The organism is Kaistia algarum, from assembly GCF_026343945.1.
Lineage (GTDB): Bacteria > Pseudomonadota > Alphaproteobacteria > Rhizobiales > Kaistiaceae > Kaistia > Kaistia algarum.
On the sequence record NZ_JAPKNJ010000003.1, the window covers coordinates 397609 to 453733 of the forward strand.

At 65.5% G+C, this 56125-nt stretch carries 51 protein-coding genes, 1 pseudogene and 1 other annotated feature (2 of these 53 running past the window's edge); of the genes and pseudogenes, 22 read left to right on the forward strand and 30 right to left on the reverse strand.

The annotated features are described in order from the left end of the window. Together OSH05_RS20180 and OSH05_RS20185 are read left to right on the forward strand one after the other, a co-directional pair. Nucleotides 1-296, forward strand: the 3' portion of a protein-coding gene (locus OSH05_RS20180) for a glycosyltransferase (RefSeq protein ID WP_104217871.1). 649 nt of this gene lie to the left of the window's left edge; the window shows 296 of its 945 coding nt (coding positions 650-945); its start codon lies beyond the left edge, outside the window; the stop codon is at nt 294-296. Nucleotides 297-384: 88 nt separating this feature from the next. Further along, nucleotides 385-1050, forward strand: a complete 666-nt coding sequence (locus OSH05_RS20185; RefSeq protein WP_207778708.1) for an HAD-IA family hydrolase — start codon at nt 385-387, stop codon at nt 1048-1050. A gap of 11 nt (nt 1051-1061) precedes the next feature. Here the strand turns inward: OSH05_RS20185 and iolB are convergent, their stop codons facing one another. From iolB to OSH05_RS20210, 5 genes are all read right to left on the reverse strand, one after another. Then, a complete protein-coding gene (gene iolB / locus OSH05_RS20190; RefSeq protein ID WP_104217870.1) occupies nt 1062-1859 on the reverse strand; it encodes a 5-deoxy-glucuronate isomerase in 798 nt (265 codons plus the stop codon). Nucleotides 1860-2011: 152 nt separating this feature from the next. Continuing rightward, nucleotides 2012-2899 carry a myo-inosose-2 dehydratase gene (iolE, locus tag OSH05_RS20195; protein ID WP_104217869.1) on the reverse strand — a complete coding sequence of 296 codons (888 nt, stop codon included), beginning with the start codon at nt 2897-2899 and terminating at the stop codon, nt 2012-2014. Between the two features lie 201 nt (nt 2900-3100). Next, complete coding sequence (iolD, locus tag OSH05_RS20200) at nt 3101-4948, reverse strand: 3D-(3,5/4)-trihydroxycyclohexane-1,2-dione acylhydrolase (decyclizing) (protein WP_104217868.1); 1848 nt, start codon at nt 4946-4948, stop codon at nt 3101-3103. An 82-nt stretch (nt 4949-5030) separates the two neighbouring features. Beyond that, a complete protein-coding gene (locus OSH05_RS20205) occupies nt 5031-6959 on the reverse strand; it encodes a bifunctional 5-dehydro-2-deoxygluconokinase/5-dehydro-2-deoxyphosphogluconate aldolase (RefSeq protein WP_104218207.1) in 1929 nt (642 codons plus the stop codon). A 151-nt stretch (nt 6960-7110) separates the two neighbouring features. Continuing rightward, a complete protein-coding gene (locus OSH05_RS20210) occupies nt 7111-7962 on the reverse strand; it encodes a MurR/RpiR family transcriptional regulator (protein ID WP_104217867.1) in 852 nt (283 codons plus the stop codon). A gap of 195 nt (nt 7963-8157) precedes the next feature. On the opposite strand from OSH05_RS20210, the gene OSH05_RS20215 reads away from it, so the two are divergent. The 6 genes from OSH05_RS20215 (at nt 8158) to iolG (ending at nt 14890) form a co-directional block, all read left to right on the forward strand. Further along, the gene (locus OSH05_RS20215; RefSeq protein ID WP_104217866.1) at nt 8158-8988 is read left to right on the forward strand and encodes a TIM barrel protein; all 831 of its coding nucleotides are present in this window, start codon (nt 8158-8160) and stop codon (nt 8986-8988) included. Between the two features lie 110 nt (nt 8989-9098). Beyond that, nucleotides 9099-10022 (forward strand): sugar ABC transporter substrate-binding protein, encoded by a 924-nt coding sequence (locus OSH05_RS20220; protein ID WP_104217865.1) that lies wholly within the window; start codon nt 9099-9101, stop codon nt 10020-10022. Nucleotides 10023-10091: 69 nt separating this feature from the next. Further along, a complete protein-coding gene (locus OSH05_RS20225; RefSeq protein ID WP_104217864.1) occupies nt 10092-11630 on the forward strand; it encodes a sugar ABC transporter ATP-binding protein in 1539 nt (512 codons plus the stop codon). A 29-nt stretch (nt 11631-11659) separates the two neighbouring features. Next, on the forward strand, nt 11660-12691 hold the full coding sequence (locus tag OSH05_RS20230; protein ID WP_104217863.1) for an ABC transporter permease: 1032 nt from the start codon (nt 11660-11662) through the stop codon (nt 12689-12691). A 37-nt stretch (nt 12692-12728) separates the two neighbouring features. Continuing rightward, nucleotides 12729-13853 carry a Gfo/Idh/MocA family protein gene (locus OSH05_RS20235; RefSeq protein ID WP_104217862.1) on the forward strand — a complete coding sequence of 375 codons (1125 nt, stop codon included), beginning with the start codon at nt 12729-12731 and terminating at the stop codon, nt 13851-13853. A 41-nt stretch (nt 13854-13894) separates the two neighbouring features. After that, on the forward strand, nt 13895-14890 hold the full coding sequence (iolG, locus tag OSH05_RS20240) for an inositol 2-dehydrogenase (protein WP_104217861.1): 996 nt from the start codon (nt 13895-13897) through the stop codon (nt 14888-14890). 30 nt (nt 14891-14920) lie between these two features. Here the strand turns inward: iolG and cueR are convergent, their stop codons facing one another. After that, nucleotides 14921-15364, reverse strand: coding sequence for a Cu(I)-responsive transcriptional regulator (cueR, locus tag OSH05_RS20245; protein WP_104217860.1), 444 nt, complete (start codon nt 15362-15364; stop codon nt 14921-14923). Continuing rightward, nucleotides 15361-17613 (reverse strand): annotated as a pseudogene (locus OSH05_RS20250) (heavy metal translocating P-type ATPase); the annotation flags it as partial. The gene cueR and the pseudogene OSH05_RS20250, both read right to left, overlap by 4 nt. A 178-nt stretch (nt 17614-17791) precedes the next feature. Here OSH05_RS20250 and OSH05_RS20255 point away from each other — a divergent pair. Next, nucleotides 17792-17989, forward strand: a complete 198-nt coding sequence (locus OSH05_RS20255; RefSeq protein WP_104217858.1) for a heavy-metal-associated domain-containing protein — start codon at nt 17792-17794, stop codon at nt 17987-17989. Here OSH05_RS20255 and OSH05_RS20260 read toward each other — a convergent pair. Then, nucleotides 17986-18381, reverse strand: a complete 396-nt coding sequence (locus tag OSH05_RS20260; protein WP_104217857.1) for a DoxX family protein — start codon at nt 18379-18381, stop codon at nt 17986-17988. The genes OSH05_RS20255 and OSH05_RS20260 overlap by 4 nt on opposite strands. 174 nt (nt 18382-18555) lie before the next feature. Between OSH05_RS20260 and OSH05_RS20265 the strand changes: the two genes are divergently transcribed. After that, nucleotides 18556-18780 (forward strand): hypothetical protein, encoded by a 225-nt coding sequence (locus tag OSH05_RS20265; RefSeq protein ID WP_104217856.1) that lies wholly within the window; start codon nt 18556-18558, stop codon nt 18778-18780. Nucleotides 18781-18918: 138 nt separating this feature from the next. Here the strand turns inward: OSH05_RS20265 and OSH05_RS20270 are convergent, their stop codons facing one another. From OSH05_RS20270 to OSH05_RS20285, 4 genes are all read right to left on the reverse strand, one after another. Continuing rightward, the gene (locus tag OSH05_RS20270; RefSeq protein ID WP_104217855.1) at nt 18919-19098 is read right to left on the reverse strand and encodes a hypothetical protein; all 180 of its coding nucleotides are present in this window, start codon (nt 19096-19098) and stop codon (nt 18919-18921) included. 74 nt (nt 19099-19172) lie between these two features. Further along, the gene (locus tag OSH05_RS20275) at nt 19173-20669 is read right to left on the reverse strand and encodes an FGGY-family carbohydrate kinase (protein WP_104217854.1); all 1497 of its coding nucleotides are present in this window, start codon (nt 20667-20669) and stop codon (nt 19173-19175) included. 11 nt (nt 20670-20680) lie between these two features. Continuing rightward, nucleotides 20681-21481: a BtpA/SgcQ family protein gene (locus OSH05_RS20280; protein WP_104217853.1), complete on the reverse strand. Its 801-nt coding sequence runs from the start codon at nt 21479-21481 to the stop codon at nt 20681-20683. A 50-nt stretch (nt 21482-21531) separates the two neighbouring features. Further along, complete coding sequence (locus OSH05_RS20285) at nt 21532-22380, reverse strand: DeoR/GlpR family DNA-binding transcription regulator (RefSeq protein WP_104217852.1); 849 nt, start codon at nt 22378-22380, stop codon at nt 21532-21534. Nucleotides 22381-22512: 132 nt separating this feature from the next. On the opposite strand from OSH05_RS20285, the gene OSH05_RS20290 reads away from it, so the two are divergent. The 3 genes from OSH05_RS20290 to OSH05_RS20300 all read left to right on the forward strand — a co-directional run bounded on the left by OSH05_RS20290 (nt 22513) and on the right by OSH05_RS20300 (nt 26098). Further along, entirely contained in the window at nt 22513-23301 is a 789-nt protein-coding gene (locus OSH05_RS20290; RefSeq protein WP_165801519.1) for an SDR family NAD(P)-dependent oxidoreductase, read from the forward strand. A gap of 118 nt (nt 23302-23419) precedes the next feature. Then, nucleotides 23420-23475 (forward strand) — a sequence feature (sul1 is cis-regulatory element that is thought to sense ions involved in sulfur or methionine metabolism; They are found in Alphaproteobacteria). A gap of 69 nt (nt 23476-23544) precedes the next feature. After that, nucleotides 23545-25029, forward strand: a complete 1485-nt coding sequence (locus OSH05_RS20295) for a SulP family inorganic anion transporter (protein WP_104217850.1) — start codon at nt 23545-23547, stop codon at nt 25027-25029. A gap of 109 nt (nt 25030-25138) precedes the next feature. Next, complete coding sequence (locus OSH05_RS20300) at nt 25139-26098, forward strand: NAD-dependent epimerase/dehydratase family protein (RefSeq protein ID WP_104217849.1); 960 nt, start codon at nt 25139-25141, stop codon at nt 26096-26098. Nucleotides 26099-26107: 9 nt separating this feature from the next. Here the strand turns inward: OSH05_RS20300 and OSH05_RS20305 are convergent, their stop codons facing one another. From OSH05_RS20305 to OSH05_RS20320, 4 genes are all read right to left on the reverse strand, one after another. Continuing rightward, a complete protein-coding gene (locus OSH05_RS20305; RefSeq protein ID WP_266352869.1) occupies nt 26108-27280 on the reverse strand; it encodes an MFS transporter in 1173 nt (390 codons plus the stop codon). A gap of 146 nt (nt 27281-27426) precedes the next feature. Beyond that, nucleotides 27427-28620 (reverse strand): amidohydrolase family protein, encoded by a 1194-nt coding sequence (locus tag OSH05_RS20310; RefSeq protein ID WP_104217848.1) that lies wholly within the window; start codon nt 28618-28620, stop codon nt 27427-27429. Nucleotides 28621-28637: 17 nt separating this feature from the next. Continuing rightward, nucleotides 28638-29681 carry a questin oxidase family protein gene (locus OSH05_RS20315; protein WP_104217847.1) on the reverse strand — a complete coding sequence of 348 codons (1044 nt, stop codon included), beginning with the start codon at nt 29679-29681 and terminating at the stop codon, nt 28638-28640. 9 nt (nt 29682-29690) lie between these two features. Next, on the reverse strand, nt 29691-31112 hold the full coding sequence (locus OSH05_RS20320) for an NAD(P)-binding domain-containing protein (RefSeq protein WP_104217846.1): 1422 nt from the start codon (nt 31110-31112) through the stop codon (nt 29691-29693). A gap of 411 nt (nt 31113-31523) precedes the next feature. Here OSH05_RS20320 and OSH05_RS20325 point away from each other — a divergent pair, with 411 nt between their 5' ends. From OSH05_RS20325 to OSH05_RS20335, 3 genes are all read left to right on the forward strand, one after another. Next, nucleotides 31524-32810, forward strand: a complete 1287-nt coding sequence (locus tag OSH05_RS20325; protein WP_104217845.1) for an extracellular solute-binding protein — start codon at nt 31524-31526, stop codon at nt 32808-32810. Between the two features lie 223 nt (nt 32811-33033). Then, nucleotides 33034-33972, forward strand: a complete 939-nt coding sequence (locus OSH05_RS20330; RefSeq protein WP_207778714.1) for a carbohydrate ABC transporter permease — start codon at nt 33034-33036, stop codon at nt 33970-33972. 113 nt (nt 33973-34085) lie between these two features. Beyond that, nucleotides 34086-34838 (forward strand): carbohydrate ABC transporter permease, encoded by a 753-nt coding sequence (locus tag OSH05_RS20335; RefSeq protein WP_266352978.1) that lies wholly within the window; start codon nt 34086-34088, stop codon nt 34836-34838. A 270-nt stretch (nt 34839-35108) separates the two neighbouring features. On the opposite strand, the gene OSH05_RS20340 is transcribed toward OSH05_RS20335, so the two are convergent. Continuing rightward, nucleotides 35109-36236, reverse strand: a complete 1128-nt coding sequence (locus OSH05_RS20340) for an FAD-dependent oxidoreductase (RefSeq protein ID WP_104217843.1) — start codon at nt 36234-36236, stop codon at nt 35109-35111. A gap of 83 nt (nt 36237-36319) precedes the next feature. Between OSH05_RS20340 and OSH05_RS20345 the strand changes: the two genes are divergently transcribed. Beyond that, nucleotides 36320-36991, forward strand: a complete 672-nt coding sequence (locus tag OSH05_RS20345) for a TetR/AcrR family transcriptional regulator (protein ID WP_266352870.1) — start codon at nt 36320-36322, stop codon at nt 36989-36991. Nucleotides 36992-37008: 17 nt separating this feature from the next. On the opposite strand, the gene OSH05_RS20350 is transcribed toward OSH05_RS20345, so the two are convergent. From OSH05_RS20350 to OSH05_RS20390, 9 genes are all read right to left on the reverse strand, one after another. Further along, nucleotides 37009-38424, reverse strand: coding sequence for an allophanate hydrolase (locus tag OSH05_RS20350; RefSeq protein WP_104217842.1), 1416 nt, complete (start codon nt 38422-38424; stop codon nt 37009-37011). A gap of 171 nt (nt 38425-38595) precedes the next feature. Next, a complete protein-coding gene (locus OSH05_RS20355) occupies nt 38596-39222 on the reverse strand; it encodes a cysteine hydrolase family protein (protein ID WP_104217841.1) in 627 nt (208 codons plus the stop codon). Further along, nucleotides 39219-39890 (reverse strand): cysteine hydrolase family protein, encoded by a 672-nt coding sequence (locus OSH05_RS20360; RefSeq protein WP_266352871.1) that lies wholly within the window; start codon nt 39888-39890, stop codon nt 39219-39221. The genes OSH05_RS20355 and OSH05_RS20360 overlap by 4 nt, the downstream gene beginning before the upstream one ends. Nucleotides 39891-39903: 13 nt before the next feature. Beyond that, complete coding sequence (locus OSH05_RS20365) at nt 39904-41070, reverse strand: ABC transporter ATP-binding protein (protein WP_104217839.1); 1167 nt, start codon at nt 41068-41070, stop codon at nt 39904-39906. A 147-nt stretch (nt 41071-41217) separates the two neighbouring features. Further along, the gene (locus OSH05_RS20370; RefSeq protein ID WP_407660448.1) at nt 41218-41958 is read right to left on the reverse strand and encodes a copper homeostasis protein CutC; all 741 of its coding nucleotides are present in this window, start codon (nt 41956-41958) and stop codon (nt 41218-41220) included. 2 nt (nt 41959-41960) lie between these two features. Then, nucleotides 41961-42872 carry an ROK family protein gene (locus OSH05_RS20375; RefSeq protein WP_165801490.1) on the reverse strand — a complete coding sequence of 304 codons (912 nt, stop codon included), beginning with the start codon at nt 42870-42872 and terminating at the stop codon, nt 41961-41963. 8 nt (nt 42873-42880) lie between these two features. Beyond that, a complete protein-coding gene (gene nagA / locus OSH05_RS20380; protein ID WP_104217836.1) occupies nt 42881-44044 on the reverse strand; it encodes an N-acetylglucosamine-6-phosphate deacetylase in 1164 nt (387 codons plus the stop codon). A 27-nt stretch (nt 44045-44071) separates the two neighbouring features. Continuing rightward, nucleotides 44072-45094 (reverse strand): SIS domain-containing protein, encoded by a 1023-nt coding sequence (locus tag OSH05_RS20385; RefSeq protein ID WP_104217835.1) that lies wholly within the window; start codon nt 45092-45094, stop codon nt 44072-44074. Nucleotides 45095-45096: 2 nt separating this feature from the next. After that, nucleotides 45097-45861, reverse strand: a complete 765-nt coding sequence (locus OSH05_RS20390) for a GntR family transcriptional regulator (protein WP_104217834.1) — start codon at nt 45859-45861, stop codon at nt 45097-45099. A 240-nt stretch (nt 45862-46101) separates the two neighbouring features. On the opposite strand from OSH05_RS20390, the gene OSH05_RS20395 reads away from it, so the two are divergent. The 3 genes from OSH05_RS20395 (at nt 46102) to ettA (ending at nt 49499) form a co-directional block, all read left to right on the forward strand. Continuing rightward, a complete protein-coding gene (locus OSH05_RS20395; RefSeq protein ID WP_104217833.1) occupies nt 46102-47319 on the forward strand; it encodes an NAD(P)/FAD-dependent oxidoreductase in 1218 nt (405 codons plus the stop codon). 4 nt (nt 47320-47323) lie between these two features. Further along, nucleotides 47324-47704 carry an SEL1-like repeat protein gene (locus tag OSH05_RS20400; protein ID WP_104217832.1) on the forward strand — a complete coding sequence of 127 codons (381 nt, stop codon included), beginning with the start codon at nt 47324-47326 and terminating at the stop codon, nt 47702-47704. Nucleotides 47705-47846: 142 nt separating this feature from the next. Further along, a complete protein-coding gene (gene ettA / locus OSH05_RS20405; protein WP_104217831.1) occupies nt 47847-49499 on the forward strand; it encodes an energy-dependent translational throttle protein EttA in 1653 nt (550 codons plus the stop codon). A 438-nt stretch (nt 49500-49937) separates the two neighbouring features. Here ettA and OSH05_RS20410 read toward each other — a convergent pair whose 3' ends face one another. Then, complete coding sequence (locus OSH05_RS20410; protein ID WP_104217830.1) at nt 49938-50624, reverse strand: hemerythrin domain-containing protein; 687 nt, start codon at nt 50622-50624, stop codon at nt 49938-49940. A gap of 141 nt (nt 50625-50765) precedes the next feature. On the opposite strand from OSH05_RS20410, the gene tam reads away from it, so the two are divergent. Then, nucleotides 50766-51545, forward strand: coding sequence for a trans-aconitate 2-methyltransferase (gene tam / locus OSH05_RS20415; protein WP_104217829.1), 780 nt, complete (start codon nt 50766-50768; stop codon nt 51543-51545). Between the two features lie 3 nt (nt 51546-51548). On the opposite strand, the gene OSH05_RS20420 is transcribed toward tam, so the two are convergent. The 3 genes from OSH05_RS20420 to OSH05_RS20430 form a co-directional block, all read right to left on the reverse strand. Beyond that, a complete protein-coding gene (locus OSH05_RS20420) occupies nt 51549-52187 on the reverse strand; it encodes a sugar-binding domain-containing protein (RefSeq protein ID WP_104217828.1) in 639 nt (212 codons plus the stop codon). Nucleotides 52188-52275: 88 nt separating this feature from the next. Next, on the reverse strand, nt 52276-53847 hold the full coding sequence (locus tag OSH05_RS20425; RefSeq protein ID WP_266352872.1) for a restriction endonuclease: 1572 nt from the start codon (nt 53845-53847) through the stop codon (nt 52276-52278). Nucleotides 53848-54009: 162 nt separating this feature from the next. After that, nucleotides 54010-54921 carry a hydrogen peroxide-inducible genes activator gene (locus OSH05_RS20430; RefSeq protein ID WP_104217826.1) on the reverse strand — a complete coding sequence of 304 codons (912 nt, stop codon included), beginning with the start codon at nt 54919-54921 and terminating at the stop codon, nt 54010-54012. A gap of 153 nt (nt 54922-55074) precedes the next feature. Between OSH05_RS20430 and OSH05_RS20435 the strand changes: the two genes are divergently transcribed. Beyond that, nucleotides 55075-56125: the 5' portion of a catalase gene (locus OSH05_RS20435; RefSeq protein ID WP_104217825.1), read on the forward strand. The gene runs 413 nt beyond the window's last position; only the first 1051 of its 1464 coding nucleotides appear in the window; it begins with the start codon at nt 55075-55077; its stop codon lies off the right edge, out of view.

Here is a 56125-nt window from a genome sequence, read left to right on the forward strand (position 1 = left end):
TCGGCAATGCTTACGTGCCGTCGCTCTCCATCCGCCATCATCTCAATCCGAAGCGCTACCGTTTCGCCTATCTGATGCGTCTCCTCTACGGCTATGGCCAGAGCTTCGTCCGGCTCGACCGCGTCCTCTATGGCGATATCCCGGTGCCGAAGGAATATTCGAAGCTGCGACGCGTCTGGCGGCAGATGAAGTGGCGCTGGCTGCAATATGCTGCCTTCCCCTGGCAGATGCGCCTCGGTCAGATGCTGAGCGATTTCGGCCGCTACACCGAATTCAAGCGCAAGCCCGGCCGCTGAGGCGGGCGGCGGTGGACAGCGCGCCATTCGGATGCGAAGAGGCGGAAGCGCCGCGAAACAACCCCGAACCTTGCGAACTGGAGCCAGCATGGCCGAAAGCGAGATCTTTCCCGGACGGAGCTTTTCCGCCTTCCTGTTCGATATGGACGGGACGATCCTGACCTCGCTGCTGGCCGCCGAACGGGTCTGGACGCGCTGGGCGATGAAGCACGGCGTCGATGTTCCGCATCTGATGGCGACGCTGCACGGCAAGCGCTCGATCGATACCGTCCGCTCGCTGGCCATCCCCGGCATGGATGCCGTTGCCGAGGCCGACGCGATCACCCAGGCGGAGATCGAGGATGTCGAGGGCGTCGAGGCGATCCCCGGCGTCGGCGACTTTCTAGCCGCCCTGCCGCGCGAACGCTGGGCGATCGTCACCTCCGCGCCGCGTGACCTCGCCCTGGCGCGGATCGCGGCGGCCAGGCTGCCATTGCCCGAACTGATGATCGCATCGGAGGACGTGCCGCGCGGCAAGCCGGCGCCGGATCCCTATCTGATCGCCGCCGGCCGCCTCGGCTTCCAGGCGACGGACTGCCTGGTGTTCGAGGACGCGCCGGCCGGGATCCAGGCAGGCGAGCATGCGGGCGCCAGCATCGTCGTGATCAGCGCCACCCACGCCTCGCCCGCGCAGACGCCGCATCCACGCTTCGCCGACTATCATGGCCTTGCCGGACGCCCGGTGCCGGGCGGCCTTGGCCTGTTCGGCGTGTAGTTAGGGAAGCTCTACCCCTTCAGCAGCCACGCATGCTCGGGCGCGTTGTGGAACCTCCATGTCCGCTTCGGGCCGGCCATGACGTTCAGGTAATAGAGGTCGTAGCCGTGGATGGTGGCGCAGGGGTGGTAGCCCCTGGGCACCAGCGTGACGTTGCCGTCCTCCACCAACAGGCTTTCGTCGAGCGAGCGGTCGTCGGTGTAGACGCGCTGAAAGGCGAAGCCCTGTGGCGGGTTCAGGCGGTGGTAATAGGTCTCTTCCAGCAGCGATTCTTCCGGCAGGGCATCGCGGTCGTGCTTGTGCGGGGGATAGCTCGACGTGTTGCCGCCGGGCGTGATCACCTCGACGACGAGGAGCGAATCCGCCGGGTCGTTCTCGGGCAATATGTTGGTGACATGGCGGGTATTCGAGCCCTTGCCGCGCACCTCCTGCGAGGTCTGGTCCGGGCCGATGCGCCGCGCCGGCAGGCCGCCCCCGAGAGAGGGCGCCGAGCAGACCGCGAGCGTCACCTTGGTCTCGGCCGTCGCCTTCCAACTCGAATGACCGGGGACATAGACCGAATCCGGCTTGCCCTCGAAGGGTGACATGCGCTCGCCGACGGTGCCGAAATCGATCCCGCCCGCGACGATGTTCGCCTTGCCGGCGATCAGCACGAGGCAGATTTCACGGTTCCCCGTGTCGTGATGCGCGCTCTCGCCCGGTGCCAACTCATAGACGTCGAAGCCGACATAGTGCCAGCCGGCGCTCTCCGGCGTGATGGCGATGGTCCAGCCTTCATGGCCGGACGGGTGGACGACGAGATCGGACATGGCGATGTCTCCTGCTTCCTCTTCCCCTCTCCCGCCTGCGGGAGAGGCCGGGTGAGGGGCTTTCTTGACTTGTGACGTGCAGCCTGAAAGCAAGGCCCTCACCCCCAGCCCTCTCCCGCAGGCGGGAGAGGGGGAAGAAAGAGCGAGGCCCCTTATCGCTTCCAGCCCGCCTCGGCGAAGAAGCGGACGAGGTTGCCGTAGCCCAGCTGCACAGTGCGGGCCGGCGGTGCCTTGACCGGGTCCTGCTCGGCCTCGATCACCACCCAGCCGGAATAGTTCGGCAGCGCCTTGAAGACGGAGACGAAATCGACCGAGCCGTCGCCCGGCACCGTATAGACGCCGGCCAGCACCGATTGCAGGAACGACCAGTCCTTGGCGATCGCCTCGCGCGCGACATCGGCGCGGACGTCCTTGGTGTGCACATGGGCGATGCGGCTGCGATAGGAGCGGGCGAGTTCCGCCGGATCGGCGCCGGCCCAGGTCGCGTGGCCGGTGTCGAGCAGCAGATGCACCGCCGGGCCGGTCGAGGCCATCATGCGGTCGATCTCGTCCTCGGTCTGGATCACCGTGCCCATATGGTGGTGATAGACCAGCGTCAGCCCGTCCTCCTCCTGGAGGAAGTCGGCGAACTTGGTCAGGCCCGTATTGAAGCGCGCCCATTCCTCCTCGTTCATGACCGGGCGCGTCGAGAGCGGCGCGTTCTCGTCGCCATGGATGGTGCGCGTGCATTCCGCCGCGATCAGCACCTTGGCGCCGAGAGCCTTCAGCAGCTCGATATGGGCGCGGGCGGCCTTGTATTCGCTCTCCGCGTCGCGCTCGATCAGGAAGGTCGAATACCAGCCCGAGACGAGATCGAGCCCGTAGCGGGCGAGGATCGGGCCGAGCGTGGCCGCGTCACGCGGAAATTTGTGGCCGAGTTCCATGCCCTCGATACCGATGGCCCGGGCGTCGGTGAGGCATTCTTCGAGCGGGATGTCGCCGCCGATATCCTGCTTGTCGTCATTGGACCAGCAGATCGGATTGGCGCCGATGCGGATCATGGGGTGGTTTCCTCCGGGGGCCTCGGATGAGGCGATGTTTGTTTCTTTCACCTCCCCCTGAGGGGGAGGTCGACGGCCGAAGGCCGGCGGGAGAGGGTTTAGGGAACCATCCGGAGAGGCCGTAAACCCTCACCCGGCGCTGCGCGCCGACCTCTCCCTCAGGGAGAGGTGAAGGGAAGGTGCTTCTGCCGTCAACTGTCCCTAATTCACGATCCGCTGCGCCTTGATCGCCGTCTCATACGCCGCGCGCGCCGCGTTCACGCTCGGCCGGTCGCTGACTTCGGGCACCGCCACGTCCCACCAGGCGCCGCCGGCTTCCGTCGTGATCAGCGGGTCGGTGTCGATGACGAGGACCGTGGTGCGGTCGTTCGCCTTGGCCGCCTCCAGCGCTGTTTCGAGTTCGGCGATCGAGGCGACCTTCTTCGAAATCGCGCCGAGGCTCGCGGCATGCGCGGCGAAATCGATAGCGGGCAGAGTCTCATGACGGGTATCCTTCAACAGATTGTTGAAGTTGGCGCCGCCGGTGGCCATCTGCAGCCGGTTGATGCAGCCGAAGCCGGTGTTGTCGAGCACGACGATGAAGAGCTTCAGCCCCAGCATCACCGAGGTCGCAATCTCGGAATTCAGCATCAGATAGGAGCCGTCGCCGAGCATGACGACGACGTCCTTGTCGGGCTTCGCCATCTTGACGCCGAGCCCGCCGGCAATCTCGTAGCCCATGGTCGAAAAGCCATAGTCGAGATGGTAGGAGCCGGGGGCGCCGGCCTGCCAGAGCTTGTGCAATTCGCCCGGCAAGCCGCCGGAGGCGCAGACCAAAGTTGCTTCCGGCCCCAGCACCCGGTTGACCGCGCCGATCACCTGGCCGTCGGAGGGCAGTTCGGCGTTGGTTGCCGCCGTCGCCTTGTCGGCATCGACGAACCAGGTGGCACGGCCTTCCTTCGCCGATTTCGTCCAGCTTTCGGGCGCGCGCCAGCCGCCGAGATCGGCGGAAATGTCCTTGAGGCCGGCCAGCGCATCGGCGACCAGCGGCAGCGCCCGGTGCTTGGTGGCGTCGAAGACCTGCGCATTGAGGCCGATCACGGTCTGGTGCGCGTTCTGGAACAGCGCCCACGAGCCGGTGGTGAAGTCCTGCAGCCGCGAGCCGATGGCAAGGATCACGTCGGCTTCTTCGGCCAGCCTGTTCGAGGCGGACGTACCGGTGACGCCGATCGAGCCCATGTTGAGCGGGTGGGTGGCGGGCAGGGACGACTTGCCGGCCTGCGTCTCGGAAACCGGAATGCCGTAGAGCTCGGCAAAGGCCCGCAGCGCCTCGGTCGCGCCGGAATAGAGCACGCCGCCACCGGCGACGATCAGCGGCTTCTTCGCAGACCGCAATGCCGCGACGGCCGCTGCCAGTTCGTCCTCGGACGGGCGGGTGCGACGCGGCACCCAGAGGCGCTCGTCGAAGAAGCTTGCCGGATAGTCATAGGCCTCGGCCTGCACGTCCTGGCAGAGCGACAGCGTCACCGGGCCGCATTCGGCCGGGTCGGTCAGTACGGCCATGGCGCGGTGCAGGGCAGGGATGATCTGCTCGGGCCGCGTGATGCGGTCGAAATAGCGCGACACCGGGCGGAAGCAGTCGTTCACGGTCCCCGTGCCGTCGCCGAAATTCTCCGCCTGCTGCAGCACCGGGTCCGGCCGGCGATTGGCGAAGACGTCGCCGGGCAGCAATAGCACGGGCAGGCGGTTCACATGCGCCAGCGCGGCCGCGGTCACCATATTGGTGGCGCCTGGGCCGATCGACGAGGTCACGGCCATCATGCGGCGACGGAAGCTCGCCTTGGCGAAGCCGATCGCGGCGTGGGCCATGGCCTGCTCGTTGTGGGCGCGATACGTCGGCAGCTCCTCGCGCACGCCATAGAGCGCCTCACCGAAGCCGGCGACATTGCCATGGCCGAAAATCGCGAACACGCCGCCAAAGATGGGGACCTTCTCGCCATTCACCTCGGTCATCTGCTTCGTTAGGAAGCGGGCCAGAGCCTGGGCCATGGTCAAGCGGATCGTGGTCATGGATCGTTTCCTCGGTCGTATTCTGTTTCGTCTTGCTTCCTTTGAACCCTCCCTCAGGGGGAAGGTTCAAGGGGGAGGGAGGCTACGCCGCTTCCGTCCTCCGCACGCTCCGCCACGCCGCGACCAGCTTCTCGAACTTCCGCGCCATGTCGGCGATGGCTTCTTCGTCGTTCATCGTCCCGGCCAGCCAGCCCTCGGCGGCCTCGGCAAAGATGGTTCGGCCGACGGCGAAGCCCTTGACCAGCGGTGTTGCGGCGGCGGCGCGGAAGGCCTCGACCAGTTCCTTCTCCGGCGCTTCCAGCCCGAGCAGCACGATGCCGCGGCACCAGGGATCGCGGTCGCGGATCACCGCCTCGATGGCGCGCCAGGCCGCCGCGTTCTTCTGCGGCTCCAGCTTCCACAAATCCGGGCGGATGCCCAGATCATAAAGGCGGGTGAGCACGCGCGGGATGGTCGTCTCGTCGAGCGTCCCGTGCTTGCCCGCGATGATCTCGACCAGAAGCTCGCGGCCAACCGTGCGCGCGGCGTCGTTGAGGCGCAGCAGCTCGCGCTCCTGCCGCTCCTTCAGTTCCGGCGGGTCGTCCGGATGGTAGAAGCAGAGGCACTTGACGGTATGGCCGATCGGCCATTCGACGAGATGGCTGCCCAGATCGGGCAGATGGTCGAAATCGAGTGGGCGCGACCCCGGCTTTTCGACCGGACGGCCGATCCAGAACCCCTCACGTGCCGCCTTCGGGAACGCCTTCTGGCCATAGGTCGAATCCAGCAGCATACCATAGCCGGATCGGCCCTTCGCGACGCGCGCGGCTGCCTCGACCGCTAGCACCTTGAGCCCGTCGATGCGCTGGCGATCGACGCCGAGCCGGTCGGCGACCGCCTCCAGTTGCGAGCGATGGTCGATGGCGAAGGCTAGCAGTTCGTCCGCGCCCTCGCGCCGTGTCGTCGCCCAGTGGAGATGGGCAAGGTCAGCATCCTTGCGCAGCGCCCGGTGCCGGCTGCCCTTGTCGAGGAAATGCGAAAGTTCGGGCCAGGTCGGATATTCCGGCGAGCAGAGCAGGCGCGAGACGGCGAAGGCGCCGCAGGCATTGGCCCAGGTCGCGCAGGTCTTCAGGGCCTCGCCCCTTAGCCAACCGCGCAGGAAGCCGGACATGAAGGCGTCGCCGGCCCCCAGCACATTATAGACCTCGATCGGGAAGCCGTCGCCGACAATGCCGGCCTCGAGATCGTCCGAGATCGGCCCGTCATAGACGATGCAGCCCATGGCGCCGCGCTTCAGCACGATGGTGGCCGAAGAGAGCGAACGGATGGTCTTCAGCGCGCCCAGCACATCATCGGCGCCGGAGGCGATGCGGATTTCCTCCTCGGTGCCGACGATCAGGTCGCAATCGGCGAGCACAGTCTTCAGCCTGTCGGAAACATGGTCCGATTTCACATAGCGCTCGAAGCCGCTTGCATGTCCGGCAAGGCCCCAGAGATTTGGGCGATAGTCGATGTCGAACACGATTTTGCCGCCAGCCGCCTTGGCAATGCGGATTGCCTTGCGCTGCGCGGCGTCGCTCGCCTCGCGCGAGAAATGCGTCCCGGTCACGACGATGGAAGCGGCGGAGGCGATAAAGCCTTCGTCGATATCCGCTTCCGACAGCGCCATGTCGGCACAGTCGGTGCGGTAGAAGATCATGGGCGAGACGCCTTCATCCTCCACGGCGAGCAGCACCAGAGCCGTGAGGCGTTCCTTGTCGGTGGCTATGCCCACGACGCTGACACCCTCGCGGATCATCTGCTCGCGGATGAAGCGGCCCATCTGCTCGTCGCCGACCCGGGTCACGACTCCCGACTTCAGGCCGAGCCGAGCCGTGCCGATGGCGATGTTGGAAGGGCAGCCGCCGACCGACTTGGCGAAGGAGGTGATGTCTTCCAGCCGCGATCCGATCTGCTGGCCATAGAGGTCGACGGAGGATCGGCCGATGGTGATGACGTCGAGCGGTTTCGCTGCTCCGGTGATCTCGGTCATCGTGACCTCCAGCATGGCATGCGCGGGATTCTCGCTGTTCTCGTCCGTCCAGCTGCGGGGCTTCGCCAATCACGACGCATTGGTGAAATAGGTGACGAACGCAGCTGATGAAACATAAGTTCCGTAATTCAGTCAATACGGAATGCATGGTTCACAGAGTCCGGCGCGCCTCGGCAACGGCGACCGTCAGCGTCATGGCGAGGGCGAGCGTGGCGGAGAGCGAACGGAAGCCTTCATAGTCGGCCTCGACCACTTCGAACCAGACGCCGGATGTAGGAATGAGCGGGCTGAACGGGCTGTCGGTGATGACGACGAGCGGCGTGCCCTGGTCGCCGATCTGGCGCGCATAGGCGAGCGTCGCCGAGGCGTAGGGCGTGAATGAGATGGCGATGGCGGCATCATTCGGGCCGGCGAACGCAAGCGTCTCGGGGTCCGTGCCCTGCGCCGAGCCGATCAGCACGGTCTTCACGCCGAGCTTGCCGAAGGCGTAGCTCATATAGGTGGTAAGCGGAAAAGAGCGGCGCTGGCCGATCAGATAGATCGTCTCGGCGCGCGCCAGCAGCGCCACGGCCGCCTCGATCCGGGGTACCTCGATACGCTCGCGCAGCGCGCCCACAGAGCGCTCTACTGCATCGCAAAAGCCCGAAAACAGCTCTCCGGTCTTCGTGCCATCGCCGGCATGCGAGCGCAGATGCGACAGGCGTTCGGTATAGCTGGCCGGCCGGTCGCGCAGCCGGTCCTGGAACACGTTCTGCAGTTCGGAGAAGCCTTGATAGCCGAAGGCCTGGGCGAAGCGGACCAGCGTCGAGGGCTGAACCTCTGCCTTCTCCGCGATCGAGGCGGCCGTGCCGAAGGCGACGTCATCGGGATTGGCCATGGCGTAGAGCGCGACCTGGGCAAGGCGCTTCGGCAGCTCGTTCTGACGGCTCACCATCAAATTGCGCAGGGTCCAGAAATCGCGCGGGGGCGCCGAATCTGCGGGGTCGGCCGGGTTGCTTGCCATTCTCTCTCTTCCCCGGTTTCGCGCGAACGGTCAATCGGCTCCACAACCCCTTGACGCCCGAGGGTGATGTGAAATAGATATTCCATCAATCGTGATAACGGTCAATTCATTCCATTATCACGTCTTCGGAGCGAGTTTGCCTCGGCATGGGGCGGTCCGATCCCGGAGATCCTGAACCGGCCGCTGATCGGGAGGATGCGGATGGTGCGTTTCGCGCTCAATCACATGGTGGCTCCGCGCCTTGGCCATGCCGCTTTTTTCGATCTGGCGGGGGCGCTCGGGATCGATGCCATCGAAATCCGCAATGACCTCCAGGATGTTGCCATCCTCGACGGCACGCCCGCGGCGCGGATCGCCGAGGACGCCCGCTCGCGCGGGCTTTCGGTCCGCTCGATCAATGCACTGCAGCGCTTCAACGAATGGTCGCCGGTGCGGGCCGAGGAGGCGAGGGCGCTGGCCGATTATGCCGCCGGCTGCGGCGCCGCGGCCCTGGTGCTTTGCCCCGTCAATGGCGGGAACTGGCAATTGGCGGATTCCGCTCGTCTTTCCGGTCTGCGCGAGGCCCTCGAAGGCCTGGCGCCAATCCTGGAGGCGGCCGGCATCGAGGGACTCGTCGAGCCGCTCGGCTTTCCGGAATGTTCGCTGCGGCTGAAGCGCGAGGCCGTGGACGCCATCGACGACGTCGGCGTTTCCAATCGTTTTCGCCTTGTGCACGACACGTTCCATCACGCGGTTGCGGGCGAAGCCGAGATATTCCCGGCGCGTACCGGCCTCGTTCACATCTCGGGTGTTGCCGACCGGTCTTCGCCGGTCTCGGCCCTGCGCGATCCGCACCGGGTCCTCATCGGCGGCGACGACCGCATCGACAATATCGGGCAGATCCGCGCGCTCGTGGCCGGCGGCTACCAAGGCTATTTCTCATTCGAGCCTTTCGCCAAGGAAATTCATGAAATCAACGACATAGAGGGAGCGCTCCGCGCGAGCCTTGCCTATGTCGACCAGGAGCTTCGGGCAGCTGCGGCTTGAGGGAGCCGTAGTTTCGAGAAGACGGGACCGAAGGTTCCGGAAGAAATGGCCCTGGGAGGGGCACCGGACAAAAGACAAAGGTGGGTCCGGCACCAGTGGAGGAGATCAACATGAAGCGCATTCTCTTCGCCCTTGCGGCGTCGACCCTGCTTTCGACCTCGGCATTTGCCGGCACGATTGGCGTCTCGATGGCCAATTCCGATACGTTCCTGACGGTGCTCCGGAACGGCATCGAGAATTATGCCAAGGAGAAGAACCAGCCGGTAACGATCGAGATCGCCGAGGACGACGTCAGCAAGCAGGTCAGCCAGGTCCAGAACTTCATCGCCGCCAAGGTCGATGCGATCATCGTCAACGCGGTCGATACTTCGGCGACGCCGACCATCACCAAGTTGGCCGCCGACGCCGGCATCCCGCTTGTCTATGTCAACCGCCAGCCGACCGACGTCGATGCGCTGGGTGACAAGGCCGCCTTCGTCGCTTCGGACGAAGTCGAGTCGGGCACGCTCGAAACCAAGGAAGTCTGCCGGATTCTGGGCGGCAAAGGCGACATCCTGATCATGGTCGGCGATCTCGCCAACCAGGCCGCGGTCCAGCGGACCAAGGACATCCACGACGTGATCGCGACGCCGGAATGCGCCGGCATGAAGATCCTCGACGAGCAGACCGCCGTTTGGGATCCGGTGAAGGCGCAGGACTTGATGACCAACTGGATATCGGCCGGCCTGAAGCCTGCCGCGGTCATCGCCAACAATGACAACATGGCGATTGGCGCGATCCAGGCCATGAAGGCGGCCGGCTGGAACATGAACGACGTGGTGGTCGCCGGCATCGACGCGACGCAGGAAGCGCTCGCCGCCATGAAGGCGGGCGATCTCGATGTGACCGTCTTCCAGAACGCGGCGGCCCAGGGCCAGGGCTCGCTTGACGCGGCGATGAAGCTCGCCGCCGGCGGCAAGGTCGAGAAGAAGAACTACGTGCCCTTCGAACTCGTCACGCCGGCCAACATGGCCGATTACATGAGCAAGAACTAAGGCAATCTCTCGGGGCGCGCCGTATCAGGCGCGTCCCGTCTCGTCCGGTCCGGCGTATCGGAGAAGCCTATGCTCAGTCCGCAGACGATGAAGGCGGTGCGCGAGAGCGGCGCCGTGCCCGGCGCGCCCTTCCTGCTGGAGGTTGAGGGCGTCCGGAAGGAATTTCCCGGTGTCGTCGCGCTCGACAACGTCCAGTTCCGCCTGAGGCGCGGCACGGTCCATGCGCTGATGGGCGAAAACGGGGCCGGCAAGTCGACGCTGATGAAAATCATCGCCGGCATCTATACGCCGGATGCGGGCTCGTTTCGGTTGCGCGGCGTGGATATCCGCCTGCAGTCGCCGCTCGACGCGCTGGAGAACGGTATCGCGATGATCCATCAGGAACTGAACCTGATGGCGTCGATGAGTGTCGCGGAGAATATCTGGATCCGTCGCGAGCCGCTGAACCGCTTCGGCTTCGTCAATCATGGCGCCATGCGCCGGATGACGCGCGACCTCTTCGAGCGCCTGTCGATCGACCTCGATCCCGATGCCGAACTCGGCACGCTCAGCGTCGCCGCGCGGCAGATGGTCGAGATCGCCAAGGCAGTGTCCTATGATTCCGATGTGCTGATCATGGACGAGCCGACCTCGGCGCTGACCGAGCGCGAAGTCGACCATCTCTTCCGCATCATCCGCAAGCTGCGCGAGGACGGAAAGGGCATCGTCTACATCACCCACAAGATGAACGAGCTTTTCGAGATCGCCGACGAAGTCTCGATCTTCCGCGACGGCCGCTATATCGGCACGCACAGCTCGGACGACGTCACGCGCGACGACATCATCCGCATGATGGTCGGCCGCGAAATAACGCAGATGTTTCCGAAGGAAGAGGTGCCGATCGGCGAGGTCGTGCTGTCCGTGCGCGATCTCGGCCTAGAGGGCGTCTTTCGCGATGTCTCCTTCGATCTCCGTGCGGGCGAAATCCTGGGCGTTGCCGGTCTCGTAGGCTCGGGCCGCAGCAACATTGCCGAGGCATTGTTCGGTGTGACGCCGGCAACTTCGGGCACGATCGCGATCCGGGGCAAACAGACCGTCGTCGATGCGCCGACCACCGCCATGGCGAATGGCATGGCGTTCCTGACCGAGGATCGCAAGGAAACCGGCTGCTTCCTGCTGCTCGACGTGCTCGAGAACACGCAGATGGCGGTGCTGACGCGCAGTTATTCCCGCTTCGGCTTCGTCGCGCAGGGGAGCCTGACGCGCGACTGCGAGGCGATGACGACGGCGCTGCGCGTCAAGACGCCCAATCTGCAGGAAACCGTGCTGAACCTCTCGGGCGGCAACCAGCAGAAGGTGCTGATCGCGCGCTGGCTGCTGACCAAGCCGAGTATCCTCATCCTGGATGAGCCGACGCGCGGCATCGATGTCGGCGCGAAATCCGAGATTCACCGGCTGATCTCGAAGCTCGCCGGGGAGGGGGTCGCCGTCATCATGATCTCGTCGGAGATGCCGGAAATCCTCGGCATGAGCGATCGGATCATGGTGATCCACGAGGGACGCGTCACCGGCTTCCTCGACCGATCCGAAGCCGACCAGATCAAGATCATGGACCTCGCTTCGCACTAGGCGGGCAGGGGGGAGTTGGGAGAGACGTCATGGCGAGCGAAGCGGAAGCCAGAGTGCAGGGCGCCAAGAGCGTTGTTCCGTCGGGCAAGCGTAAGCTGCCACCCGAACTATCCATCCTCGGCGTCCTCGTCGGCATCGCCCTGATCTTCGAGATCCTCGGCTGGATCTTCGTCGGCCAGAGCTTCCTCGCCAATCAGCAGCGTCTGACCATCATCGTGCTGCAGGTCTCGGTGATCGGCATCATCGCTGTCGGCGTGACGCAGGTGATCATCACGGGCGGTATCGATCTCTCATCCGGATCGGTGGTCGGGTTCACGGCCATGGTGGCGGCGAGCCTGGCGCAGAATTCGGACTATGCCCGCGCCGTCTATCCCTCGCTCACGGGCCTTCCGATCATCGTCCCGGTGATCGCCGGACTGGTGGTCGGGCTGTTGGCGGGAACCATCAATGGGACGCTGATCGCCTATACCGGCATCCCGCCCTTCATCGCGACGCTGGGAATGATGGTGACGGCGCGGGGCCTTGCCAAATGGTACACGCGCGGCCAGCCCGTTGCGCTGCTGCAGGACCGCTTCGCTGCGATCGGATCGGGCGTCTGGCCCGTGGTCATCTTCCTGACCGTCGCCGCCATCTTCTATGTCGCGCTCAAATATACACGCTACGGCAAGTTCACTTATGCGATCGGCGCCAATCCGCAGGCTGCACGCGTTTCCGGCATCAATATCGGCAAGCATCTGATTAAGGTCTACGCCGTTGCCGGCCTGCTTTCCGGCCTTGCCGGTGTGGTGACCGCCGCGCGCGTCGCCTCCGGCCAGCCGGGCATGGGCGTCATGTATGAACTCGATGCCATCGCGGCCGTCGTCATCGGCGGCACGTCGCTGACCGGCGGCGTCGGCCGCATCACCGGCACGGTAATCGGCGTCGTCATCCTCGGCGTCGTCACCTCCGGATTCACTTTCCTGCGGATCGACGCGTATTATCAGGAGATCGTGAAGGGCATGATCATCGTCGCCGCCGTCATCGTCGACCAGCAGCGCCAGCGCCGCCGCAAGAAGGTCTGATCCTCCGTTCCAAGCTGTCTCTCCGGGAGAACATGTCATGCAGTCGATCGGCGTCGGCCTGATCGGGACCGGCTATATGGGAAAATGCCATGCGCTTGCCTGGAACGCGGTGGCGCCGACCTTCGGCGATGTGACGCGGCGGCCGCGCCTCGTCCATCTTGCCGAAGTGAACGCCGATCTTGCGGCGCAGAAGGCGGGCGAGTTCGGCTTCGAGAAATCGACCGGCCATTGGCGCGATGTCGTGGCCGACCCGGAAGTTGACATCGTCTCGATCACGACGCCGAACGCCTTCCATGCCGAGATGGCGATCGCGGCGATGGATGCCGGCAAGCATGTCTGGTGCGAGAAGCCGATGGCGACATCGATGGCGGACGCGGACGCCATGCTGGCGGCGGCGCGGCGGTCGGAGCGGGTCACGGCGCTCGGCTACAACTACATCCAGAACCCAGCGATGCGGCACATGAAGGCGCTGGTCGATCAGGGGGCGATCGGCGCCGTCAACCACATCCGCATCGAGATGGACGAGGACTTCATGGCCGACGCCAAGGCGCCGTTTGGCTGGAAGAGCGAGGCCGGATCGGGTCACGGCGCGCTCGACGATTTCGGCGTCCATCCGCTGTCGCTGCTCACGGTCTTTTTCGGCCGCGTCGCCCGCGTCGTCGCCGATTTGGCCAAGCCCTATCCGTCTCGCCAGACCGCTGATGGCACGTCGCGCGCCGTAGAGACCGCCGACATCGCCAACATCCTGTTCCGACTGGAGGACGGCGTCTCGGGCGTGTTGCAGCTCAACCGCTCGGCCTGGGGGCGCAAGGGACGGATCGCGGTCCAGATCTTCGGCTCCGAGGGGACGATCGCATTCGACCAGGAGCGGATGAACGAATTGCAGATCTTCGAGGCGCGCGGACCCGTCGCGAACCAGGGCTTCCGCACCATCCTGACCGGGCCGGTCCATCCGCCCTATGCCCGCTTCGTCGCCGCGCCGGGCCATGGCCTTGGTTTCAACGATCTGAAGGTGATCGAGGCGCGCGAGATTCTGAAGCGGGTCGCGGGCGAGCCGGCGCATATCATCGACTTTGAGACCGGCCATTCGATCGAGCGCACCGTGGCCGCGATGGCCAGGTCGTTCGAGACGGGCGGCTGGACCGATGTCGGATCTTCCTGACCAAATTCATTCTGGATAGACGTCTTGGCGAGGAGCGGAACATGACGGTGAGACTGGGTCTCTTGGGCGCCGGGCGAATTGGCAAGGTGCATGCGCGGGCGATCGCCGCCAATCCCGGCGCGAAGCTCGTCGCGGTCGCGGATGCCTTCGCCGATGCGGCGGCAGAGCTGGCGGCGAGCTCCGACGCCGAGGTGCGCTCGGCGGATGCGATCCTCGCGGCAGGCGATATCGACGCCGTGCTGATCACGACGCCGACCGACCTGCACGCCACCATGATCGAGCGGGCGGCGCGGGCGAAGAAGGCGATCTTCTGCGAGAAGCCGATCGATCTCGACGTCGCCCGCGTGCGGAACTGCCTCGCTGTCGTGGCAAGCGAGAATGCGAAGCTGATGGTCGGCTTCAACCGCCGCTTCGATCCGAATTTCGTCGAGGTTCGCCGGCAGATCGACGAGGGCGCGATCGGCAAGGTCGAGATGGTGTCGATCGTTTCGCGCGATCCCGGCCCGCCGCCGGCCGACTATATCAAGCGCTCCGGCGGCCTGTTCCGCGACATGACCATCCATGATTTCGACATGGCGCGCTTCCTGCTCGGCGAGGAGCCGGCAACCGTCTACGCGAGCGCCTCGGTGCTGGTCGATCCGGAGATCGGGGAACTCGGCGACTATGACAGCGCCTCGGTCGTGCTGACGACGAAGTCGGGCCGGATCGCGCAGATCTCCAATTCGCGCCGCGCGAGCTATGGTTATGACCAGCGCATCGAGGTGCATGGCTCGAAGGGGCTCGTCAGCGCCGAAAACCTCCGCGCCACCAACATCGAAATCGCCAATGGCGACGGCTATCGCCGCGAGCCGCTGCTGAACTTCTTCATGACGCGCTACACCGAAGCCTATCGCGCCGAGATCGCCGCCTTCATCGCGGCGGTCGAGCGTGGCGGACCGATCACGCCCTCCGGCGATGATGGGCTCAAGGCGCTGGTGCTCGCCGATGCCGCGCTGCGATCGGCGAAGGAGAAGCGTGTGGTTCATCTGGAAGAATAGCGCCCGCGAGGCGTCGGCCGGTCCGTCGACCTATCGTCTGAAGCCGGCCCTGCGACTGGGTTTGGCTGCCGGCTCCGGCGGCGCCGCGCCATCGGCAAAATCGTCGAGGATCGGGCAATCCGGCCGCTCGTCGCCATGGCAGTGGCTGGCGAGATGGCGCAGCGTCTTCGCCATGCTCTCCAGTTCGCGGATGCGGCGCTCGATATCGGCGACGTGGTCGTCGGCGATCCGCTTTACTTCGGCGCTGGCGCGGTTCTTGTCGCGCCAGAGCGCCAGCAGCGCGCCCATCTCCTCGACCGAGAAGCCGAGATCACGGGCGCGGCGGATGAAGCGCAGCGTAGCCACATTCTGGTCGGAATAGAGCCGATAGCCGGCCTCGGTGCGCGCCGCCGCCGGGATCAGGTCGATCTGCTCATAGTAGCGGATCATCTTGGCCGAGACGCCTGAGGCGGCCGATGCTTCGCCGATATTCATGCCTTGTCTCCCGCCTTCAGCGGCTGGAAGCGCTTCAGACGCAGGGCGTTGCCGACGACGAAGACGCTGGACAGAGCCATGGCGCCGGCCGCCAGCATGGGCGACAGCAGGATGCCGAAGGCGGGATAGAGTGCGCCGGCCGCGACCGGGATCAGCACGGCGTTGTAGATGAAGGCCCAGAACAGGTTCTCGCCGATGTTGCGGATCGTCGCCTCGGAAAGTCCGATCGCCCTGACGACGCCCTGCAGGTCTCCCGACATCAGCACCAGATCGGCGCTCTCGATCGCTATATCCGTGCCGGTGCCGATCGCGATGCCGACATCGGCCGCGGCCAGCGCAGGGGCGTCGTTGATGCCGTCACCGACAAAGGCCACCCGTCCGCCGCGTGCCTTCAGCCGTTCGACGACGGCGACCTTGCCGTCCGGAAGGACTTCTGCCACGACCTCGTCGATGCCGAGCTGGGCTGCGATCGCCTCGGCGGTTGCGCGATTGTCGCCTGTGACCATGACGACGCGGCGGCCGAGTTCATGTAGCGCGGCGATGGCGGCCGGCGTCGTCGGCTTGATGGGGTCGGCGACGGCCAGGATCGCGGTCAACTGGCCATCGATCGCGGCATAGAGCGGCGACTTGCCCTCGGCTCCGAGTCGGCCGGCTGTTTCAGCGAAGGCGGAGACCGACAGGCCGAGCTTTTCCATGAAGCGATCGGCTCCGACTTGAACATGCCGGCTGTCGACCACGGCGGAGATGCCGAATCCGGGGGCGGCTTCAAAGCGGGTTGTGGCAATGAAGGCTGCTCCGTCCGCCCGTAGCGCTTCGACAAGCGCGGCTGCGATGGGGTGTTCCGAACGGGCTTCGGCGCTGGCAACGAGGCGCAGCACCTCGGCGGGATCGGTGTCGGCCACCGTTTCCAGATCGGTCAGTGCCGCGCGCCCCTCGGTCAGCGTGCCGGTCTTGTCGATGGCGACGATATGAGCCTCCCGAAGGCTCTGCAGCGCATCGCCCTTGCGGAACAGGACGCCCAGCTCGGCCGCCCGGCCGGTGGCGACCATGATCGAGACCGGCGTTGCCAGGCCCATGGCGCAGGGGCAGGCGATGATCAGCACGGCGACGGCGTTGACGAGGGCAAGCGAGAGCGAGGGCTCCGGTCCGAGGAAGTACCAAGCTGCGAAGGTCAGCAAGGCCGCGGCGATGACGGCGGGCACGAACCAGCCGGTCACCTTGTCGACCAGCCCCTGGATCGGCAGCTTGGCGCCCTGCGCCGTCTCGACCATGCGGACGATCTCGGCGAGCACCGTGTCGGCGCCGATCTTCTCGGCGCGGAAGGCGAAGCTGCCGGTCTTGTTGATCGTGCCGGCGACGACAGCGTCGCCGACGGACTTCGCTGCCGGCGCAGGCTCACCCGTGATCATGGATTCGTCGACATAGGACGCGCCCTCGACGAGCTTGCCGTCGACGGGGATGCGCTCGCCGGGCCGCACGCGCACGATATCGCCGACGCGCACCGCTTCGATGGTGATCTCGGACTCACGTCCGTCGCGCTCGATCCGCGCCGTTGGCGGCTGCAGTTTGATGAGCTTCTGGATCGCCGCGCCGGTGCGGCCTTTGGCTCGCGCTTCCAGCATCCGCCCAAGCAGGATCAGCGTGACGATGACCGCCGCCGCCTCGAAATAGAGCGAGCCCGTTCCCTCTGGCAGGAGGTTCGGCCAGAAGGTGACAATGGTCGAATAGAGCCAGGCGGCGCCGGCGCCGATCGCCACCAGCGCGTTCATGTCGGGGCTGGCGCGCAGGAGCGCCGGAACGCCCTTCGCGAAGAAGCGCCGACCCGGGCCGGCGAGAACCAGCGTCGCCAGGGCGAATTGCCAATAGCCGTTCCAGGGGCCGAGCGTCATGCCGACCCAATGATGGAAAGCGGGGATGAGGTGGCCGATCATTTCGACCAGGAAGAGCGGCGCGGAGAGCACCAAGGCGATCAAGAAGCTCCGCCCCAGTTCGCGCGCCTCTTCGTCGCGCTTGTCCGTCCTGTCTTCCTGCGGCGCGGCGCGCGTGATCGCATGCGCCTCATAGCCGGCGGCGCGAACGGCCGCCTCCAGCGCTTCAGCGTTCGCCCCTCCCGCTTGCACGGTGGCCCGTTCGGTGGCGAGGTTGACGCTGGCCTCGGTGACGCCGGGGACCTTCTTGAGTGCCTTCTCGACCCGTGACACGCAGGAGGCGCAGGTCATGCCTTCGATGGCGAGGTCGATCGGTTCCGCGGTCTTGAGGGTACTGAGGTCGGCGTGGCGCGTCATCGGATTGGTTCCCTTTCTAGGGGTGATGACGAGATAGGTAGAGCTTCCCATCATGGGAAGGTCAAGAGGTCGATTTGGTGCTTGACCTTGCCATGATGGGAAGGGTCATCTTCACCACGTCTTCTATCCAAGGAGTTCGAAAGTGCTGGTTCTGAAAGTTCCGGAAATGTCGTGCGGGCACTGCGTCGCGACGATCGAGAAGGCGGTGCGGTCGGTCGATCCATCGGCGCAGGTCGCTGCCGACATCGCGGCGAAATTCGTCCAGGTCGAGACGTCCTTCCCGGAAGCTGCAATTCGCGCGGCCATGTCCGAGGTTGGCTATGAGACCGTTCCTGCCTAGGACCGACGACCCGCATCCAGGCTGAAGGCGCCGGGTCCGGCCGCGGCCAGATAGAGAAACACGAAGCAGAACAGGATCGGCCCGTCGCCCTGATTGCGCAGGGGGAAGAAGTCGATCGGCGCATGCTCCATGAAATAGGCGATCGCCATCTCGCCCGAGAGCAGGAAGGCGACCGGCCGCGTGAAGAGCCCGATCAAGAGCAGCAGGCCGCCGACGATCTCGATGATGCCGGCGATCCAGAACAGCGAGAACATCGGCAGGCCGTCCATCATCGCATCCTGCGGAAATCCCATGATCTTGCTGGTGCCGTGCTCCAGGAAGAGGAGGGCGGCGACGATGCGCAGGGCGGCAAGCAATTGCGGCTGCCAACGCTCCAGGAATTTGAATTCCATGATGTCCTCCTCGCTCGCGTCGACCTAGTCCGTCGGGTTCGTCTCCCGCCAATCTTAGGCCTTTCCCGCCGCGCCGCGTTCACGATCGGGGGAGCGGCGGTTGAAGCCATGTGGGAACGAAGCGCAAGGCTTGGAATTGAGTTTCCGACGCCGCTTGTGGCGAAGGAGATCACTATGGTCGTCGATCAGATCCTGAATGCGATCGTTCCCGGGCGCGCTGCGCGGCAGGTCCGCGCCGCGGAGGACAAGAAGCTCGACAAGGAACTCAAGGACACGTTTCCGACCTCCGATCCGCTGGCCTCGGTGCAGCCGGGATCGGGCGTAACGGGGGCTGAGGTGGCGCCCTCGCAACTCTCCCCGTCGCAGCTGGCGAAGGCGAAGGGCGGCAAGGGCAACTGACGCTCATCCAATCAATTTCGCAACGAGGGCTCGGCACCATGCCGGGCCCTCTTGGCTTCCGGCACAGGGGACCAATAGAACAGGCGGCCCGAAGGCCGCCTTTGCCGGGGTCGAGCCGACCAAAGCGGCTAGGAGAATTCAGGGGACGATCTCTTCCAGTTCATGCGCGGGCGCATGCCGCTCGCCAGCTGGATCCGGCAGATTTTCCGTTTCCTCGGCGAGGTCGGTCTGCTGCTGGTGCTCGATATTGTCGTCCTCGTTCGAGAAGCCGCCCTGCTGCGTCTCGTCAGTGTTCGAATAGCCGCGCTTCGGATCCATGCTGCTTCCCTCCATTCGCCCCGCCGTGCAGCCAACGGGCAGGGCACGGAGAGGTTCCGAACGGATGGCGAGGCTCAGGGCATCGCGAAGATCGGCTTCAGGGCGATATAGGCGGCGCGGTAGCGCGCATAACCCTGGTCATAGACCTGCCGGTTGGCGGGGTCGGGCACGACGACGTCGCCGTGGCGGGCGAGGCGGCTCACGGCGGACCAGTCATCGGAGAGGCCGCTGCCGATCGCGGCGACCCAGGCGGCGCCAACCGAGGAGCCGTGCGGATTGTCGAGGAGTTGCAGCGGCATGCCGACGATATCGGCGACCATCTGCATCCAGACCCGGCTCTTGGTGCCGCCGTCCGAGGCGAAGAGGCGCTTCGGCGCATGGCCCATGTCGAGGAGCACATCGAGATGGTGGCGGAAGCCATAGCCGATCGCCTCCAGCAATGACCGCCAGAGGTGGCCCTTGCCGTGGGTGAGCGTCAGCCCGATGAAGGTGCCGCGTGCCAGCGGATCGTGGATCGGGGTCTTCTCGCCGAGGAAATAGGGCAGGCAGATCAGCCCCTCGCTGCCAGCTGGGACGGCTGCCGCCAGCCGGTCGAGCCCGACATGCGGGCGCTCGTCGCCGGACGTGTCGCCGATCATTCCGGCTAGCCAGTTGAGCGCCGAGCCGGAAGCGGCCATGCAGCCATTCGGGGCATAGACACCGGGGACGAGGTGATAGTCGAGATAAAGCCGCGAATCCGGCGCGGCGTGGTCGCTGGCGACGACGATGTCCCCGGCGCCGCCGAACTTGAGCAGAATGTCGCCGGGCCGCGCAATGCCGGCGGCCAGCGCCGAAGCGATATGGTCAGCCGCGCCGCCGAAGATCGGCAGGCCCTCGGGCAGGCCGGTCGCCGCGGCCGCTTCGGCAGAAACGGTGCCCATAGTCTCGTGGGTCACGGTGCGGTCGGGCACGGCGCTGCGCGGCAGGCCGCCCAGAGCGACAAGGTCGGCGGCGATCTCATCCGTGGCGATATCGGTGAAGCCCGCTTCCAGCGCCCAGTTCTGCTCGACGGCGCGCCGCCCGGTCAGCCGCCAGTTGATATAGTCATAGGAGCCGAAGACGGTGGCGATGCGCTTGAACGTCTCCGGCTCGTGCTTCGCCAGCCAGCGCAGCTTGGTCGCGACCAGTTGCTGGTTCACGCCATTGCCGGTGCGCTTCAGGAAGGCGGCCTCGTCGACTTCGGTCTTGAGCTCGTCGACTTCCAGCCCGACGCGTCCGTCGCTCTGCTGGATGCTGGGTCGCAGCACCTCGCCATCCGCGTCGATCAGGACGACGGCCGGCAGCATGCCGGTAACGCAAAGTCCGGCGAGCGAGCCGGCGCCGCCCGGCAGGGAAGCGACCAGTTCCTTCAGGATCGCGACGCTGTTTTCCCACCATTCGCGGGGATCCTCCTCGGCCCAGCCGGGGCGGGGGGAGGAGAGGGAGACGGGGCGCGAGGCGACGTGAACGATCTCGCCCGGCATGCGCACGGCAATGCCGATGGTCGAGGTCGTGCCGATATCGAGGCCGATGACCGTGTCGGGGGCTGGCATGAGGGCGTAACTCAGCTCAGGCTCTCGACCACGTCCATGAAGCGTTTCACGCGGTCCCCGTCCACCGGGTTCCAGGTGTTGCCATCGACCTTGAAGCTCGTTCCGACGATGACGCCGTCGGCGATCGAAAGCACGTCACGGACGTTCTCCAGCCGGACGCCCGTATTGGCGAAGACCGGAACGCTGTCGATGACTTCGCGCACCGCCTTCAGATCCGAAGTCTCCGCGGGCTGGCCGGTGATCGGGCCGGAGACCAGGATGGCGTCGGCGAGCGAGGAGAAGACCGCGCTCTTGGCGCGCAGCGCGATCGGGCGCTGATCCAGCGTGTGGGCGAATTCGGCGTTGATGTTGAAGAGCAGCTTCAGGTCCGGCCGACCGAGGTCGCGGCGAAGGCGCAGCGCTTCGGCGGCATTGGGCTGCCAGAGGCCCATGTCGGAGGCGAACAGGCCGGTGAAGATCTCGCGGGCGAAGGAGGCGCCGGTGGCGCAGGCGATCGCGACCGAGGCCGTCGGATCCCAGAGATAGTTGACGCCGAAGGGTATCTTCAGCATCGGCTTCAGCGCCGTGATGACCGCCGTCATGGCCGCCAGCGTCGCCGGACTTGCCTTGAAGACATAGGGACGATCGTTCTCATTGCCGAACATGACGGCATGAACGCCGCCCGCCTGGAGCTTTTCGAGATCCTTCGCCGCATCGGCGATCAGCTTGTCGACGCCGCCGGCGGAATCATAGAGCGGGGTACCCGGCAGCGCGCCGATGTGGACCATGCCGACGACGACCTTGCGGCGGTCACCAAAGAAATCAAACACCATTCCCCACATCTCCTTTGCGCGGTCGCCGATCGGTCGGCGCCGGAATTCAGTTAGCCGGCCTGGCGCTCGGCAGCGACGCCGGCGACGATGACCTCGACATGCGCCTCGTCGAGCGCCTTCGCCAGATGCGGCGGCGGCGGCGCATCGGTCACCAGCACGTCGGCGCCGGCGATGTCGCAGACGCGCGCGAGCGAGCGGTGATCGAATTTCGAGGAGTCGCACAAAATGACGGTCTGCTCGGCGCGGGCGATGAAGGCGCGCTTCACTTCCGAATCCTCGACCGAATAATCGAAGAAGCCGGCCTCGATCAGCCCGGATACGCCGACGAAGACGCGGTCGAGATTGTAATTGGCGAGCTCGCCCACGGCGCGGGAGCCGACGACGGACTGCTCCGGATTGCGCACTTCGCCGCCCAGCACATAGACGGGGCTCTTCGAGGCGGAGAGCACCATGGCGGCGCGCAGGCTGTTGGTGAAGACGCGAAGGTCCGCGCGTTCCACGATCGCCTCGGCCAGCGTCAGCGTCGACGTGCCGACATCGAGACCGATGGTCTCGCTCGGCCCGATCAATCGCGCCGCCGCATGGGCGATCGCGGCTTTTTCGCGGGCGTTCCGATGGCGTCGGCGCTTGAAGGCCGGCTCCTCGAGGTCGAACACCTCGCGCGGGCTCGTCGCGGCCGAGACCGCGCCGCCATGGGTGCGCGCCAGTAGGCCGCGCTCTTCCAGGACGACCAGGTCGCGCCGGATCGTCATTTCCGATACGTTGAGATTGGACGCGATCTGGGAGACGGAAACGAAACCGTCCATCTCCACCACATCCAGGATCAGCGACTGACGCGCCCCGGCCGGCATGCGGCCGAAACCGGCGGAGGCGTCGTAGCTCGGAAGGTCGCTAGGCATCAGGCAAGCCCCCGACGTTCAGAGTGCAACAGGTTCGAACATAACCGCACATTATCCTGAAGGACGGCGTTGTAAAGTGTGCGGAATTGCGATTTGTTGTGCGGCATTCAAGGCGTGGCCGTGACGGGAGCTATGGAAATGGCGGGAATCTTTGATCTTTCGGGTCGCAAGGCCCTGGTGACGGGCGGTTCCAAGGGAATCGGCGCGGCGATCGTGCGCGCCCTCGACCGTGCCGGAGCGACGGTTGCAATCGCCGATCTCGACGTCATGGGCGCCCAGAGCGTGGTTGCCGAGCTCGAAAATGGCGGTTTCGCCGTTGAGGTCGATGTCACGAAGCGCGAATCGGTGCAGCACGCCTTCGACCAGGCCGTCGAGGGGCTCGGCGGGATCGACATTCTCTGCGCCAATGCCGGCGTCTCGACCATGCGCCCGGCCATCGACATCACCGACGAGGAATGGGACTTCAATTTCGACGTCAACGCCCGCGGCGTCTTCCTCGCCAACCAGATCGCGACCCGCTATTTCCTGGCCGAGAAGAAAGAGGCCTGCATCATCAACACGGCGTCGCTGGCCGCCAAGGTCGGTGCACCGCTTCTCGCTCACTACTCGGCCTCGAAATTCGCCGTGTTCGGCTGGACGCAGGCGCTGGCCCGCGAACTGGCGCCGAAGGGCATTCGCGTCAACTGCGTCTGCCCGGGTTTCGTGAAGACGTCCATGCAGGAGCGCGAGATCATCTGGGAGGCGGAATTGCGCGGTATGACACCTGAAGCGGTGCGCGCCGAATATATCTCGCTGACCCCGCTCGGCCGCATCGAGGAGCCTGAGGACGTTGCCGACGTCGTCGTCTTCCTTGCGTCCGACGCCGCGCGCTTCATGACCGGGCAGGGCATCAACATCACCGGCGGCGTGCGAATGGACTGAAGCCGTTCACGAGAACGGGCTTCATGTGGCGATCGGGACACGCTTCTTAGCGACAGCAGCATTTCTGTAGAAGAAATGTTGCGTCGCGGCGGTGCGTCGGACTAGAAGGGTCTATTCGACTGGACCCGGTGAAATTCCGGGTGGCTCTTCCGGCCGCCGATCCGCCGGACAACGCAAATGACACGAAAATGCCGTCTCGCTGCGAGCGAGCGCTATCCGTGCATCGGCTGCGGACCCCTCCTTATGACCTTATCCTCCACCGTGCGTCGCGATTGGTTTTCCAATTTTCGCGGCGATGTCCTCTCGGGCCTTGTTGTCGCGCTGGCGCTGATCCCCGAGGCCATCGGCTTTTCAGTGATCGCCGGCGTCGATCCCAAGATCGGCCTCTATGCCTCCGTCGTCATCGCCTGCGTCATCGCCTTTGTCGGCGGCCGGCCGGCGATGATCTCGGCCGCGACCGCCGCCACGGCCGTCGTCATGGTCCCGCTCGTGCGCGACCATGGCGTGCAATATCTGTTCGCCGCCACGATCCTGATGGGCCTGCTGCAGATCGTTGCCGGCTACATGAAGCTCGGCCGGCTGATGCGCTTCGTTTCCCGCTCGGTGATCACGGGCTTCGTCAATGCGCTGGCGATCCTCATCTTTATGGCGCAACTGCCGCAATTGGTGGACGTTCCGCTGGCGACCTATGGGCTGATCGCGCTCGGCCTTGCCATCATCTATCTTCTGCCGCGCGTCACCCGAGCGGTTCCCTCGCCGCTGGTGGCCATCGCGGTGCTGACGGCGGTGGCGGTCGTGTTCAAGCTCGACGTCCGCACTGTCGCCGATCTCGGCGAATTGCCATCGGCGCTGCCGAGTTTCGGCCTGCCCCAGGTTCCGCTGACGATCGAGACGATGCGCATCCTCCTGCCAGTAGCGCTGACGCTGGCGGCGGTCGGCCTGCTCGAATCGCTGCTGACGGCGCAAATCGTCGACGACATGACCGACACGTCGAGCGACAAGAATCGCGAATGCAAGGGACAGGGCGTCGCCAATATCGCCTCGGCGCTGTTCGGCGGCATGGGCGGCTGCGCGATGATCGGCCAGTCCGTCATCAATGTCTCCTCCGGCGCTCGCGGCCGTCTTTCCACGCTCGTTGCCGGCGCGTTCCTGCTCGTGCTCCTCGTCGCGCTGCAGGATCTCCTGGCGATCGTCCCTGTTGCCGCGCTCACCGCCGTGATGATCATGGTCTCGATCAACACATTCTCCTGGCGCTCCGTGCTCCAATTGCGCAGCAATCCCGTCCCGTCCTCGGTCGTCATGCTGGCGACGGTCGCGACGGTGGTTGCGACCCATGATCTTGCCAAGGGTGTGATCGTCGGCGTGCTGCTGTCTGGCGTCTTCTTCGCCGGCAAGGTCTCCAAGCTGAGCCGCGTCTCGTCGGGGCTGTCAGAGGACGGGCGGACACGGACCTATTGGGTTGACGGGCAGGTGTTCTTCGCCTCGGCCGGCACCTTTGCCGATTCGATCGACGTTCTGGAGCCGATCGACCGGATCTTGGTCGATGTCACGGGCGCGCATTTCTGGGATATCTCGGCGATCGGCGCGCTGGACCGCGTTGTCATGAAAGCCCGTCGGCATGGCCTCGACGTCGAGGTCGTGGGGTTGAACGATGCCAGCGCGACGATGGTCGAGCGTTTCGCAGTCCACGACAAGGCCGGTGCGGAGGCGGGGGCCGGCGGACACTGATGGATCGCCCATCGGCGGCTTCGCCATCGGATCGAGCCGGTCTATAGAGGGTGGAGTTCAAATCCGGGGCGCCGCACGGATCGGCATTCCGGCATCAGGGAGGGGTTTCATGACGCGTGTGGTGGTCATCGGGGGAAGCGGCCATGTCGGCACCTATCTCGTGCCGCGTCTGGTCGAGGCGGGCTTTGACGTCGTCAATGTCAGCCGCGGCCAGCGGCAGCCCTATTCGCCGCATGCGGCGTGGCGTTTCGTCGAGCCGGTGAGGCTCGACCGCGCGAGCGCTGAAGCCGACGGATCGTTCGGACGCAGCATGCTGGCGCTCAGGCCCGACATCCTCATCGACATGACCTGCTTTACGGTCGAGAGCGCGCGCATGCTGGCAGAGCCGCTGGTCGGTCAGGTGCAGCATTTTCTGCATACCGGCACGATCTGGATCCATGGGCCGAGCGTCGTCGTGCCGACCACCGAGATGCAGCCGCGCCGTCCGTTCGGCGAATACGGGATCCAGAAGGCGGCAATAGAAGCCTATCTGCTCGATCTCGCACGGCGCCGCAATTTTCCGGCGACGCTCGTCCATCCTGGCCACATCGTCGGACCGGGCTGGGAGCCGCTCAATCCGGCCGGCCATTTCGATCCGGCGGTATTTTCGACGCTGGCACGGGGAGAGGAACTCGTCCTGCCGAATCTCGGGATGGAGACGGTCCATCACGTCCATGCCGACGATGTCGCGCAGATGTTCATGCGCGCGATCGCCAGCCGCAGCACGGCGGTGGGCGAGGCTTTCCACACCGTCTCGCCGGCCGCGGTGACGCTGCGCGGCTATGCCGAGGCGGTGTCGGCCTGGTTCGGCAAGGAACCGAAGCTCACCTATCTGCCCTGGCCGGAATGGAAGGCGAGCCATGGCGCCGCCGAGGCCGAGGCGACGTGGGACCATATCGCCCATAGCCCCAACTGCAGCATCGACAAGGCGAAACGCCTGCTCGGCTATAGCCCGCGTTATTCCTCGCTCGAAGCCGTATTCGAGGCGCTGGGCTGGCTGGTCGAGCGCGGCGTCGTCAGCCGTGGCTGAGGCCGGCCCTCAGACCGACTTGCGCCGTTTCGGCAGGAACTCGGTCAGGTAATAGGGGAAGGCGATCGCCGGGAAGGCCATTCCGGCGATCACGATTCCCTTCCAGCCGAAGCTCTCATAGACGGGGCTCGCCAGCGCCGAACCCGCCGCGCCGCCGATGAAGAACATGGCGATGTAGAGCCCGTTCAGCCGGCTGCGGATTTCCGGGGCGAGCATATAGAGCACGCGCTGGCCGAACACGGTGTTGGACTGGACGAAGAGGTCGAGCAGGATCGCCGCCAGCGCCAGGAGGAGGATCGAGGACCAGGCTGCACCGATCCCGGCGAGGGCGAAGGCGAGCAGCGTTCCGACGATGACGACCCCGGTTCCGATCGGCACCATTCCCCGATCGGCCAGCCGGCCCGCGATGGGAGCGGCCAACGCGCCGGCTGCACCTGCCAGGGCAAAAAGAGCGATCCCGGACTGCGAAAGATGGAAGGGCGAACCGGCGAGTTCCAGCGGCACTGCCGTCCAGAACAGGCTGAAATCGGCGAAGAGCGCAACCTGATACAGTCCACGGCGGCGAAGCTGCGGCGTGTCGCGCAGGATCGCCCAGAGCGAGGCCAGCAATTCGCCATAGCTGTGATCGCCGCCTGGATGCCGGCGCGGCAGATATTTGCCGAGCAGGACGACGAGCGCCGTCATCAGCACGGCGGAGAAGACGAAGACGCCGCGCCAACCGGCAATATCGGCGAGGAAGCCGGCCAACGGACGGGCGAAGAGAATGCCGACCATCAGGCCGCTCATGACGTTGCCGACGGTCCGGCCGCGCGTCGATTCGTCGGTCATGCTCGCCGCCATCGGCACGAGCATCTGGATCGCGCTGGAGGCGACGCCGATGAACAGCGCGGCGACCAGGAAGAGAGCGGAGTTCGGCGCCAGCGTGATCAGAACCAACGCCACCGTCGTCACGCAGACCGAACTGATGATCAGCCGCTTGTTCTCGATGACGTCACCGAGCGGCACCAGCAGGACGAGGCCGAAGCCGTAGCCGATCTGCGTCAGCGTGACGATCAGGCTGGCTACATGGGGCGACAGCCCGACATCGGGGCCGATCAGCGCGATCAGCGGCTGGGCGTAATAGAGATTGGCAGCAATCGCCCCGCAGGCGAGCGCGAACAGAAACGTTAGCGCAGGCGTCATTTTCGGCGAAACCGATGCCTTCGCCGGGGTCGTTTGGGACGGAAGAGTCATGGAATCATGTCCGAACTGGCGATGGGGTCGCCGGGCGGAACACATGCCAGCTTTTCGTTCGGATGCCAATCGAATCGGCATCCGAAGGCACGGCGTCAGCGCGGTGTCAGCGACCCGCCCGTGGCGACGACGCGGCCGTTTTTCAGCACGGTCCGGTCGATCGGGACGGAGGCGACGGCCTCCGGTATGGAGGGCGATGGCAGCAATATGAGATCGGCCCGATTGCCGGCGGCGAGGCCATAGGTCTTGAGACCCAGAACGCCGGCCGGGATCGTCGTCACCATGGCGAAGGCGTGGGCGAGGTCCTCATCGGCGAGGAAGCCCTGGCGGTAGCCGATGATCATGGCGCGCTGCAGCAGGTCGCCATTGCCATAGGGCGCCCAGGCGTCGCGGATATTGTCCGAGCCGGCGAACACCGTAACGCCCGCCACTGCCAGTCGCTTCACCGGCGGCATCGACACGGGGCCGGGACCATTGGTCATGATCGCGACCCGCGCCCGCGCAAGAAGATCGGTGGTGCGTCCGAACTCGAAATCGTCGATGGCGCCGAGCGCGAAGGCATGGCTGACGGCGACCTTGCCCTCGAGGCCATTCGCGATCGTCCGTTCGGCGATCTGGCGCAGTTCGAAGGCACCGAGCGGGCCCGGATCGTGAAGATGGATGTCGACGCCGGCGCCATGCTTGGCCGCGAGCGCGAAGACGGTATCGAGGTGGCCCGTGACGTCGCGATCGATGCCGGCCGGATCGAGACCGCCGATGAGATTGGCGCCTTCCGACAGGGCCGCGTCGAGAAGATCGGCGGTGCCGGGGTCGGCCATGATGCCGCTCTGGGGGAAGGCGACGATCTGGATATCGACGAGGTCGGCATAGCGCTCCCTGAGCGCGAGCAGGGCATGCAGGCCGCCGAGACCGACCTCGGTGTCGATATCGACATGGCTGCGGATGCTGCCGGTTCCGAAGGCGGCTATCTGTTCGATCAGCCGCCCGCCGCGTTCCTCGACGGAGAGCCCAACGGTGCGCCGCAACTGCTTCTCGGCGGCGATGCGTTCAGCGACGGTGTCGCCGGGAATATGCGGAATGAACGGGAGGCCGAGCAGCGTCTTGTCGAGGTGGATATGGCCCTCGACAAAGGAGGGCGCGACCAGATGCCCGGCGGCCTCGATACGCTCCGGCGAAGCTGGCGCATCGCCGGCCGGAACGATGGCGTCGATCGTCGATCCGGTAATGACAATGTCGACGAGTGTGCCGTCCGCCGTGCCGGCGCCGGCTATGACTAAATTCGCACCCATGCTGGCTTCGCTGTCCTTCAGGCGATGAGGCCGACGCGGCGCGCCGCGACGACGCGGTAGAGACGGTCGCCATAGATCTTCTGTTCCTCGCGGGCGGAGAAGGTCAGGCTGATGTCGTGCTCGTCATCGGACTGGACGGCCTTCGCCTCGATTTCCGGCCATTCCGGCGCGTCGAGCTGGCGCCAGCCCTCGACCGTCTCCGCATCGGGCAGGGAAGGGAAGCCGATCTTCGGCACGAGCGAGGCGATGACCTGCCAGAAATAGCGGAACAGCCTCGGGCGCTGCTCCGGCGGCAGATGGGCCGCCACGAGCCTGGCCCAATGTGTTCCGGTCACGGCATGAAGGGCGGAGAAGTCCATCGTGGCGGCAAACAGCGTCAGCGATGTCGACGCCAGCTTGTGGAGGCAGTCGGGACCGATATCGAGCATGTCGACGACCGGCGCGAAGCTGGGAGCGCGCCCGGCCTCCCGGATTGAATGCCAGAGCAGATCCGTCTCCGGCTCCAGGGAATGCATGGCCGGAATGGCACAAGCTTCCGCGAGCACACGGCCGGGATCATCGGTGATCGGCGCGGAGCCGGTCGCTTCCGGCATTTTGAGATAGGTCGTCGTCCAATAGCCGAGCGCTGTGCCGGCTTCCACCGGGTCGACGCGCAGCACGGCATAGGCCAGGCGCATCAGGCAATGCAGCGCGCTCGCTCCGACGCCGGGGATCAACGTCGGCAGATAGGCTTGGATCGCGTCCTGGATGCCGAGGCGGCGGACCTCGGCGACGAAGAACTCACGATAGTCGGCCTCGCGGCTGCGGTCGCCCATGGCCTCGGTCCAGCGCGCCGGATCGATCGGGGCGACATGCGGCGGGATCGGGACGAGGCCCTTCACCTGACGGTAGGTGGCCAGATATTCGGCAAGCCGCGCGTCGGAGGCGCCGAGACGGGAAAGCGCCACCAGCACCATCGGCACGTGGTTGGCGAGAAGATAGGGGAATTCGACGCTGTCGCGGCGGGCATCCGCAAGGAGATCGTCCAGCGCGTCATGCGGGGTTGTGAGGGCGAAGGTCATTTGATTCTCCTATTGCCGTCCGCTGTCTTCGGGCCGGAAGTGTTCTTCGTCATAGGCCATCAGGTCGGCATAATGCTGGTCGGCATCGGCGAGGAACAGGCCGCGCGTGAGTGCGGCCACCATGCGCGGCGCGCCATATTTGAGGCCGGTAATGCCGTTGCAGATTGGACCGAGGCTCGGCACCGCTCCATTGTTGAAGACATGGATATGGCTAAGGAACGGCGCGCGTCCGGGCACCTTCTCGAGAAACTCGAAATGGCTGCCGAGATAGGGATAGCGAGACAGCGGTTCGTCCTCCTCGCCGGGCGGCGGCGTGAAGCGATCCTGCCAGAGCGCGATCTCGCCGACGAAGCTCGCCAACTCGGGCCGCCGCGTCAGGTCGATGTCATAGCCGGTGCCGAGCAGCAGATGGTCGAAGCGGAACGTGCCGCGCGTCGTATCGAGGCGGATGCGGCCGTCCTCGATCGAGGCGGCGGTCGGCGGGCAGCCCAGTTCCGTGCGGAACTGCGGGAAGGCATGCGCGGCCTGATACATCTCCTGGGTCGGCGGCACCTTCAGATCAAAGACGCGGCGCATGAAGCGCCAGCGGCGGAGCGAATCGAGATCGGCGAAATGGCCCAGGAAGCCGGGGAAATTGGTCCAGGCCAGCACCTCGGTCTTCGGGAACTCGTTCGATCTGGCGAAGAGTGTTACCGAGCGCGCTCCCGCCCTGAGCGAAGCGACGGCCCAGTCGAAGGCGGAGGCGGCGGAGCCGACAATGCCAAGGTCACGATCCTTGAGGCTTTCCGCCTCGATCGGCTCGCCGCTATGGGTCCAGCGCTCGCGCGGCAGGCCGTTCTTCACGAAATTCGGTACCGCGAGGCCGCCGGCGCCCTCGATGCCGGTCGCCAGAACGAGCTTGCGCGTATAGATCCGCTCCGGGCCGGTTGGCGTCGTGATGTCGAGCGCCAGGAAGTCGTCATAAGGCAGGATGGCGTCGAGCGCGGTGCGGTTGCGCACGTCGAGCGCCGTGACGCGGCGATACCAGTTGAGATAGTCCATCCAGTCGGTGCGGTCGATCTTGCCGACGCCGTCCCAGGCCGCCGCGCCGTGCAGCGCCTCATACCAGGAGCGATAGGTGAGGCTCGGCAGGCCGAGATCGGGACCGGTCAGGTGCTTGGGCGAGCGCAGCGTATCCATCCGCGCGCAGGTCACCCACGGACCTTCGCGACCCTCGGCGCTTTTGTCGATGACGAGCACCTTGCCGACGTTCTGACGTTTCAGCCCGAACCCGACCGAGAGCCCGGAGAGACCGGCGCCGACGATGACGACATTATGCAGCGTCGCTCCATCCGGGCCGGCGCGCTCCGGCATCCAGGAGCGCGGCGTGGCTTCGATGCGTTCGAGATCGTCGGCGATTCGCTTCTCAAGCTCGGCAAGAGCGGACGTCATCGACAGGTTCCTTCGAGACGGGCGATAGAGGAGGGTCGACGGCGCAACGCCGCGGCGCTTTGATCTCGATCATATCCCAGAACGGCGGCACGCCGAATTTCGAGGCTTGATGCGCTTGTGGGCAGATATGAATATGTTGGTCTCAAAGCGAGGGCCATGCCCGGTGCCGGACGATCGATCGGGACCTGCCAGCTAAGGGAATCGCAAGATGCCTCATACGAACAGAGTCGCTTATCCCGAGTGAACATTGCCCCTTCGTCCGCTCGATCTGCGATCTTTCTGTCGTCTTTTAGATCAGAGATTGTAGTCATGTTCTTTTTTGTGTGATTACTGAATAAATGTGGTTTCTTGAGCGCGATTTTGTTTGATGTATACTCCGTCTCCGCTCCCTTGTCACAACGGAAGAGAGTCATGACAAAGCACAAATCGACAGCCTGGAAGCTCGGCGCTGCCGCGCTTCTCTCGGCCGGCCTCGCCGGTTCCGCCTTCGCTGCGGATAAGCCTCTGGCCGGCGTGACCCTCACCCTGGCCTCGCAGAACGATCAGTTCGCGGCGGTGATCGCCAAGCTGGCGCCGCAGTTCGAGGAAAAGACGGGCGCGACGGTCAAGGTCGACATCCTCGACTACGGTTCGCTGCTCACCAAGACGCAGGCGGATTTCGTCGGCCACACCAAGAGCTACGACCTGGTGACGATGGATATCGTCTGGGCCGGGCAATATGCCGAAAACAAGTACACGGTCGACCTGACCGACTGGATCAAGCGCGACGCCGCCGAGCTCCAGCTCGACGACATCTATCCCGCGACGATCAAGTACATCGGCCAATATGACGGCAAGCAGGTCGCGTTCCCGTTCGCCGGCTATGCCGCCGTGATGGCCTATCGCAAGGATCTGCTGGATGCCGCCGGCATCAAGGTTCCGGAGACTGCCGAGGACTTCGTCGCGGCCGCGATCAAGCTGACCGACCCGTCGAAGAAGATCTACGGCTTCGTCGCCAACGGCCAGAAGGGCGCGGCGGTCGCGCAGGATTGGCTGCAGTACAACGCTCAGCTCGGCGGCTCGGTGCTCGATGCCAGCGGCAAGCCGGCGCTGAACTCCGATGCCAACGTCGCCAGCCTCAAGGTCTACAAGGAGCTGTTCGACAAGGCGGCGCCTCCCGGCGCGGTCGATTATGACTGGGGTGGACGCGAGGAGAGCTTCCGCCAGGGTCTCGTCGCCATGATGGAGACGTGGTCGGTCGGCGCTCCCGGCTATTATGATCCGTCCATGTCGAAGGTCGTCGACAGCGTCGGCATCTCGTTCACGCCGGTCGGCAAGGGCCTGCCGGTCAAGTACGGCCTCGGTGGCTGGGGCATGGGCATCAATGCCGATATCGATCCGGCCAAGCAGGAAGCGGCCTGGCAGTTCATCAAGTGGCTGACCAGCGCGCCGGTCCAGAAGGAATTCAACATGCTGGGCGCCGGCAGCTATATCCGCAAGTCGACGCTCGCGGATCCGGACCTCAACGCCAAGTACCCGTTCCTGCCGATCATCGCCAAGTCGTTCGAGAATGCCGACGGCGACTATCGTCCGCGCATTCCGCAATATCCGGAGATCCAGGACCTCCTCGGTACGGCCGTCAACAACGTCCTCGTTGGCGGAACCGATCCCAAGGCGGCGCTGGACGAAGCGCAGAAGCAGGCCGAGAAGCTGTTCTGATCCGTTGAAATAGTGGTCTCCCTCTCTTCTCCCTCCCCCTTGCGGGGAGGGTCGGGGAGGGGGTACCGCGAAAACGCCGGAGAACCTGGGTGGGGCCTATCGGAGAGAACTCGCCGGTACCCCCTCCCTAGCCCTCCCCACAAGGGGGAGGGGACGGGCGTTGATCGTTCGCGATCAGCACAGCCCGCCACGGAATTCCAAAGGAAACCGCCCATTGACTTCGATTGCCGCCAGTCCTGCCTCGATCCGACAGCGCCGCTCCGGCCTGCGCTTCACGGATCGACGCAAGCTCTTCCTGTTCTGCCTGGCCGTTCCGGCGGTCATCTATGTTATCGTCGTCGCGCTCTATCCGCTGGCGCAGGGCATCCTCTATTCGTTTTACGACTACAATCTGCTGCGCCGTGGTGGGCGGATGGTGTTTGTCGGACTCGACAATTATGTCGAGCTTCTGACCGATGCGACCGGCCAGCGGGCGCTGATCAACACCTTCGCCTTCACCTTCGGCGCCGTGTTTTTCGAGTTCATCTTCGGCCTGGGGCTCGCCATGCTGCTCTGGCGCGACGGGCGCTTCAATCGCATCGCACTCGCCTTCCTGCTGATCCCGGTGACGATAACGCCGCTGGTCGTCGGCCTGATCTTCCGCGCGCTGCTCGCCGTCGACTACGGCTATATCGGCTATTATCTCGCCGAATGGGGCATCACCTCGCCGCGCGGGCTCTTCGCCGGGACGACCACCGCGCTGCCCACCCTGATCTTCATCGACATCTGGGAGTGGACGCCGCTGGTCGCGCTCATCCTGCTCGCCGGCCTCAAGTCGCTGCCGGGCGACATTCTTGAAGCGGCATCGGCCGATGGCGCCACGGCGTGGCAGCGCTTCCGCCTCGTCATCCTCCCGCTGCTGCTGCCGACCGTCTTCCTTGCCCTGGTGCTCCGGATGATGGACGCCTTCCGCGTCTTCGATTCGATCTTCGTCACCACGGGCGGCGGACCGGCCGATGCCACCAATTCGCTGATGGTCTATGGCGTGAAGCAGGGCCTGCAGTTCTTCAACATCGGCTATGCCTCGGCGATCGGCAATGTGACGATCCTCTGCATTGCCTTCATCGCCGCCGTCTTCGCCCTTCTGATCCGCCGCGCCGATGTGAGGGCGAACGAGACATGAGCGTCACGACCCTCGATACCGTGCCGACCCGCGCTCCCTCGCGCCGGCGCACCGCCCTTCAGCAGCGGATCCTGCGCGAGCGGGCGCTGCTGGTGATCATCCTCGTCATCTACATGATCCCGGTGCTCTGGCTCGTGGCGACCGCCTACAAGCCGCCGAAGGACATGTTCTCCTCGCCGCCGACTTTCATCTTCGAGCCGACGCTGCACAATTTCCAGCGCGTTTTCGAAGTGTTCGACGTCTGGTCGCTCCTGAAGTCGAGTATCATCATCTCGGTCGGTTCGGCGGTGCTGTCGCTGCTGCTCGGCGTTCCCGCCGGCTATGCGCTGGCCCGGTCCAATTCGCGCTACGCGATCTGGGTCGCCTATTTCTTTCTGGCGATCCGCATTGTGCCGATCATCGCGACGCTCATCCCGTTCTATCTGATGATGCGCGACATCGGCCTGCTCGGCACCTGGTGGGCCGTCATCCTGATCAACACGACGCTGAACTGCGCCTTCGTGACGTGGATGATGTTCTCCTATTTCCGCTCGCTCCCGTCGGACATGGAAGAAGCGGCGCTCACCGATGGTTGCACGCTCTGGGGGGCGTTCTACCGCGTAGCGCTGCCGACCGTGGTGCCGGGCATCATCGCTTCGGCGCTCTTCTGCGTCATGTTCTCGTGGAACGACTTCTTGGTCGCCATGTTCCTGACCAACATGGATTCGAAGCCGCTCTCCGTGGCGCTGCTCGCCGCGTTCGGGACGAAGGACATCACCTGGGGAACGCTTGGCGCGCTCGCCCATTTCTCGACCATCCCGATCATGCTGATGGCGCTGTTCCTGAACCGCTATTTCGTCCAGGGGCTGACGCGCGGCGTGCATTAAGCGGCGCTTTCCGTTATCCAGTCGAAACGAAAACGGCCGACCCTCCGGGGCCGGCCGTTTCCGTTTCATCTCTCGATGCGGCTATTTCGACCGCGTCGTGCGCTCGGCATAGGCAAGCGACAACATGAAAGCCGCGAAGACGGCGACGATGGCGAGCGTGGCGATGAGATGGGTGCTGGACATGAAATCTCCCCCGTTTCCAGATGATGCGGGGAGATTGACGCCCAGTCACGGCATGTACCTTGATCCGGATCAAGGATCGGCGTTGTCTTACGGCCGAGCGCTTGTAAAGAACTCGATGAGTCCGAAGGGCGCGCGATCGCCGAGGCATAGGTCGAGAATCTGCAGCGCGTCGGCGGCAGCTGCGGCACTGCGGGGGAACATCGCCGTCTCGTAGGCGGTGAGCGCCGCCTCGATGTCATTGGGATGGGCCAGGATCGCCATTCCAAGCTCGGCGCCGTCGAGCATGGCAAGATTCGCGCCTTCGCCCGCCGGCGCCGCCAGATGAGCGGCGTCCCCCACGAGCGTCACGCCGGCGACGCGGTCCCATCGGTGATCGACCGGCAGCGCATGGATCATGCGCAGCGTGGGCGGAAACTCGCCATCCGTGACCAGGGCGGTCAACGCCGGCGCCCAGCCACCGAATTCGGCCGCGATACGAATTCTCGTCGCCTCGGCATCGCCGAAGTCGATTGCGGTGAACCATTCGGCGGGTCGTTTCAGCGCGACATAGGTGTGGAGCGTGGCTGACGGCTCGCGATGCGCAAAGATCCCCTTTCCCGGGGCCATGGCGAACAAGGCTCCACCGCCGGCGGCTTCGGCCGACGCCGGATGCCGGGCATCAACGTCGTGCAGGAAGGTTTCGACGAAGGAAATTCCGACATATTCGGGCTTTGCTTGCGACAAGAGCGGACGGATTTTCGACCAGGCACCATCAGCGCCCACCAGCAGGCCGCTCCGCACGGTCGATCCATCGGCGAAAGTGACTTCGTGCAGGCCGCCGCCGAGGGGTCGGGCTTCGCTGACCTTGCGGCCCCATTGGATCGTCGCCTCGGGGAGCGAGCGAATCAGGATTTCGCGCAGCTCCCCACGGAGCACTTCGGGCCGGCCACCATTGCCGTCATCAGGCTGGTCGAGCAGCAGCGTTCCGCTCTTGTCCAGCACGCGGGACGCTTCGCCGCCCGGGTGGACGATCGCGCGAAACGCTTCGGTCAGCCCCGCCGTTTCGAGCGCGAACTGGCCGTCGGCCACGTGGATGTCGAGCATCCCGCCCTGCGTGCGGGCCATCGGCGAAGGCTCAGCCTCGTAGATCGTAGCGGCAATGCCGTGGATGTGCAGGACGCGGGCGAGGACAAGGCCGCCGAGGCCGGCGCCGATGATCGTGACCGGTATCGTCATCTGGATCTCCGATGATGAGATTGGAACGTCGTTCCATTGAGTCTCTATTGGAACATCGTTCCATTCATGTCAAGATGCGATCTATGACAAGCGGAGCCCAGCGCACTCAGAGGCGGTCACAAGCGCTTTCGAAGGAGAAGATCGTCGAGGCGGCGGTCGGGATCCTCGATCGCGACGGCGAGGACGGCCTGACTTTCCGTGCGCTTGCGGCTCGCCTCGCCACCGGCAGCGGGGCGATCTACTGGCATGTCGCGGACAAGAACGAGCTGCTCGCTGCAGCGGCCGACGAGGTCATGGCCGGCGTGATGGTTGGGGGGGCCGAAAGTGCCGACCCGCGAGAGGCGATCCGCACCTTTGCCCTCGGCGTGTTCGATGCAATCGATGTGCATCCCTGGGTGGGCGCTCAGATCTTCCGCGAGCCGTGGCGTCCGGTCACGCTCGGCATGTTCGAGAGGATCGGTCGGTGGGTGCAGGCGCTTGGCGCTCCCGAACACTCGCTCTTCGGCTGCGCTTCGGCGCTGGCGAACTACATTCTCGGCGTCGCCGCGCAGAATGCCGCCAATGCGCGCCTGCATGTCGCCGGCACTGACCGGTCAGCCTTCCTCTCCATGGTGGCGGAGCGGTGGACGGAGCACGATCCCGCCCAATTTCCGTTCGTGCATCGGATCGCGGCGAAGATGCGCGATCATGACGACCGCGAGCAGTTCCTCGCGGGTATCGATCTCCTTCTCGCGGGCATCGGAACCATCCGATAGCGGCCGCTCTTCTCAGATCAGTCCGGCAGCGAATTGCCCGTCGCGCCGAGCGTCAATCCCGTCCGCTTCTGGAAGGCTGCCGCATAGCTCGCCGCCTTCGCGTCCTGCCAGGTCGGGGCCAGGAAAGTGACGCCTTGCGGCAGGCCGTCGGGACGGAAGCCGTTCGGTACGGCGACGCCGCAAAGGCCCATCAGATTGACGAAATTCGTATAGATGCCGAGTTGGGCATTGAGGCGGATCGGATCGGCGAGGATCTCGTCTTTGCGGTAGATCGTCGGTGTCGTCGGCACCAGCAGCACATCGATATCGGTCCAGGCGGCGCGGGTGTCGCGCTTCAGCGCCGCGACACGGTGCATGGCGGCGAACACATCCTTGGCGCTGTAGTCGGAACTGGTTTCCAGGATCTGCAGCGTCACCGGGTGGATGACGTCGCGGTATTTTTCGACGACGCTATCCATCGCGATGGCCCGCTCGGCGATGAACGGCCCGCCATAGAGCAGCTTCTGCGTCTCCTCAAACGGCGTGAAATCAACCTCGACCCGCGTGCCGCCCATCGCTTCCAGCCGGGCGATCGCTGTATCGAAGAGCTTAGCCGCCTCCACGTCACCGAAGAAGCGCAGCGCGGCGCCGGCCGGGACGCCGAAACGGAAGCGCGGCGGGATCGGGCCGACGACGAGGTCTACCTGATCGGCTTCCGGCTTCGAGAATTCGTAGGCCGGATCGTAGCCGGCCATGCGCTTGCCGACGGTGACGGCGTCCTCGACGGTGAGCGCGAAGACGGTCATCGTCTCGGCGCTCTTCAAGCTGCCGCCGCCGGAGACGGCGGAATTGGAGATGAGGCCCGGCGTTGGTTTCAGGCCGACAATGTTGTTGAAGGCGGCCGGAACGCGTCCCGAGCCGGCGGCGTCGTTGGCGACCGAGAACGAGACCAGCCCGGCACCGACCGAGACGCCCGAGCCCGAGCTCGATCCGCCGGAGATGAAGTCCTCGTGGAATACTGAAGAGCAGGCGCCATAGGGCGTCCTGACGCCCACAAGACCGATGCCGAACTGGTCCATATTGACCTTGCCGAGGCAGAGCGCACCGGAATCGAGGAGGCGCTGCATCGACTGGCCGGTCGTCTCGGGAACATAGGCCATCTGCGGCAGGGCGTTGGTCGTCGGCATGCCGGGCACGTCGTTGCAATCCTTGACCGAGAACGGAATGCCCCAGAGCGGATCTTCCGTCGGCCCGGCTTGCTCCAGCTTGGCGGCCTGGGCAAGCAGGCTGTCGCGCGGCGCCAGATGAATCCAGACATGGTCGTCGCCGCGCGCGGCGATGCGGTCATAGACGGCGTCGACCACCGCGCTCGGCGTCAGCGAGCCGTTGCGATAGAGCCGGCCGAGCGTCGTGAGGTCGAGCGAGCCGGTGGCGGTAGACCAGGGCAGTGTCATCGTGGTTTCCGAGCTCCATCCTTCACCTCCCCCTGAGGGGGAGGTCGACGGCCAAAGGCCGGCGGGAGAGGGTTTAGGGAATTCTCCGGAGAGGCCGTAAACCCTCTCCCGGCACTACGCGCCGACCTCTCCCTCAGGGAGAGGTGAAGCAATGCGAGATGGTCACGCGTCTTAGCCGATCGCGCCCTGCAACACGGCGATCGTCGTCGTCGTGCCGAACAGGCCCGAGCCGAAGCGGGTGATGTTGAGGATCGAATCCTTGGCGCCGGGCAGATCGGTCGTGGTGCCGTCTTCCAGCAGCAGCGATTCCAGGCCGATATCATTGGCGGCGCGCATCGTTGCGTGCACGGAGCCCTCCGTGCGCAGGCCCGCGAAGACGAGATTGGCGATGTGCCGCTGCTCGATCAGGAAGTTCAGATCCGTGCCGAGAAAGGCGTTGTCGCCGGCATGCTCGATCACCGGTTCGCCGGCCAGCGGCGCCAGCGCCTCGACGATTTCCCAGCCCTCGCTGCCGCGCGGCAGGATGCGGTCAACAGGACGGGCATCGTTTCGGGCTGCGAGCACGCGCGGCAGGCCGACCAGTGGATCGAAGCCGCGGCGGCCATGCAGCACAAAGCCACCGGTCTCGCGCCAGGTGGCGAGCAGGGGAGCAAGCCCCGCAACGACACCTTCGGCCTTGGTCTCCGCGACCGGCTCGGATTGAAAATCGACGAGAAACAAGGCCGTGTCGGCGAAGCTCCACGCGCCCGTGTAGGGCCAGGCATAGGGCCGCGACTGGATCGATGCGAAGGCGCTCATCGCGAAGCCTCGGCGATCCTGGCGGCAATGTCCTCGGCCGTCGCCTCGGCGCCCCAGCGCCCGCCATGGGCGGCGAGCACGGCCAGCATGCCGTCATGATTGGCCTTCTCCACGGCGGCGGTGCCGTCCGTGACGAGCAGGCAGTCATAACCAAGGTCGGCGCCGTCCCGCAGCGTCGACTGCACGCAGCAATCCGAGGTCACACCGGCAATGATCATCGCCTCGATGCCGCGGGCGCGCAGGATGTTGTCGAACTCGGTCGCGTGAAACGAACTCTTGCCGGGCTTGTCTACGACGATCTCATTCGCTTCCGGATAGAGTTCGGGGATGATGTCGTGACCCGGCTCGCCGCGCGTCAGGGCGCGGCCGAGATTGCTCGGATCGCCGATGCCGACGCCATGCGTCCGGCTGCGCCAGCGCTTGACCGGGTTCAAGTCCGAGAGGTCCGGGCGATGGCCCTCGCGGGTGTGGATGATCGTCATGCCGGCCGCCCGCGCCGCCATCAGCAAGGTCGCGATCGGGCCGATCGGCTCTCTTGTATTGGCGGTGCTCTGGCCGAGACGATCGATCCAGCCATCGGGACCGCAGAAATCGGTCTGCATGTCGATGACGACGAGAGCGGTGCGCGACAGATCGAGCGGGCCGTTGATCGGCCAAGGGAGAGTCATGTCGGTCATTCCCTCAGCCGACGATCGCCTTCTCGGTCTTCGCGTCGAAGACGTGGATGCGTGTCGGGTCCACAGTGAGGCCGATGCGGCTGCCGCTTTTGATCGAGAGCGTCCCGTCGAGCACGGCGCGAGGCCGGGTGCGGGCGCTCGACATCTCGTCCTTGTCCTCCGGCAATCCGGCCGAGACGACCGAAGCGCCATCGAGGTCGACATGGACGAGGAGATTGGCGCCGAGATCTTCGACAAAGGCGACATGGCCGCAGAGCAGTCCCGGCTCGCCCGGACGATCCTCAGCCAGGTGGAAGGCTTCAGGCCGGATGCCGGCCACGATCGCGTCGCCGACATGGGCGCGCAGCGCCGGCCGTGCGGCCAGAGCCGCGGCGTCGATCGGAAGGACCAATTGTCCGAGCTTGAGGGACAAGGCATCGCCTTCGCCGGTGATGTGGCCGGCGAGGAGGTTCATCGGCGGCGAACCGATGAAGCCGGCGACGAAGAGATTGGCCGGTGCATCATAGAGCGTGCGCGGCGCGGCGAGCTGTTGCAGCAGGCCCTTGTTCATGACGGCGACCCGGTCACCCATCGTCATCGCCTCGATCTGGTCGTGCGTGACATAGACGGTGGTGACGCCGGTCATCTTCTGGAGGCGGGCGATCTCGGCGCGCATCTGGCCGCGAAGGCGCGCATCGAGATTGGAAAGCGGCTCGTCCATGAGATAGGCCTTGGGCGAGCGCACGAGCGCCCGTCCCATGGCGACACGCTGGCGCTGGCCGCCGGAGAGCTTGCCCGGCTTGCGCTGCAGATAGTCCGAGAGTTCCAGCAGCTGCGCGGCTTCCGCGACCTTCTTGCGGATCTGTTCCTTGTCCTCGCCGCGCACCTTCAAGCCGAAGGCGATGTTGTCCGCGACCGTCAGATGCGGATAGAGGGCGTAGGATTGGAACACCATCGCGATGTTGCGGTCGCGCGGGGCGAGGTCGTTGGCGATCTGGCCGTCGATCAAGAGGTCGCCGTCGGAAATTTCCTCGAGGCCGGCGATCATCCGGAGCGCCGTCGACTTGCCGCAGCCGGAAGGGCCGACGAGCACGAGAAATTCGCCGTCCGCGATCTCCAGATCGAGGGCGTTCACTGCGAGTTGGCCGTCGTCATAACGCTTGCTGACGCGGTTGAAAACGATCTGCGCCATGGATCCTTTTGGAGCCCTGTTGCTATGAATTTCTGGCTCTTCCAGCATCGAACCTGCCATGGCGGCGGAGGCGATGTCAAAGAAGCAACCTGCTGAAATTCTCGTCAGATTCACCGTCCAGACCGGCCGATGATCGATTGTATGCAATCAGGCGGGGGTGTTTTCGAACGTTCGGATGGCGGCGACGAGATCAGCCACCTCCGTCTCCGATGTGGCGGGCGCCGTCGGGCCGGACGCGAAACCGAGGCGAACGGCCTCCGGCGCTTCGATCCGGCTGCCGGTCCGGCAAGAGGCGTGGACCTCGTATGCGCCGGTCGCCGCGAGGATACGGGTTACGTTCCGGGAGCGAACACCGGAGCCGGGCATGACCGAAATTCGCGCGCCGGCATGGCGCACGAACTCGGCAACGCGCATCCGGTTGTCCTCGGCCGTGCCGGGGCCCCCGGAGGAAAGGACGCGCTCGAAGCCGAGACCGACGGCAATGTCGATCGCCTCGAACGGGTCCGGCGCGGCGTCGAAGGCCCGGTGCAGCGTGGCGCCGAGGCCCTTGGCATGGGCCATGAGATGAAACAGCGCTTCGGCATCCAGTCGCCCGCCCTGTTCGCAGGCGCCGATCGCGATGCCGGCGAGGCCGGCCGAGCGCACCGCGTCGATCTCGCGGCGCATCTGGTCGAAATCGGCCGGCGAATAGACAAAATCGCCCTCACGCGGGCGGATCATGGCGTAGACGGGGATCGCGGCCTTGGCGGCGATCCGCATCAGGCCGGGTGACGGCGTCAGGCCGCCCAGCGACAGCGCGGCGCAAAGTTCGATCCGGTCGGCCCCGCCGGCCATCGCCGCGGCAAGTCCCTCGGCACTTTCGACGCAGATCTCGACCGTAACACCCACGCTCACGCCTCCTCCAATGCCTCGGCTGCCAGCATGGCCGCGCCGATCAAGCCGCTGGCGCCGCGGGTCGCGCCCGGTACGACGAGCGGCGCCTCGTAGCGGGCCAGAATGCGCGAGCGAACCGCCGCGTCGATACGGGATACCAGTTTCGTCTCCGCCGAGAGCCCGCCGCCCACGGGGATGACCGAGGGGCCGAGCGTGTTGACGATCATGGAGAGCGGCGCGCTCAGGAGGTCGACGTAGACCTCGATGGTGCGTTCGGCCGCCGCGTCGCCCGCATGCCAGGCGGTGGTGATCGCCTGACGCGGCAGCTTCGCGCCGGAAAGCCCCTCATGGATATATTCGAGGCCGCGCGCCGAGCCATAGACATCGACGCAGCCGACCTGGCCGCAGCCGCAGGCGACGACGGGAATTCCGCGCAGCCGCACCGAATCGGCCAGTACCGGTCCATGGCCCCATTCGCCGGTGACGCCGTGCGCGCCGCGAACCATGCGCCCGCCGATCACAACACCGCCGCCGACCCCCGTGCCGAGGATCACGGCGAAGATGATCGGCAGGCCCTTGCCGACGCCGACCTTGGCCTCGGCGAGCGCGAAGCAATCGGCGTCATTGCCGACGCGTACGGGAATGCCGAGACGTTCCGCCAGCCCGGCTTCGACGCGCTGGCCGGTAATCGAGGGGATATTGGCGGCGTTGGCGATGCCGGTCGCCGGATCGACCGTGCCGGCGATCGACAGGCCGACCGAGCGCGCCCCGCCGGCCCGCTCGAACAACGTGGCGACCGAATCGGCGAAGTCGTTCCAGCCCGTATGGGGCGTCGGCAGCGTCGCGCGGTCCGTGACGGCACCATCGGCAGCGACACGGGCGATCTCGATCTTGGAGCCGCCTATGTCGAAGGCGAGAATATCCGGCATCATGTCTCTCAGGCGAGCGGTTCGAAGGTCTGTCGCACGCCCCCGATATAGACGTCTTTTGCCGAGAGGTCGTCACCGAGCCAGACGAAATCGGCCCGCGAGCCGGGCGCGATGCGGCCATGGGTTCGATCGATGCCGAGGAACTGCGCCGGATAGAGCGTCGCCATGCGCAGGGTCTCGTCGAGCGACAGGCCGACCACGCGCGTCATGAAACGGATGGCGCCGATCATGTCGAGATCCGAGCCGGCGAGCGTGCCGTCTTCGAGCGTCAGCTTGCCGCCGGCCCGCTGGATGACGCGGCCGTTTAGCTCGAACTGCGTAAGCGCCGAGCCGACCGTCGACATCGCATCCGTCACCAGATAGACGCGGCCCGGCGCGCGCTTGGCGCGAAGGGCGTTGGCGATCGCCGCCGGATGGACGTGGAAACCGTCGGCGATCAGGCCGCACCACGCGTCCGGGCTGTCGAGCGCGGCGCCGACGACGCCGGGCAGGCGATGGCCGAGCTGGCTCATGGCGTTGAAGAGATGCGTGATGCCGCGCGCGCCGGCCGCGAACGCCGCCGAGGCGACCTCATAAGACGCATCCGAATGGCCGATCGCGACATGGACCCCGCCCGCCGTGAGCCGCGCGATCTGCGCCGGCGGCACGGTCTCGGCGGCGACCGTGGTCAGCACGTGGTCGATGCCGGTCGTGGTGAGGCGTTCGATATCGGCCTCGTCCATCGGCCGGATCAGCGCCGGATCATGCGCGCCCTTGCGCGCGACCGACAGATGCGGTCCCTCGATATGGATGCCGAGGCAGCCGGGCACGCCGGCATCGATCGCTTCGCGGACGGCGTTGATCGCCGCCTGCGTCACGGCGGGCGTATCGGTGATCAGCGTCGGCAGCAGCGCCGTCGTACCGTAGCGGGCATGGGCGCGGCAGATGGTGCGCACGCCATCGACGGTAAGGGCGCTGTTGAGCAAAGCGCCGCCGCCACCATTGACCTGCAGGTCGACGAAGCCGGGGGCGAGCAGCCCGCCGGACATCTCGATGCGCCTTGCGTCCTCTGGCAGTTCGCCGGGCGCGAGGATGGCGAGGACGCGGCCATCCTCGACGAGGATCGCGGCATCGGTGAGACGGCGGGCGCCGTCGAAGAGTTCGTCGCTGAGGAACGCGATCCGGTTCGTCATGCTGTTGGCTTTCCTGGTTCGGAGCGGTCAGACCGTTTCCGTGACCTTCTTCAAATTGCGCGGCTGGTCGGGATTGTAGCCGCGCGCGACGGATACGGCCTCGACCAGCCGGTAGAAGGAGAGGACGATCGAGATCGGATCTGTGAGCGGATGACCGGTCGATGCGATCGGCAGGCGCGGTCCCGCGACGTCGGCGGCGGTGGCCGAGAAGATCGTGGCGCCGCGCGCATGCAGGGCGTTGGCGGTCGCGACCAGGCTCGGGGTCGCGGCATCTTCCGGAATGAAGGCGAGCAGCGGAAAGAACTCGTCGACCAGCGAGACCGGACCGTGCTGCAATTCGGCGCCGGAATGGGCCTCTGCGTGGAGGATCGCCGTCTCCTTGAGCTTCAGCGCGGCCTCCAGCGCCATGGCGAAGCCGGGACCCCGGCCGATCGTGTAGAGCGACTTGGCGCCGACGATGGTCTCCAGCGCCGGGCTCCAGTCGCAGGCGAGCGCCGCGTCTAGGCGGTCGGGCAGGGCCGCGATGGCGGCCTTGAGGCGGCTGTCCTCGCGCCATTCGGCGAGGATGGCGATGGCCGCGACGGCGGCGGTGATGAACGACTTGGTCGCCGCGACGCTCTTCTCCTGGCCGGCGCGCAGCGGCACGAAGCTGTCGGCCATTTCGGCGAGCGGGGCGTCCTCGACATTGACGAGCGCGATCGTCTTGGCGCCGGCCGAACGGGCCGCGTCGAAAAGCGCGAGGAGGTCGGGACTCTTGCCGGATTGCGAGACGGCGAGCGCGGCGGCACCCGCAAGGCGCAGCGGCGCATGATAGATCGAGGCCACAGACGGCCCGAGCGAGGCGACCGGCACGCCGGCTGTGATCTCGCAGGCATATTTGAAGAAGGTCGCGGCGTGGTCCGACGAGCCGCGCGCGCAGGTGACGATCACCTTGGGATCGAGCGCGCGAAGCCGTGCGCCGGCCTCCGCGATCGATTCGCGCGAGCCGGAAAGCAGACGGCGGACGGCTTCCGGTGTTTCGTCGATTTCGGCGCGCATCAGCGTCGTCATGGTCAATTTCCTTCTTTCGGATCAGGTCGGAGTTCGGCGACGAAGTCATAGGCGTCGCCTCGATAATGCGAGCGGGTGAATTCAACCACGCGCCCATCGGCGAGATAGGCGATCCGCTCGATCGCGAGGATGGCGCCGCCGGGCGGGATGCCTAGCAGGCGGGCGTCGCCCTCGTCGGCATTTTCAGCGTTCAGGCGCTGCACGGCCCGGACGGGACGGAGGCCGGCGGCGGTGAGCGTGTCGTAAAGCGACCCTTCGAAACGGGCGGGGTCGGGAAGAAAGCGGGCGGGCAGCAGCGAGCGTTCGACGGCCATCGGCTCACTATCGGCAAGCCGCAATCGGTGCAGCCGCGTCACGCGCTCGGTCGGCGGCAGGCCGAGCATCATCGCCTCCGCCGAGGTGGGCATGCCAACCGAACGCATCATCCAAATGGCCGTCGCCGTTAGCCCGCGAGAGCGCATGTCCTCGGTGAAGGAAGAGAGGCCCGACAGCGGCAGCTCGAATCGGCGGGTGGCGCCGGCGACGAAGGTTCCGGAGCCGCGGCGCTGGCGCAGCAAGCCCTCAGCGACCAAACCCTGGATCGCTTTTCGAACCGTGACCCGCGATATGCCGAGCGAGGCGGCAAATTCGCGTTCCGCCGGCAGCGTGGCGTTCGGCGCCAGCGTCCCGGATGCAACCGCGGACCGGATCATCGCTTGCAGACGGAGATAGAGCGGGCCTCGCTCGTCTCCGGCGAGGCGGTCCGGCGTCAACAGGAACTCGGTCATCGGCTGGTCACAGCTTGTGCAGGGGCGGGAACGCAGGTCCCGATCGGAAGAACCGAGCAATAATACCAAACACAGTCCATTAGCAAGACGTTCTGCCAAAAAAGCAGCATCTGGCGTTATTTGGTCGATATGGTCCTATTTTGGTATTGTATTGGCATGGCAAACGGAAGCCGCTGACACGGGTCTTGCATCCACGCCCGGCCGGATGCGACTGTCGCGCCGAACGTTCAGGGTATTTCCATGCAGAACATCGCGATCATCGGCGGCGGCCATGCCGGTGCCCAGGCGGCGGCGAGCCTCCGTGCGGACGGCTTCGACGGTCGTCTCGTCTTGGTTTCGGCCGAGAACGAGCTGCCCTATCACCGCCCGCCGCTCTCCAAAGCCTTCATCAAGGGCGAGGATGACGCGACGCAGGAATTGCGGCCGGCGCTTTTCTACGAGAAGAACGGCGTCGAGCTCCTGCTCGGACGCACGGTGGAAGCCATCGACCGCGATGCGGGGCGGCTGGTTCTCGACGATGGCGAATTGCCCTTTGACGGCCTGGTGCTGGCAACCGGTGCCCGCGTGCGGGTCCCTCCAGTGCCGGGCATCAATATGGCGAATGTCTTCCTGCTGCGCACCGTTGACGATGCGCGGCGGCTGAAGCAACGCCTCGCCGAGGCGCACGACGTCGTCGTGGTCGGCGGCGGCTTCATCGGCCTCGAACTCGCCGCGACCGCCCGCATCCTCGGCAAGACCGTGACCGTGCTGGAGGCCGCGCCTCGGCTGATGGGCCGCGTCGTCGCGCCCGCGATTTCGGCCTATTTCCTCGACCTCCACCGGACGCTTGGCGCCACCGTCCGGCTGGAGACGCCGGTCGCCTCGCTGGTCGGCGAGAACGGGGCGGTCGTTGCCGTCGAAGCGGCGAGCGGCGAGCGCATTCCCGCCGATACGGTGATCGTGGGCGTCGGCGTCGTTCCGAATATCGAAATTGCCGAAGCCGCCGGTCTGCATGTTGCCAACGGTATCGTCGTCGACGAGGCCATGCGGACCTCCGATCCGCGCATCGTCGCGGCGGGGGACGCGGTATCCTTTCATCACTGGGCGCTCGGCCGGCCGGTGCGGCTCGAAAGCGTGCAGAACGCCGTCGATCAGGCGAAGACGGCGAGCGCGACGCTGCTCGGCAAGGCCCAGCCCTATCGCGCCGTGCCGTGGTTCTGGTCCGACCAGGGCGACGCGAAACTCCAGATGGTCGGCCTTTCGATGGACGCCGATTCGAGCGTTCCGCGCGGCGATCCGGCAAGCGGCAGCTTCTCGGTTTTCCACTATCAGGGCGACCGGCTCGTCGCGATCGATTCAGTCAACCGCGCCACCGACCACATGCTCGGCCGCCGCTGGCTCGCCGCCGGCTTCTCGCCGCCGCGCGAGGCGGTGGCGGATGAGAGCGTGGATCTGAAGACCGTGATGCCGAAGGTTTGAGACGATGAGCTTTGTTTCCGAGATCGACGAGCGGCTGGAGCCGATCCTCTACCTGATCGAGGAGGATCCGGAACGGGGCATGGCTCAGCTCAGGTCGCTCGCAGAGGAGGGGCACCCCGGCGCCATCGAGACTCTGGGCCTCCATCTCTCCTTTGCAGGTGAAGACGAAGCTGCGATGGAATTCCTGCTCGCGGCTGCCGGCTTCGGCAGTGGTTTAGCCGCATGGAACTTGGCGATGGTCGCCAACCAGAGGGGCGATCGACAGGACGTGAAGCGCTGGATCGATCGTTCAGCGATACTCGGAAATGAAGATGCCGTCGACGTTCAGTCGCTCGCCTACGACGTCGAGGCTCATCTCGCCAAGGAGCGAGGGGAGGACATCTAGGCATCGTCCTCCATGCGCTCCATCGCATCGCATGCGCCCATGTGCCGTTTACATTGCTCCGCCGCATCGGTTCGACTAGAAGAACGCCAACCCATTTCCCATATCCCGCTGTCCCGCTTGCGGGCGGCATCGGAGCGAATTCATGGCGCGGCAGTTCGTCTATTTCATGCAGGGTCTTTCCAAGTCCTATCTGGGCGGCAAGAAGGTCCTCGATAACGTCCATCTTTCCTTCTATCCGGACGCCAAGATCGGCGTGCTCGGCCCGAACGGGTCGGGCAAGTCGACGCTTCTGAAGATCATGGCGGGGCTCGACAAGGATTTCACCGGCGAGGCCTGGGTCGCGCCGGGCGCGACCGTCGGCTATCTGCCGCAGGAACCGCATCTCGATCCGACCAAGACGGTGTTCGAGAACGTCATGCTGGGTCTTTCCAAGAAGACGGCGGTCCTGGAGCGCTACAACGAACTGATGATGAACTACTCCGACGAGACCGCGGAGGAGGGTGCCAAGCTCCAGGACATCATCGACAGCCAGAACCTCTGGGATCTCGAATCGCAGGTCGAGATGGCAATGGAGGCGCTCCGCTGCCCGCCGAGCGATTCAGCCGTCGACAATCTTTCGGGCGGCGAGCGCCGCCGCGTTGCCCTGTGCCGCCTGCTGCTTGAGGAGCCGGACCTGCTGCTCCTCGACGAGCCGACCAACCATCTCGACGCCGAATCGATCAACTGGCTCGAAAAGCACCTGCGCGAATATCCCGGCGCCATTCTGATCGTCACCCACGATCGCTACTTCCTCGACAATGTCACCGGCTGGATTCTCGAGCTCGATCGTGGCCGCTCGATTCCCTATGAGGGCAACTACTCGGCCTATCTGGAGAAGAAGGCGAAGCGTATGGCGCAGGAGGGCCGCGAGGAGGCGACCCGCCAGCGCGCGCTGGCCGAAGAGCGCGAATGGATCGCCGCCTCGCCGAAGGCCCGCCAGTCGAAGTCGAAGGCGCGTATCCGCGCCTATGACGAACTGGTCGAGCGCTCGCAGGAGAAGACGCTGTTCAATTCGCAGATCGTCATTCCGGTCGGCGAGCGGCTCGGCGACAAGGTTCTGGAGATCGACAATCTCTCCAAGAGCTATGGCGACCGCCTGCTGATCGACAATCTCTCCTTCCGGTTGCCCCCGGGCGGCATTGTCGGTGTGATCGGCCCGAACGGCGCCGGCAAGTCGACCTTGTTCAAGATGATCACCGGCGAGGAGAAGCCGGATTCCGGCACGATCTCGCTCGGCGACACGGTTCATCTCGGCTATGTCAACCAGGGCCGCGACGATCTCGGCTCGAACAAGACGGTCTGGGAGGAAATCTCCGGCGGCGCCGAAGTGTTCTATCTCGGCAAGAAAGAAGTGAATTCGCGCGCCTATTGCGGCTCGTTCAACTTCAAGGGTGGCGACCAGCAACAGAAGGTCGGCTCGCTCTCGGGCGGCCAGCGCAACCGCGTCCACCTCGCCAAGCTGCTGAAGGACGCCAACAACGTCATCCTGCTCGACGAGCCGACCAACGACCTCGATACCGAGACGCTGTCGGCGCTGGAAGAGGCGCTGGAGGATTTCGCCGGCTGCGCCGTGATCATCAGCCACGATCGCATGTTCCTCGACCGCCTCGCCACGCACATCCTCGCCTTCGAGGGCGACAGCCATGTCGAGTGGTTCGAGGGCAATTTCGCCGATTACGAAGAAGACAAGAAGCGCCGCCTCGGCCCGGACGCGGTCAATCCGCACCGCATCAAGTACAAGCCGCTGACGCGGTAGCAGGGCCAATGGCATTCGTCGGCGCCGCACAGGGGCGCCGACGAGCTATATCTGGACTTCTCGTGTAAGCCCTTATTTGGCTTGCCAAATGCGAACGAGCGACCCCTCTGCGCCGGGAAGGAGGCGCGGATGGATCGCTCGTCGCCCCACCGGCTCTGCCGGTTTGGGCTTTGCCGTCCGGGCGGACGACATTCGAATGAGCAGCGGACGACCCCACCTGGGTCTAGGGGGGCAGGGGCAGAGCCGTCCGCTCTTCCTCAGCCACGGATGGCCGAGGGTCTCGGGAGCCGCACTGTCTCGCGCCCATGGGGCGTCGAGAGGCTGCGGCGTGTCTCGTGGCGGAAAGAAAATCCGGGTCCTTCGGTCTGGAGGTCCATGGGATCGTCCGGTTCTTCCCGCCTGGCGCTGCGGTGGGGTGCCCGCCGCGCTTTGTTAAACTCAGACTATGCGCACCCGGTTCCGTCGTCTGTGACGGACGTCACAGGACGACGGGCTCCGAGATGCCTTCCGCATTTCGGCTTCGACTTGGCGCTCCGCCAGGGCGAAGAAAGCTGCGGTACAGGCGTGAAAAGCCAGATCCGCGAGATCGGCCCTCTCACGTCTCGTTCCCAGCGGCTTCGATGCGGATATTGCGGACCGGCGCGGCTCCACGTCTTGCGTGCTGTGTATCGCCCGTTCGGCTGCGAACAACGCCATGGGGTGGAAGTGGTTGGCGAGGGCTGGCGTCGCGACTCGCTCTTCGTCGGTCTGGTGACGTCGGCAATCGGCGATTAGCGCTGCGGTACTGCGAAGCACAGCCCGGTGAGCCTCTCCCCTGGCAGAATCCGGGGCGGCCCGCCGCGCGACAATGCCTCGCATGATTTCCGCGATGCGCGTCTCCATCTTGCCATGCTGCCGGTCCAATCGATCCGCCGTCGTGGGATCGGCGATCCGCAGCATCGGTTGCAGACATGCGGCTTCGCTCTCGCCCTGGGAATCGACGAAATCGGCGAAATGGTTCAAGGCTGCGTTGGCGCCATCCGAGGCCGCGTCGTCGGCGGCACTGATCGCGGAAATGAGCCATGCCAGCCGGCGGCGAAGAGCAATATGAGACGATCCGTATAGATCCGGAAAGGTTGCATGCATCGAAGCCTCCCGCCTCGTTCGCAGCACTATCCAATAGCAGTCTAGATCAACGCGCCCTGTGATGTCCGTCACAACATCGGCATCAACAGACTCTACGGAACACCAGAATTGTTGCACGGTTCGAGCAAAGGAGCGATTCGAATGACTACGGCGTCCTGGTCGGCCAGCCAGTATGTGAAATTCGAGGATGAAAGGACACGGCCGGCCCGGGATCTTCTGGCTCAGGTGCGGCTGAGCGGGCCTGTGCGGATCGCCGATCTCGGCTGCGGTCCCGGCAATTCGACCGAATTGCTCGCCGAGCGCTGGCCCGGGGCGGATCTGACGGGAATCGATTCGGCGCCAGATATGCTGGCGGCGGCGCGCTTGCGCCTGCCGGATTGTCGCTTTGCCGAAGCTGACCTTGGGGCGTGGACGCCCGAGGCGCCGTACGACCTGCTCTTCGCCAACGCGGTCTTCCAGTGGATTCCCGATCACGTCGCCGTATTGCAGCGGCTGTTCGCGGCGCTGCCCTCCAGCGGCGTCCTAGCCGTGCAGATGCCGGACAATCTCAGTGAGCCGACACATCGTCTGATGGAGGCGGTCGCGCGCTTGCCGGCCTTTGCCGAGGCGTTCTCCGGTCAGGAACTGCGCCGGCCGGCTCTGCCGGAACCGAGGGACTATTTCGACGCGCTGATGCCCTGGGCCGCCCATGTCGATGTCTGGCACACGGTCTACAACCACCCGCTCGCCGACGCGGCCGCGATCGTCGAGTGGGTGAAGGGGACGGGGCTCCGTCCCTATCTCGGCGCGGTTCCCGAGCCGATGCGCCCGGATTACCTGGAGGCCTATCGCGAGGCGATCGCTGCAGCCTATCCGCCGATGGCCGACGGGCGCGTGTTGCTGCGCTTCCCGCGACTGTTCATCGTCGCCGTGCGAGGCTGATCGTCAGGCCGACAGTTCCAGCAGCCGCCGCGCGGCCTGCTCGTCCGTGACCAGCGTATTGCATCGGATGCGCGTGCGCGCGGCGAGGATTGCCGCGGTGCGGTCGCGGCCACCGGTCCGGAGGACAATGTGGCGGGCACGGGCGATGGTGTCGAGGCCGATCGACATGACGCGCTCATACAATGGATGGTCGACGCTGCGGCCCTCCGCGTCTAGGAAGTTGCACATCATGTCGCAGCCGCAGCCGCCTTCGGCCAGTTCCCGAAGTTCCTCCGCCCATATCAGGCTGCGTGACAACGACGTCGCCGACGCCCCGATGTCGCCAACGCTGACGACGGCGAGATCGAGCGTCGCGGCGATGCTCTCCAGCCGATCGAGACCGCAGCGTGTCAGCAGGCGCTCCTTTGTATCGGCCGAATCGACCAGCAGCGGCGCGGGAAACAGGAAGCACTCGGCGCCGAGCGGGCTCGACAGGCGCCAGGTGAATTCGAGCTGGATGCCCAGATCAACCAGTTCGCTCTCGCCTTCGGCGATCCAGATCTGCACTTCGGCCCGCTTCAGTGCCTCGTCGAGCAGCTTGACCGCGGCGGTGCGGGCGAGGCCGAGCCGGTCGGCAATGTCCTTCTTGAACGACGCGAGCATGCTCTCGAATTCGCGCCCGCGGCCACGATCCGATCCTCCCGAGGTGGGTTCCAGAAGGCCGTGACGGAGGCTTCGATCGGTTTCGAAGTCAGTCGCGATCCGCGTCGTCGCTTTCCGGTTCGGGCCCTAGCCGGGCGAGCAGCGCCAGTCCGTAGCCGTCGATGAGTTCGATGGGCTGGGTCTGGGCGCGTTCGAGGGCGGGGAGGTCGAAGCCGCCTTTCGCCATCAGGATGCCGCGCACCGCGCCGCTGGCCGCGAACGAATCCAGAAAGGCGTTCACGATCTCGACGCCGACCAGTCCGGCGTTCGGCAGCCCGCCGATCAGGACCTTGCCGCCCAGCACAGGATGCTCGTCGAAAGCAACGAAGCGGAGTGCCGCGTCTGACCCATGGCGATGGATCGAACGGAAACCAAGCGTGCGCAGCAGATCCGAGAGGAGGATGTCAAACGCCGCCGGATCGTCCGCATCGGGGCCGCTCGCCGCCGCTAGCGGGAGAGCGACCAGCGGCGTCACCGCCGGATCCTCGTCGGTCGGTCGCGAGAGCAGGGCCCCGAGCGGACGGAGCGCGGCGCGCGGATCGGAATCGCGAAGGTCGGCGCGGGCAAACTCCGCGGCGTTCGTCAGGATCGACACCACGCATTTCCGGTCCGCCGGGGTGCCTCCGGACTTTGCCCGCACAAAGCCGTTATAGACGACCGCTCTGACAGGCAGTCCGTCGGTGGCGCCGAATATCTCGTGGAGGCTGCGCAGCGCGATCCGGCCGAGGAGGTTCTGGTAGACGAATTTGCGGTCGATGCCGCGCATCGGCACCGGGACGATCTGGTTGCTCGACTGGATATATTGGACGTCGGTCTCCCGCGGCACGATGTCGACATCCGGCAGTTCCGCCTCAACGATCAGGAGGCCGGTATCGGCGTCGAAGCCGATCTCGAAGGCGTCCGGAAATCCCTCCGGATAGAGCGAACGCTCCAGCGTCAGGGCGACATAGACGGCGATCGCTTCGGCGTCGCCGGCCTCGATCTCGCGGCCCATCGCCTCGATCTCGCGGTTGCGCCAGAGCTGCTTGGTCAGGAAGGACTCGTGATGGCTTTCCTGCGCGACCTCCCAGGCGGTCAGATTCTCGAGCCGCCGCCGCTCCCGTTCTGCCCATTCGTGCTCGGCCGCAAGGCGGGCCAGCCGGACTGGCTCATCCTCTGCCTCGGCCCATCGGCCGCGGCCCAACGGCATCAGCGCCGCGAGGCTCCAGGCGCGTTCTTCCCGTTCGGGCCGAAGCCCCAGAGGAGGCCGCGCAGTTGGCTCGACGAGTTCAGGGGGCGGGGGGAGGAGAAGCGGCGCATTGGTCAGCCGCAGATCTTCGAGAAAGACCGTGCGCCGCTCCGCGAGAGCCTCGGTGAGAATCGTCTCGATAGCGCGCCAGCGCTCGCGCAGCTGGCCTGCCTGTTCTCCGGCCTCGTGCTGCTTCTCTCGGACGAAGAGTTCCTTCTCCTGGCGCGTATCCTCCAACCGTCGCATGCCGGGGATGATGCGAAGGCGGATGGCCTCGCGCTCCGCCTTCAGGCGGAGGCGGAATTCGGCAGCCTCGATCCGCGCTGATTCGGCCGCCTCGCGCTTCGCTTCCCTGTCGGCGAACCTGAGCCGCCGGACGGCCTGCCGGGCCATCGCGAGTCCGATGCTGCCGAGTCTGTGGTCATGCGGCAACGGCCCCCTCCGGTCGCCTGCGGTCCCTGGAGGCAGTCGGCATTCCGACCGCCTCATTCTCGTCATAGTAGATCAGTTCGGGTGATTCGTATCGAGAATCGCCGTTCCCCGCAAAGGGTTGGCTCAAAGGCCTATAGTGTTCCCGACCGAGCCTATCGTCTGGGTCAGGAGATCGCCGAAAGCATTGAAATCGTGCTGGCGCGAGGAGGATGCGCGCCACACGAGCCCGATGTCGCGCGAGGGCTCCGGCGCTGCGAATCGGGTCAATGCGATGCGCTTGTCGCGCGCCTCGATCTCGACGCAGATCTCCGGGAGCAGCGTCACGCCATAGCCATTCGCGACCATCTGCATGATCGTTGAAAGGCTGGCGGCGCCGAAGCCGCTCATCCGGCCGGATCGCGCAATGCCACAATAGCGCAGCGCCTGTTCGCGGAGGCAATGCCCTTCCTCCAGCAGCAGCAGCCGCTCGGGCGAGATCGCCTCCGGCGTGGCAAGCCGGATCGCGGTCTCGCCGCTGCCTGCCTTCGAAGCGAGAAGGAAGCGGTCCTTGAACAGCTTGCGGCTGTCGAGCCCAGGTTCGCCTGCCGGCAGCGCCATCAACACGAGGTCGAGATGGCCCTGAAGCAGTTCGTCGACCAGCTGGTCGGTGCGCGTCTCGCGGAGTTGCAGCTCCAGTGCCGGATAGGTTTCCTGGACCTTCGGCAGCACGCGTGGGAGCAGATAGGGCGCGACGGACGGGATGACGCCGAGCTTCAGCGATCCCGAGAGCACCGAGCCACCGTGACGGGCGAAATCGGTGAGATCGCGCACGTCGCCCAGGATCCGCAGGCCCCGGCGTGCAATCTCGGCGCCTTTGGCGGTGAGCGCCACGCGGCGTGTGGCGCGCTCGATCAACGGCAGGCCGAGAATCCCTTCCATCTCGCGGATCTGCTGCGACAGAGCGGGCTGGGAAATGCCGCATTCGTCGGCGGCGCGGCCGAAATGCAGGTGCCGGGCGACGGCTTCGAAATAGCGCAACTGGCGGAGGGTGATCATCACTACGATAATTTGATCGAGATCAATATCGATAAGCTATTCTTATCGCTTCCTGCATTCAATATGATTGGAACCGATCTAAAGCGCATGGCATGTTCACGCCATGACGAAGCGGCGCTCTAAAGCAGCTGCGATACCCCTAAGGAGGGCGCCATGACGGACAAACTCACGACGACGGCCGGAGCGCCGATTGCCGACAACCAGAACACGCTCACGGCCGGCGAACGCGGGCCGGTGTTGCTGCAGGATTGGCAACTGGTAGAGAAGCTGGCGCACCAGAACCGCGAACGCATCCCCGAGCGCGTCGTCCACGCCAAGGGCTGGGGCGCGCATGGCACGCTGACGGTCACGCATGACATCTCGCGCTATACGAAGGCGAAGTTGTTCGGCGAAATTGGCAAGAAGACGCCGATGATCGCCCGCTTCTCCACCGTCGCCGGCGAACAGGGCGCGGCCGATGCAGAGCGCGACGTGCGCGGCTTCGCGCTGAAATTCTATACCGAGGACGGCAACTGGGATCTCGTCGGCAACAACACGCCGGTCTTCTTTGTCCGTGACCCGCTGAAGTTCCCCGATTTCATCCACACGCAGAAGCGCCATCCGAAGACCAACCTCCGCTCGCCGACGGCGATGTGGGATTTCTGGTCGCTGTCGCCGGAGAGCCTGCATCAGGTGACGATCCTGTTCTCGGATCGCGGCCTGCCGCAGAATGTGCGCCACATGCATGGCTTCGGCTCTCACACCTTCTCGTTCATCAACGCGCAGGACGAGCGTTTCTGGGTCAAGTTCCACTTCAAGTCGCTGCAGGGTATCCAGAACTGGACGAATGATGAGGCCGCCGGCGTCGTCGGCAAGACTCGCGAATCGACGCAGGAAGATCTCTTCGGCGCCATTGAGCGCGGCGATTTCCCGCGCTGGCGCTTCGCCGTGCAGATCATGCCGGAAGCCGACGCCGACAAGACGCCGTACAATCCCTTCGACCTGACCAAGGTCTGGCCGCATGGCGATTATCCGCTGATCGATGTCGGCGTACTGGAACTGAACCGCAACGCCGACAACTACTTCACCGAGATCGAGCAGGTCGCCTTCTCGCCGTCCAACATCATCTCGGGTATTGGCTTCTCGCCGGACAAGATGCTGCAGGCGCGGATCTTCTCCTATGCCGACGCGCATCGCTATCGTCTCGGCACGCATTACGAGGCTC

Excerpts from the sequence above, each read along its gene's own strand:
- OSH05_RS20185 (WP_207778708.1), top strand. The coding sequence starts at position 385 with ATGGCCGAAAGCGAGATCTTTCCCGGACGGAGCTTTTCCGCCTTCCTG.
- iolB (WP_104217870.1), bottom strand. The coding sequence starts at position 1,859 with ATGTCCGATCTCGTCGTCCACCCGTCCGGCCATGAAGGCTGGACCATC.
- iolE (WP_104217869.1), bottom strand. The coding sequence starts at position 2,899 with ATGATCCGCATCGGCGCCAATCCGATCTGCTGGTCCAATGACGACAAG.
- iolD (WP_104217868.1), bottom strand. The coding sequence starts at position 4,948 with ATGACCACGATCCGCTTGACCATGGCCCAGGCTCTGGCCCGCTTCCTA.
- OSH05_RS20205 (WP_104218207.1), bottom strand. The coding sequence starts at position 6,959 with ATGACCGAGATCACCGGAGCAGCGAAACCGCTCGACGTCATCACCATC.
- OSH05_RS20210 (WP_104217867.1), bottom strand. The coding sequence starts at position 7,962 with ATGGCAAGCAACCCGGCCGACCCCGCAGATTCGGCGCCCCCGCGCGAT.
- OSH05_RS20215 (WP_104217866.1), top strand. The coding sequence starts at position 8,158 with ATGCGGATGGTGCGTTTCGCGCTCAATCACATGGTGGCTCCGCGCCTT.
- OSH05_RS20220 (WP_104217865.1), top strand. The coding sequence starts at position 9,099 with ATGAAGCGCATTCTCTTCGCCCTTGCGGCGTCGACCCTGCTTTCGACC.
- OSH05_RS20225 (WP_104217864.1), top strand. The coding sequence starts at position 10,092 with ATGCTCAGTCCGCAGACGATGAAGGCGGTGCGCGAGAGCGGCGCCGTG.
- OSH05_RS20230 (WP_104217863.1), top strand. The coding sequence starts at position 11,660 with ATGGCGAGCGAAGCGGAAGCCAGAGTGCAGGGCGCCAAGAGCGTTGTT.
- OSH05_RS20235 (WP_104217862.1), top strand. The coding sequence starts at position 12,729 with ATGCAGTCGATCGGCGTCGGCCTGATCGGGACCGGCTATATGGGAAAA.
- iolG (WP_104217861.1), top strand. The coding sequence starts at position 13,895 with ATGACGGTGAGACTGGGTCTCTTGGGCGCCGGGCGAATTGGCAAGGTG.
- cueR (WP_104217860.1), bottom strand. The coding sequence starts at position 15,364 with ATGAATATCGGCGAAGCATCGGCCGCCTCAGGCGTCTCGGCCAAGATG.
- OSH05_RS20260 (WP_104217857.1), bottom strand. The coding sequence starts at position 18,381 with ATGGAATTCAAATTCCTGGAGCGTTGGCAGCCGCAATTGCTTGCCGCC.
- OSH05_RS20265 (WP_104217856.1), top strand. The coding sequence starts at position 18,556 with ATGGTCGTCGATCAGATCCTGAATGCGATCGTTCCCGGGCGCGCTGCG.
- OSH05_RS20270 (WP_104217855.1), bottom strand. The coding sequence starts at position 19,098 with ATGGATCCGAAGCGCGGCTATTCGAACACTGACGAGACGCAGCAGGGC.
- OSH05_RS20275 (WP_104217854.1), bottom strand. The coding sequence starts at position 20,669 with ATGCCAGCCCCCGACACGGTCATCGGCCTCGATATCGGCACGACCTCG.
- OSH05_RS20280 (WP_104217853.1), bottom strand. The coding sequence starts at position 21,481 with ATGGTGTTTGATTTCTTTGGTGACCGCCGCAAGGTCGTCGTCGGCATG.
- OSH05_RS20285 (WP_104217852.1), bottom strand. The coding sequence starts at position 22,380 with ATGCCTAGCGACCTTCCGAGCTACGACGCCTCCGCCGGTTTCGGCCGC.
- OSH05_RS20290 (WP_165801519.1), top strand. The coding sequence starts at position 22,513 with ATGGAAATGGCGGGAATCTTTGATCTTTCGGGTCGCAAGGCCCTGGTG.
- OSH05_RS20295 (WP_104217850.1), top strand. The coding sequence starts at position 23,545 with ATGACCTTATCCTCCACCGTGCGTCGCGATTGGTTTTCCAATTTTCGC.
- OSH05_RS20300 (WP_104217849.1), top strand. The coding sequence starts at position 25,139 with ATGACGCGTGTGGTGGTCATCGGGGGAAGCGGCCATGTCGGCACCTAT.
- OSH05_RS20305 (WP_266352869.1), bottom strand. The coding sequence starts at position 27,280 with ATGACGCCTGCGCTAACGTTTCTGTTCGCGCTCGCCTGCGGGGCGATT.
- OSH05_RS20310 (WP_104217848.1), bottom strand. The coding sequence starts at position 28,620 with ATGGGTGCGAATTTAGTCATAGCCGGCGCCGGCACGGCGGACGGCACA.
- OSH05_RS20315 (WP_104217847.1), bottom strand. The coding sequence starts at position 29,681 with ATGACCTTCGCCCTCACAACCCCGCATGACGCGCTGGACGATCTCCTT.
- OSH05_RS20320 (WP_104217846.1), bottom strand. The coding sequence starts at position 31,112 with ATGACGTCCGCTCTTGCCGAGCTTGAGAAGCGAATCGCCGACGATCTC.
- OSH05_RS20325 (WP_104217845.1), top strand. The coding sequence starts at position 31,524 with ATGACAAAGCACAAATCGACAGCCTGGAAGCTCGGCGCTGCCGCGCTT.
- OSH05_RS20335 (WP_266352978.1), top strand. The coding sequence starts at position 34,086 with ATGATCCCGGTGCTCTGGCTCGTGGCGACCGCCTACAAGCCGCCGAAG.
- OSH05_RS20340 (WP_104217843.1), bottom strand. The coding sequence starts at position 36,236 with ATGACGATACCGGTCACGATCATCGGCGCCGGCCTCGGCGGCCTTGTC.
- OSH05_RS20345 (WP_266352870.1), top strand. The coding sequence starts at position 36,320 with ATGACAAGCGGAGCCCAGCGCACTCAGAGGCGGTCACAAGCGCTTTCG.
- OSH05_RS20350 (WP_104217842.1), bottom strand. The coding sequence starts at position 38,424 with ATGACACTGCCCTGGTCTACCGCCACCGGCTCGCTCGACCTCACGACG.
- OSH05_RS20355 (WP_104217841.1), bottom strand. The coding sequence starts at position 39,222 with ATGAGCGCCTTCGCATCGATCCAGTCGCGGCCCTATGCCTGGCCCTAC.
- OSH05_RS20360 (WP_266352871.1), bottom strand. The coding sequence starts at position 39,890 with ATGACTCTCCCTTGGCCGATCAACGGCCCGCTCGATCTGTCGCGCACC.
- OSH05_RS20365 (WP_104217839.1), bottom strand. The coding sequence starts at position 41,070 with ATGGCGCAGATCGTTTTCAACCGCGTCAGCAAGCGTTATGACGACGGC.
- OSH05_RS20375 (WP_165801490.1), bottom strand. The coding sequence starts at position 42,872 with ATGCCGGATATTCTCGCCTTCGACATAGGCGGCTCCAAGATCGAGATC.
- nagA (WP_104217836.1), bottom strand. The coding sequence starts at position 44,044 with ATGACGAACCGGATCGCGTTCCTCAGCGACGAACTCTTCGACGGCGCC.
- OSH05_RS20385 (WP_104217835.1), bottom strand. The coding sequence starts at position 45,094 with ATGACGACGCTGATGCGCGCCGAAATCGACGAAACACCGGAAGCCGTC.
- OSH05_RS20390 (WP_104217834.1), bottom strand. The coding sequence starts at position 45,861 with ATGACCGAGTTCCTGTTGACGCCGGACCGCCTCGCCGGAGACGAGCGA.
- OSH05_RS20395 (WP_104217833.1), top strand. The coding sequence starts at position 46,102 with ATGCAGAACATCGCGATCATCGGCGGCGGCCATGCCGGTGCCCAGGCG.
- OSH05_RS20400 (WP_104217832.1), top strand. The coding sequence starts at position 47,324 with ATGAGCTTTGTTTCCGAGATCGACGAGCGGCTGGAGCCGATCCTCTAC.
- ettA (WP_104217831.1), top strand. The coding sequence starts at position 47,847 with ATGGCGCGGCAGTTCGTCTATTTCATGCAGGGTCTTTCCAAGTCCTAT.
- OSH05_RS20410 (WP_104217830.1), bottom strand. The coding sequence starts at position 50,624 with ATGCATGCAACCTTTCCGGATCTATACGGATCGTCTCATATTGCTCTT.
- tam (WP_104217829.1), top strand. The coding sequence starts at position 50,766 with ATGACTACGGCGTCCTGGTCGGCCAGCCAGTATGTGAAATTCGAGGAT.
- OSH05_RS20420 (WP_104217828.1), bottom strand. The coding sequence starts at position 52,187 with ATGCTCGCGTCGTTCAAGAAGGACATTGCCGACCGGCTCGGCCTCGCC.
- OSH05_RS20425 (WP_266352872.1), bottom strand. The coding sequence starts at position 53,847 with ATGGCCCGGCAGGCCGTCCGGCGGCTCAGGTTCGCCGACAGGGAAGCG.
- OSH05_RS20430 (WP_104217826.1), bottom strand. The coding sequence starts at position 54,921 with ATGATCACCCTCCGCCAGTTGCGCTATTTCGAAGCCGTCGCCCGGCAC.